General features: G+C 40.5%; 25 protein-coding genes. 7 read left to right on the plus strand and 18 right to left on the minus strand.

The genetic code is table 11. The annotated features are described in order from the left end of the window. The 5 genes from PI95_RS35630 to PI95_RS06120 all read right to left on the minus strand — a co-directional run. Positions 1 to 313 (minus strand): IS200/IS605 family accessory protein TnpB-related protein (locus PI95_RS35630; protein WP_336507027.1); only part of this gene is annotated, 313 nt, incomplete at its 3' end. A gap of 75 nt (positions 314 to 388) precedes the next feature. Beyond that, positions 389 to 937: a hypothetical protein gene (locus PI95_RS35635; RefSeq protein WP_236116951.1), complete on the minus strand. Its 549-nt coding sequence runs from the start codon at positions 935 to 937 to the stop codon at positions 389 to 391. 252 nt (positions 938 to 1,189) lie between these two features. Further along, positions 1,190 to 1,774 carry an IS607 family transposase gene (locus PI95_RS06110; RefSeq protein ID WP_039753398.1) on the minus strand — a complete coding sequence of 195 codons (585 nt, stop codon included), beginning with the start codon at positions 1,772 to 1,774 and terminating at the stop codon, positions 1,190 to 1,192. Positions 1,775 to 1,847: 73 nt separating this feature from the next. After that, complete coding sequence (locus tag PI95_RS06115) at positions 1,848 to 3,059, minus strand: macrolide family glycosyltransferase (RefSeq protein WP_039753397.1); 1,212 nt, start codon at positions 3,057 to 3,059, stop codon at positions 1,848 to 1,850. Positions 3,060 to 3,137: 78 nt separating this feature from the next. Further along, positions 3,138 to 4,811, minus strand: a complete 1,674-nt coding sequence (locus tag PI95_RS06120) for an ABC transporter ATP-binding protein/permease (RefSeq protein WP_039753395.1) — start codon at positions 4,809 to 4,811, stop codon at positions 3,138 to 3,140. Between the two features lie 284 nt (positions 4,812 to 5,095). Between PI95_RS06120 and PI95_RS06125 the strand changes: the two genes are divergently transcribed. Then, on the plus strand, positions 5,096 to 6,379 hold the full coding sequence (locus PI95_RS06125) for an MFS transporter (RefSeq protein ID WP_039753394.1): 1,284 nt from the start codon (positions 5,096 to 5,098) through the stop codon (positions 6,377 to 6,379). Positions 6,380 to 6,445: 66 nt separating this feature from the next. On the opposite strand, the gene PI95_RS06130 is transcribed toward PI95_RS06125, so the two are convergent. The 7 genes from PI95_RS06130 to PI95_RS06160 form a co-directional block, all read right to left on the minus strand. Beyond that, positions 6,446 to 8,485 carry an alpha-amylase family glycosyl hydrolase gene (locus PI95_RS06130; protein WP_039753392.1) on the minus strand — a complete coding sequence of 680 codons (2,040 nt, stop codon included), beginning with the start codon at positions 8,483 to 8,485 and terminating at the stop codon, positions 6,446 to 6,448. A 626-nt stretch (positions 8,486 to 9,111) separates the two neighbouring features. After that, positions 9,112 to 10,500 carry an MFS transporter gene (locus PI95_RS06135; protein ID WP_163518649.1) on the minus strand — a complete coding sequence of 463 codons (1,389 nt, stop codon included), beginning with the start codon at positions 10,498 to 10,500 and terminating at the stop codon, positions 9,112 to 9,114. 86 nt (positions 10,501 to 10,586) lie between these two features. Continuing rightward, the gene (locus PI95_RS06140) at positions 10,587 to 11,408 is read right to left on the minus strand and encodes a cupin-like domain-containing protein (protein WP_163518650.1); all 822 of its coding nucleotides are present in this window, start codon (positions 11,406 to 11,408) and stop codon (positions 10,587 to 10,589) included. 138 nt (positions 11,409 to 11,546) lie between these two features. Further along, a complete protein-coding gene (locus PI95_RS06145; RefSeq protein ID WP_039753389.1) occupies positions 11,547 to 12,611 on the minus strand; it encodes an NAD-dependent epimerase/dehydratase family protein in 1,065 nt (354 codons plus the stop codon). Between the two features lie 83 nt (positions 12,612 to 12,694). Beyond that, on the minus strand, positions 12,695 to 23,719 hold the full coding sequence (locus PI95_RS06150) for a non-ribosomal peptide synthetase (RefSeq protein WP_063842458.1): 11,025 nt from the start codon (positions 23,717 to 23,719) through the stop codon (positions 12,695 to 12,697). A 164-nt stretch (positions 23,720 to 23,883) separates the two neighbouring features. Continuing rightward, on the minus strand, positions 23,884 to 33,108 hold the full coding sequence (locus PI95_RS06155) for a non-ribosomal peptide synthetase (RefSeq protein ID WP_039753388.1): 9,225 nt from the start codon (positions 33,106 to 33,108) through the stop codon (positions 23,884 to 23,886). 34 nt (positions 33,109 to 33,142) lie between these two features. Then, the gene (locus tag PI95_RS06160) at positions 33,143 to 33,715 is read right to left on the minus strand and encodes an aspartyl/asparaginyl beta-hydroxylase domain-containing protein (RefSeq protein ID WP_039753387.1); all 573 of its coding nucleotides are present in this window, start codon (positions 33,713 to 33,715) and stop codon (positions 33,143 to 33,145) included. Positions 33,716 to 34,031: 316 nt separating this feature from the next. On the opposite strand from PI95_RS06160, the gene PI95_RS06165 reads away from it, so the two are divergent. Beyond that, positions 34,032 to 34,796, plus strand: coding sequence for an SDR family oxidoreductase (locus tag PI95_RS06165; protein WP_039753386.1), 765 nt, complete (start codon positions 34,032 to 34,034; stop codon positions 34,794 to 34,796). Next, positions 34,783 to 34,980, plus strand: a complete 198-nt coding sequence (locus PI95_RS06170) for a hypothetical protein (RefSeq protein WP_163518651.1) — start codon at positions 34,783 to 34,785, stop codon at positions 34,978 to 34,980. The genes PI95_RS06165 and PI95_RS06170 overlap by 14 nt, the downstream gene beginning before the upstream one ends. Before the next feature lie 3 nt (positions 34,981 to 34,983). Here the strand turns inward: PI95_RS06170 and PI95_RS06175 are convergent, their stop codons facing one another. Together PI95_RS06175 and PI95_RS06180 are read right to left on the minus strand one after the other, a co-directional pair. Continuing rightward, the gene (locus PI95_RS06175) at positions 34,984 to 35,862 is read right to left on the minus strand and encodes a DUF4231 domain-containing protein (protein ID WP_201280316.1); all 879 of its coding nucleotides are present in this window, start codon (positions 35,860 to 35,862) and stop codon (positions 34,984 to 34,986) included. Positions 35,863 to 36,156: 294 nt separating this feature from the next. Further along, positions 36,157 to 36,621 (minus strand): GtrA family protein, encoded by a 465-nt coding sequence (locus PI95_RS06180; RefSeq protein WP_052325833.1) that lies wholly within the window; start codon positions 36,619 to 36,621, stop codon positions 36,157 to 36,159. Between PI95_RS06180 and PI95_RS36685 the strand changes: the two genes are divergently transcribed. After that, a complete protein-coding gene (locus PI95_RS36685) occupies positions 36,620 to 36,754 on the plus strand; it encodes a hypothetical protein (RefSeq protein WP_268896666.1) in 135 nt (44 codons plus the stop codon). The two genes, PI95_RS06180 and PI95_RS36685, sit on opposite strands and share 2 nt — an antisense overlap. 38 nt (positions 36,755 to 36,792) lie before the next feature. Here the strand turns inward: PI95_RS36685 and PI95_RS06185 are convergent, their stop codons facing one another. From PI95_RS06185 to PI95_RS06200, 4 genes are all read right to left on the minus strand, one after another. After that, entirely contained in the window at positions 36,793 to 38,430 is a 1,638-nt protein-coding gene (locus PI95_RS06185; RefSeq protein WP_039753384.1) for a glycosyltransferase family 39 protein, read from the minus strand. 134 nt (positions 38,431 to 38,564) lie between these two features. Then, positions 38,565 to 39,623, minus strand: coding sequence for an acyltransferase family protein (locus tag PI95_RS06190; RefSeq protein ID WP_039753383.1), 1,059 nt, complete (start codon positions 39,621 to 39,623; stop codon positions 38,565 to 38,567). Positions 39,624 to 39,653: 30 nt separating this feature from the next. Then, the gene (locus PI95_RS06195; RefSeq protein WP_201280317.1) at positions 39,654 to 48,263 is read right to left on the minus strand and encodes a non-ribosomal peptide synthetase; all 8,610 of its coding nucleotides are present in this window, start codon (positions 48,261 to 48,263) and stop codon (positions 39,654 to 39,656) included. A 26-nt stretch (positions 48,264 to 48,289) separates the two neighbouring features. After that, positions 48,290 to 49,075: a hypothetical protein gene (locus PI95_RS06200; RefSeq protein ID WP_163518652.1), complete on the minus strand. Its 786-nt coding sequence runs from the start codon at positions 49,073 to 49,075 to the stop codon at positions 48,290 to 48,292. A 485-nt stretch (positions 49,076 to 49,560) separates the two neighbouring features. Here PI95_RS06200 and PI95_RS06205 point away from each other — a divergent pair, with 485 nt between their 5' ends. The 3 genes from PI95_RS06205 to PI95_RS06215 all read left to right on the plus strand — a co-directional run bounded on the left by PI95_RS06205 (position 49,561) and on the right by PI95_RS06215 (position 57,339). Next, on the plus strand, positions 49,561 to 56,280 hold the full coding sequence (locus tag PI95_RS06205) for a non-ribosomal peptide synthetase (RefSeq protein ID WP_052325831.1): 6,720 nt from the start codon (positions 49,561 to 49,563) through the stop codon (positions 56,278 to 56,280). Between the two features lie 22 nt (positions 56,281 to 56,302). Beyond that, a complete protein-coding gene (locus PI95_RS06210) occupies positions 56,303 to 56,524 on the plus strand; it encodes an MbtH family protein (RefSeq protein WP_039753380.1) in 222 nt (73 codons plus the stop codon). Positions 56,525 to 56,589: 65 nt separating this feature from the next. Continuing rightward, on the plus strand, positions 56,590 to 57,339 hold the full coding sequence (locus tag PI95_RS06215; protein WP_039753379.1) for a glycosyltransferase family 32 protein: 750 nt from the start codon (positions 56,590 to 56,592) through the stop codon (positions 57,337 to 57,339). Positions 57,340 to 57,671 lie beyond the last annotated feature (332 nt).

Raw genomic sequence — 57,671 nt, forward strand, 5'->3', positions numbered from 1 at the left:
AGATCCGCAACCACCCACGAATATTTTTGATGTTCGCGCTTCGCGTCTCCCCTTGGGAGAAGCCTGTCCACATTTGTAAGCGAGAAGACTTCGCCCAATCAATCGCAGAACTCTTGCTAGTGTAACTTTCTTCTGCAACCAGTACGGTGATGCCGACTCTTTCTAATTTATAAGTCAGCATCTCGATAAATTTTGCGTGTGGTATCTGAGTAAAGTTTTGGTTTGTGCGCTTACCTAAATTAAGACGAGTTTTCCATTGTTCATTTTTTCCTATTGATACGTGAGTTACACCAAGAGATAAAAACTCATCCACAATCATTTTTGTGGACTGATGTAAATATGAATCTACAAATTGATTGCGATTACGAACGATGTTTGCAATTCGCCTTTATTTGCCTTTACCTAAGAGTAGAAAACCTTGGAATTTAGCAACCTGCTTGTTATAAAACTGGTTTGCTGATTTCAATGGTTTCCCATTTACAATAATCGGCTGTATTGCTAGTTCATTGAAAACAATCGTCGCTAGATTATCTAAACCAATATCTATCGCCGCACTCAACCCAGGATTCAAACTGCACTCATAATCTGACAACTCTGGAATTTCATAAACTATTTCGATAACGAAGCATCCCGTTTTGGGGATAATTCGTACTTCGCACAAGTTCTCAAACTTTAGTCCCGGCTTGACTGGAATCTGAATTGGTGACATTGATGGGACAACTAAACCTTTACTAAATTCTCTTTTACCAATTGCTTGATTATTGAACTTAACTAGGTTTTTCTCATCAACATAACTAGGTGGTTTCGGTCTACCTGTAAACTTGCTATCGTCAGTTTTATAAGCTGCCAATGCCTTGTAGTACGCAATCCAAGCATCTGCATTCTGCTTTAAAACGAGTTGTGCTACTTTCGCGCTCCATTGCTTTGTAGTTCTCATTTGAAGAAAACAGCGTGTCTAATTTAGCCTGTGTTTGAGTTCCCCAGCCATAGAAAAAACCTTGACGTTGAGTCAATTGAGCAGTGTTATAAAGCTGTCGATAAACCGTAGTAATCTCCCCGCAATAATCAAACCACTCATGTCCATCCTTGATTAGGTGCTTTTCGACTTGACGCATATTGATCAACTTTGGCAATGAAATTAGTATATCACGAAAGATACAGTCAGATATATTTGACTATAAAATCTAGATTAATCTCCTTTAGAGTTTAACGCTTCCACAATTTTTTCTGTTTTGCGTTTTGCCCTGCGCTGACCATATAACCGTGCTGCAAAGCTGGTAATTATCGCCACCAAATCTTGCATTAATTCATCCCGACCATTGTCGGCTAGATTAACAACCTCTAAATTTACCCCTAATCTTTTAAGTAAAATGTCCATGTAATGTGTACCAAATCTGCCTAATCTATCTTTGTGTTCGACTAACAAAATGTCATAATCATCTTTGAGTAAAAGCTTTTCTAGTTTCTTGCGATTGTCGTTTAGACCGCTCCCTACTTCCTTCACGATATAGGCGATCTGATATCCTTTGGCAACTGCATATTCAGTTAATCTAAGAGCTTGTCTATCCAAGTTATCTTTATTTTCAGCACTTGAGACTCTGGCATAAATCGCAACCCTAACAAGACCCCCTGGTATCTTTTTTGGATCGTAATCAACAATTACCGTACCTGTGGGAAGTTGTTCTGTCGGGTATGGTATCTTACCTGCCTTGTAATGTCGCCAAGCTGTAAGGTAGGAAATCCCCAAGGTTTTAGCATAATCAGACAATTTCATTACTTCTATGGTTTTAGACGATGCCTGACTATGTTAGACTATATTTTGTTTAAAGTTTTCGAGATACATATTCTTATTTTGGGAATGTACTAGTGTTATGAACATATCGCAGAATTTCATCCACCGCTCGCTTTGCTCCTCCAGCAGCACGACAAGCGTCACCCAGACGATCGCTGTTTGCGACAAAAGAGCGATCGCCTAGAATTTGCTGCGCTGTCTTTTGCAAACGTTCCGCTGTCACATCTTCTGGTAAAATCATAATTCCCGCACCCTGCTCCTCAATGCGGTGTGAAATAATCTCCTGCTCATAAGTTTGGGGAACTGCAATCATCGGCACCGAGTACCAGACAGCCTCCCGCGCTCCCCCTCCCGCACCGTGCATAATAAACAAACTAGCACGCTCTAATATCTTTAGTTGGGGAACAGTACCCGTAGGTCGAATTATAAAGTTTTCTGGGATATCTCCCAAAAGCGCAGCATCCATTCCCGGACTCAACAGCATTATAACTTGAGCATCAATGCTGCCAAAAGCCTGAATGCAGCTTTGATAAAATGCCAAACCTGGATCGTGAATGTTGCCAAATGAAATCAGAATTACCTTATCTTTTTGTAATTGCTCCATTGGAAAATCATATTCCATCGCCCGCACCGGATTGCACGGACCGACAAAATGAAACCGCTCATCGAATTTATCGCTATAAGGCTGAAGTTCTGGCGGTAAATAACAAATATTTAGAGGTTCGATATTAGTAAATGTATCAATAAATTTAATCGGGGACAAGCCGTAACTTTCTCGTAGTTCTCGTTGATGTTGACGATAGTGCTTCATGCTGCCTGCTGCCTCCTTTAACAATCGGGGAAGTTTCTTTCTTAGTCTGGGACATTCATAGAAACTTTCTGGAGTGAAGGCAGCGGTAGCGATGGAATTGACAGCGGGAATATTCAGCAACTGCGCTACTAATCTTCCCCAAAGACACAGCGAGTCGTGAATGATGTAATCTGGCTTTTCCTCACGGACTGATTCTAAAAGTGCCGGCAGCATCTCGATCGCGCACCAAGTTAACGAGGGTACTAGAGACATTTCGTTTTCCGCTGGTGGTGCTGTCTGAGGATTTAGCGGAGGATAACAACGAAAAGAAGCTCCAAACGTCTCGATTTCTTTCTGAAAACGGTCAACTTCGTAGTAAATTACCTCTTCACCTCTTTTAATTAGCTCTGCCATTAATCCAAAAGTGGGGATGATGTGTCCGGCAGCGGAAACGTTCATGAATATAATACGACTCATAGAAAAATAATCTGATTTGGGAATGGGGAATGGGGAGTGGGGAGTGGGGAGTGGGGAATGGGGAGTGGGGATTATTTGTTATAAATTAGAAGATACAGGCAACGAAACAGAGATAATAAGCTGATGAAATTTCTTAAGATTGGGGCGATGACCTACACTAACAAAGGTTGTCCCTGTCTCTAACAAAAGACGATAAAGATTTTCTTCGTTGTTGACATCTAAAGCGCTCGTTGCCTCATCTAAAATTGCATATTTTGGTTTTGTCACTAGTATCCGGGCAAAAGCCAGCCTTTGTTGTTCTCCCAAAGAAAGAACGTAACTCCAATCTTTCTCTACATCAAAACCACCGAATCGTTCTGCTAAGTTTGACAGATTTACCCTGTGGAGAATTTGACGAAGTTCTTCATCACTCACATCAACTTTGGCGTTAGGATAAATTAACTGATCGCGTAGAGTGCCTAAAATCATGTAAGGACGCTGCGGTAAAAATAGCATTTCTTCTAATTCCGGGCGAAAAATTACACCTGTTCCCGAATTCCATAAACCAGCTAAGGCACGCAACAGAGAAGTTTTTCCACTACCACTTTCTCCCATAATTAGTAATCCTTGTCCTGGTTGCAGTTCTACCGAGAGATTTTTAAATAAAGTCTTTTGATAATTAGGAGTTTCTAAAGTCAGGTTTTCAACTGCTAAACGGTTGTCTTTTACTATATCAATTTTTTTATTAGCTGTTTCTTTTCTTGGCTGTTTAAGATATTCATAAAAGATGTATAGACGGTCAATTGAAGCCGCAAATTTAGTGAATATTTCAAACTGATACATTATCAAATTGACAGAAAAAGCGACGCTTCCAAACGCCCCCATAGCTTCTGTCACTTTTCCCACTTCGAGTTTACCTATGAGAATCTGGTTTCCGAGAATCACTGCTGGTAATATTAAGGTGAGATTGCCAAAGGGATATTTAAATATATTTAAATACAACTCTGACCATAAAATTAATCGTTTAAAGTTATTAAATACTTCATTGAAGAGAAGTTTAATTTTGTTGGCTTCTTGAGAAGTTCCGTTATAGAATGCAATAGACTCGGCATTTTCTCGAATGCGAACTAAACCAAAGCGAAAATCAGCTTCTTTTCTCAGTTGATTTAAATGTAGTTGAGTTAATTTTCTGCCGTAAAAGCCAATAGTGATAGAGTAAGCTAATATTGAATAAATTAATAAAGCCAAAACTAGATTTATGGAAATAGACCAGAGAATGAAGCTAAAAGCAATTACTACAAAAATAGATTCAATAATATTTACAAAAAACTGAATGGATTGCTGGCAAAAACTGGCGACATTTTCGGCAATACGTTGGTCTGGGTTGTCAATTTCTTGGTTAAAGTTACTCAACTCATAAAAAGCGCGATCGCTAAAATATTGATTTAAGAAGCGATCGGTCAACCAGCGACGCCAATAAATCCCTATTGTCTCTCGCAGATAGCCATAGCCAGAATTAAGGAAACCAGAAATGATTATCCCTCCTAATGCAATTACTACACCTTGCCAGAATCGAGCGCTATCACGGGCAGAAAGGGCAGAAATTAACTCTCCCTGTATGGTATTTAAGAACACCTTGACCTGAGTGTTGGCTAATAATAACACTCCGAGAAGCACAAGTAGAGCATTAGCACCTTTTTTTTCATTACCTAGCCAATAAAGTTTAGCGATCGCCCAAAACCGCTTGACCACCGTCAAGTTGAATCGATTCATTTGTATAATTTATATATGTTTTTAATGATGAAGACTTCCAGTAAGCAACAGTTCGCTTGTGGATTTTAATACTATACCCTATAGTCACTTGGCTATAATTAATCAAGGTCAAAGTCAAAATCTCGGCTTTGATGCTGTGTAGTGTTGATTACCAAGTTTTTGATGATTGGGTGCGACACAAGCGATCGCTTACAGAAAATAATGTTGTAATATTATGTCGGGTTGAACAACTATAAATAAATATAACAGCCGATTGTCGCTTAAATTAGAAATTTATAGATAAAATGCGTATTTTCACATTAATTTGGTTGGGACAATTAGTTTCTCTGATTGGCACCTGGATGGCTGTATTTGCTCTGGATATCTGGGTTTTTCAGAAAACAGGCTCCGCTACCCAGTTCGCTTTAGTTACCTTGACTTCTACGGTACCACCGATCCTGATTTCGCCATTAGCAGGCACATTGGTGGATCGTTGGGATCGGCGCTGGACAATGATTATTAGTCATTTGTGTAATGGGCTGTCTACACTAACTATTCTGGCGCTAGTAATTACCGGTCAACTAGAAATTTGGCACATTTACCTGAGAAATGTCTTCATTTCAATTTTCGGTGCTTTTCATTCGCCTGCTTATAAAGCTTCGATCACATCCTTGGTTCCTAAAGACGATTTAGCCCGCGTCAGCGGTATGGTTCAACTTTCAATGGGCATTCAGCAAATCATCTCGCCTTTACTAGCAGGTATTTTGCTGAGTCTTATCCAGCTTAAAGGTATTCTCCTGATCGATTTAGCAGCTTTACTGGTTGCCCTTGTTCCCCTTGTGTTAGTGCCATTCCCTCAAATTAGTCAGCCTGCTGATGAGAACCAAGAGCCTTTATCAATTTTGCGAGAAATAGGCTACGGCTGGACTTATTTGACTGAGCATTCTGGATTACTAAGGTTTTTGATTGTCTTCACCATTTACCAATTCTTGATCGGGTTTGTTGGTGTACTGATGTATCCCTTAATTCTTTCTTTGACTACCCCAGCTAGCTTGGGACAAATTGCATTCGTTGGCGGTATTGGTACTCTCGTGGGTGCTTTGGTGATGAGCACTCAGAAAAATAATTGGAAAAACTTGATAGTCCCAATACTTAGCGCCATGTCCTTAAGTGGGCTGTGGATTGCCCTTGCTGGTTTGCGTCCCTCTATTATACAGATTGCGATCGCAACTTTACTTTTCTTTTTGACTGCTCCTTTCATCAACGGTTCAGTGCAGGTTATTTTTCAGACACAAGTTGCCGAACGAGTACAGGGAAGAGTCTTTGCTTTAACCGGAGCGATATCGGGGATTGCTATACCGCTAGCTGCACTTGTTGCTGGTCCTTTGGCTGACCGTGTTTTTGAGCCACTAATGGCATTTGATGGACCTTGGTCTAGAAACATTATTGGTCAGGTGATTGGTTCTGGACCAGGTCGCGGTATCGGACTGCTATTTGCGATCGTCGGGTGTTTTATAATGGTGGCAGCACTTATTGCCTATCAATACCCTGGCATCAGAGAATTAGAAGAAAATTTACCTGATGCGTGAATCTTCATTACAACAAACTGCCTCTAATTTAAAAGTGATAGAGGCAAGTCCCATTGCTTCTACTCTTTAACTTTTATTATCATCGCGTAAAAGTCGCCCTAAGACAAATGTGAATGGTGCAAGTCTAATTCGCATACCACCTTCCACAAGATGGAATGCTCCACCCGATGTCGCGATCAGCAGATCAACTCCGGAGAACTCACCATACAAATTAGGAATCTTTAAAGCCTGCTCAAATACTGGTCTAGGTCCAAGGTTCATAGCAATGAAGAGCGGCTGATCAAAAGCCATACTATGAATAAGTACACACCAAAGACCATTCTTTCTAGAGGATAATAAAGTGCGGGTTCCACTTTGAATTAGTTTGTTTTGAAACCTAATTTCGGCAAGCTGTTGAATCAGTATGAAGGTTGGGTGGTTTTTGTTATAGGGTTGGAAAGATTTTCGGTTAATCGGACCAAACTGCCAAACACACGCAGGGTTCTCAAACATGTCCTCCCGCACGTAGCAATCATGACCAATCCATTCTCCTGTATCCTCTCGTTGATGCATCCCTAAAGCACCAGAAAACTCTTGCTCGGTTCCTTGATAGATAGAAGGTATTTGAGGTCCAAGAATCAAGCAGGCAAGAGCAAAGTGCAGATAAACTCTAGCATCGTCTTGGCTTGGTATGCGACTTAAGAATTCATGGAATATTCTAGTTGTGTCTTGGTTTTCGAGGAACATAATATTGTTCCTCCAACCTGCATAATATGAGTGTGATGGAGCCAGAAAACCACAAAAATAATCTGCCAAACCCCCTAGCCAACTTTGATCGGCAAGAGAGTACTTGATGGCGGTATAATAAGTTGGGTAGTCTATTATATTCGAGAATTTCGCGTCATTGTAGGCAATTAATTCTTCGTGAGTGCTTCCAGCGTGTTCGGCTATTTGCAGAAACTGCTTTTTCCCAAGATAGGTGGTATATCTTGATATCTCTTCAACGCAAGGCTTCCAAAAGTCAAGACCAACGTGACGTGCGGAATCGTATCGAAAACCATCAATGTCCGTTTCCGCAATCCAGTATTTGAGATGGTTAATTAGCAACTCGCGGACGTAGCTTGTCTCTGTTCGCCAATCTTCCAAAAAGCCAAACAGTCTTTGATTCACCATATCAGTGTATTCCGGACCGTGGAAGAGTGATGTGTTACGTGCTTCTACGGGAAAAGGCATGACTGTAGTATCATCACCTTGCAAGTATTTAAATTCCCCTCCAGTCGGACCACCATAATGCTCCCAGTTAATACTATCTGTGATATGATTGTTGACGACATCTAAAATGACAGCGATATCAGCTTCATGAGCTTTCGCGACAAGCTCGCGCAGACACATAAGTGTACCCAGACGTGGATCGACCATCAATAGGTGAATTGGATGATAGCCATGATAGCCGTCAGCAGCGTTGACATACACCGGGCTGAGGATAATTGCTCTTATTCCCAATGACTTCAGGTATTGTATCTGATCGGTAACGCCACGAATTGTCCCACCGTGGCTTGCATATGGGTCAGAAGGATTATACCTGACTGCGCCTAGATCGATGCGATCGCTGTTGTCACTCCGGGCAAAGCGATCTATTATTATAGAGTAAAACAGACGTGCGCCCCAATCCGGGGGGCTAGATGTCATTTCAACCTGTGGTATTGGTCCATACAGAGGTTGGTTGTTAACAAACCCAAGAAACACTGATTGGATCTCAGCCATCGATCGAGGTGATGTATCGCAGACAAGAAGAAAACGCGATCGCACACTTGTATGCTCCGAACCGAACATATCAACATAACCCAGGCTATATCGATATCCACCCCCGCTACTGATAGGTGGTAGGGTGAGTGAAAACATTTTGAACCCATTTTCGACAATGCCTTCAGTATGTGCCGTAATTCGACCTGAATCGCAATATCCTTGTCCATCATTCAACTCATAAGCTATTTGCCCACAATCTGGATCTTTTGATAAGCTAATACCAAATCTAATACAGATTTTCTCATCACTCCTAAACACCCAAGTAAATGGTGCAATGTTCGGTTCAAGATGTACTTCACAGTATTCTTCAAAGTAGCGCATAAAGTGGTTCTACAAATAATTGAAAATATAATACCAATTATGTGTAGACTTATATCTTTAATCTATGATAGAAGGGCTAGGGCTAAAGATACAAGTCACGCCAGCGCGGGCTACAAAACCCCTAATTTGGCGTAATTTACGTAGATAAGTTTTGTGAATATAGCGACGCTATTATATGGTATTGGGCGGGCGTGCTTAATAACTAATCGCTTTCTTACCAGGCAATTCAAAGATATCATTTGATTGCTTTGCTCCCATCTTAAGTGGATCTTCATGGGTAATGGCATAAGACCGAGAATTGTTGAATGTCAATAAGATGCTGAAAATAAAGATCGGACTGTAATTATCAACAATATTCATCTAATTGAGAATTAAAAAATTCTGACCTATCATCTTACACCCAACACCTAAAAACTCAGATAAAAAAGACTGAGGTTTTAATTTTATATATTATTGAAGAAATGTTTAGAAACTTTAAGACTGACGGCTATAATGTCATATCAAGTGTTGGGCCCTATCGCACGCTCGCATTGGGAATTGGAAATTGGGAATGAGAAAAGTTATTACCCATTACCAATTACCCATTACCAATGCCCAATTCCCCATTACCCATTACCCATTATCAATTACCCCTTTTTGAAGGGTGTCAACTCAGGTGGGGGGATCTGATCCGAATCGTATTGCGTCAGATTTTCCGTACCAGCAGCCAACAATTCCTCATCAAATTGCTGATAGGAAAAATAATAGTAGAAGCCGATTGATATGAGTAAAAATAGCAGCCCTTCTAGAATCATCAAAAAACCAATTCCACGCCCAGTACCCGTTCCAATCAATTTTCCAACAGTGCTAGCAAGCACCCCGTCATCGGATAGCATAGGTTCCAAGATTCTGTCAGTTAGTGGGCTGGCACTGATATTACCAAAAGCCAACCCCAAGCCTGTTACTGCGCCGAACAATGAGAGAACACGTCCCTGAACGTTTGGGTGTACGCTATTTTGCCAAATTGTATTATTAGTACCCATAATAATCGGCAAGGTAAAAAACGAGAGAAAAATGCCACAGGCTATTAAGGGGATAGAGGGTTTTATTCCAGCGATTACTATACCTATCCCATTCAATGCCGAAAACATAAACAGAGCAGAGATAGATTTTGTTCCTCCTCCCCAGATACTCATAAAGATGCTACCAGCAACCATTCCACCGCCAGCGATTGACATTATACTCCCATATGTCGTAGCATCCGAAAAGGATAATATCAGCGGATTAATCAAGACGGTGGTTATCCCATTCACAAAAAAATAAATTGTCATGAATGCCAGTAGGGTTAGCAAAACAGGGCGAGATGAAATGTTTTCCCAGCCGTAAATAATGTCATTGATGATACTAGTAATTCCCTCACCCGATGTTGTGCTCTTTTCTGGCTGAGGAATCTGAATAAATAGTAGCGTTAACACTGCAATCATATTGGTAGATAAATCAATCAGCAGCAAGCCCTGAAGTTGTATAGTGGCGATGAGTACACCTGCCAAGACTGGTGCAGCAAGCTGTCCTACCGCTGTGCTGAACTGAATTAAGCCATTGGCTCTCCCCATCTGATTCCTCTTAACCATCATGGGTAAAGCAGCTGACTTTGCAGTCATTTGAAAAGAACCGCACAATGAGGTTAAAAATGCAGAGATATAGGTATGCCAGAGTTGCAGATTATGAGATTGTAGCAGTAAGACGAGTGTTATTGTGACAAAAGCCACAATTATATTATTGAAAATAATTATCCATTTTCGATTCCACCGATCTACTAATGCACCAACGAAGGGGGTGATTAATACACCAGGTAAGGTTGTAAAAAATAGAACTAGGCTTACTTGTGTAACGGCGTGACTGTTCTGATAGACCCAGATACTTAAACCAAATCCTGTCAAGCGGGTTCCGACTTCAGCCGGAGACTGCCCAAGCCAGAAGATAATAAAGCTACGGAATTCACGAATTAGTTCAAGTACTTGACTTAGATATTTCATAATTCAGTTGAATAATTGGTGAGAATATTAGAAGTGGAGGTAAATAATAAATATTCAGTTTGGCATGTTTATAAATGTTATACAACTCATAATTTTAAAGCTCTCTTCATAATAGCGGGTATTTGTGCTAGCGATCGCCGTCCTGGAGGAGTAAAAAATTGGCTAATAGGTGGCTTAGACCAGAAATTTACAGAAATATTTAGCTTGTTATTTGAATTTTCCAGCGAGTATACTTGATGCCACCAAAAAACAGGAATAAATAAAATTTCACCTGCTTGGATAACACACTCAAAATATTTAGCTTTGGGAAAGTTGGGAAATTTATCAAAATCGGGTTGATCGATATTGATTTGGCTCATGTGCGGGATTTTGGAATTAGCGGGGAAAGGATATAGTGAAGAAGTTTGTTGGGGATTAAATAGTAAAAAACGTTTTCGACCGCTAACTTGAGCAAATAAGTTATCCATTGCATCGTAATGCAGCGGGGAAATGTTGCCCCCAGAACCAATCCAAATGGTCGGATCGGTCAAGAGCTTTTTATCGAAGTATTCTGGTAACTCAATATCCGAAAATATCTCTGGAAAATTTGCGGGAATTGATTGTTGTTGGAGATAATAGTAATTATCGGTTGACTTCTCTTTTTGCAGCAGGTTGATGAACTCGATGAAATTCATTTTTTGTCTCAATTTGGCAAACCCATTTTCTTGATTGCCGGTGAAGAGACTGTTTTGCGAAACACTAATATCAACTTGTGTATTGCCGATGACGGTGTTAAGATAATCCGCTGTCCACAAAGAGAGCGCATTCCAACTCTTCATTGCCCCAGTGATAATGACGGGTTTTCTCGGAGAGAGAAAGTTTTGAAATACTTCTCTCGTCGGTTGTTCAATCCGTTCAATTTGAGTCACTGCGGTGAAGTCATTTTTTATCATGTGTTGGAATTAGTCATATTGAGTTTATTATCGGCTGAGGAAATTCATAAGGAATTAAACGCACTCGTTTCGCAGAGTTTCACTACGAATCTGGTGATATGTAGTTAGTTCCTGCTATTTTTGATTGAGTGTGAATTTATTTGACCAGGCAGCAACAATTTCTGAAAATATTGATTCTAATGGTTTGGTGATAGACCAATTAGGATAATGCTTTTTTATTTTCCGTAAATCACTATAATAACATATATGATCTCCTTCCCGATTTTTTTCTATATACTCGTACACCATTTTTTTGTTAGTTAATGATGCAACGATATCAAAAGCTTCTAATATCGAACAGGTATTTTCTTGTCCACCTCCTAAATTATAAACTTCACAACTGCGGGGTGCGGCTAGAAATTCCTCGATAAAGCGGGCAACATCATAAGAGTGAATATTGTCCCGCACTTGTTTGCCTTTGTAACCAAACACTTTATAAGTGCGACCTTCTAAATTACATTTGACTAAGTAGCTGAGAAATCCGTGCAGTTCAACACCAGCATGATTTGGACCTGTCAAACATCCTCCGCGCAAACAGCAGGTTTTTAGCCCAAAATAGCGACCGTATTCTTGAACCATAATATCGGCAGCAACTTTAGAAGCACCGAAAAGAGAATGTTTTGATTGGTCGATGCGACACGATTCGGGGATACCGTGCTTATAGGCAGGATCGGCATAATCCCAACGAGTTTTTAATTCTGTCATCGGAATTTCATTAGGTACATCTCCATACACTTTGTTGGTAGACATATGCACAAACGGAGCTTTTGGGGCAAATTGGCGAGTTGCTTCTAAAAGATTCAGCGTCCCTACAGCATTGATATCAAAATCATCAAAGGGAATTGTTGCCGCGAGGTCGTGGCTGGGTTGTGCTGCTGTATGCACGATCGCATCAGGTCTCAGGCTATCAATTAAGTCTAGTATGCCCGGGCGATCGCGTACATCTATCTCGTGATGGACAAAACCTTTAATTTGAGTTTCTAAGCGTTTTTGTTGAGAGCGAGTATCTCCTTGAGAGCCAAAGAATATTGCTCTTTGATTATTATCAATGCCGTGAATTGCCCAACCTTGATTGGCAAAATATAGGCAAACTTCGGAACCTATTAATCCTGACGATCCAGTTACAAGTAATTTTTTCATTAGACAAGGTTACATAAATAATTTTTTGCCTCACGCAAAGGCGCAAAGGCGCAAAGAAGAGGCTAAAAAGAAAGATTTTCGCTTTATTTGCGCTTTTGTTGAAGCAATCTGGCTTTTTCTTCTGGTGTCATTTGTTTTAAGCGTAAAAATGCTTTGGCTATCTTAAGGGTGCGTCCCTCTAAAGTTTCTCGCGTCACCAGAAGTTCTGCCATTTTCTCAATCGTTACGGTCTCAAAAAGTTCGCGTAATGCTAGGTCGATGGAAAATACTTTTCTAATTCGAGCGTGAACTTGGGCAGCTAAGAGAGAATGTCCCCCAAGTTCAAAAAAGTTGTTTGTTACTCCCACTCTTTCGACTGGCAAAAGTTCTTGCCAAATATAAGTTAATGCTTCTTCAATCGCATTTCTCGGCGCTGTATAATCAAGGTCGTTTTGTTGAGATGGTGCAGGCAATGCACGCCGATTTATTTTATTATTGAGTGTCAGAGGCATGGCATCGAGAAATACCCAAGCGGACGGCAGCATATAATCGGGAAGTTTTGTTAAGATATATGAAGCAAGAGCTTCGATAGTCAGTTTTTCGGCATCAGATTTGACTACCAAATAAGCAACGAGCTTTTTATCGACTTGAGTATCCCCAATAACTTGGACAATTGCTTGCGCGATCGCTGGATGACTTTCGAGAACAACTTCGATTTCTCCCAGTTCGATGCGGAAACCGCGTATTTTGACTTGGTAATCGGAACGTCCCAAAAACTCGATTTCGCCATTTGGCAACCAACGCGCCAAATCTCCGGTACGATAAAGTCGTTCACCTGGTTCTTTTGAAAAAGGGTGGGGAACAAATCGTTCTGCTGTCAGCGCAGCTTTTTGCCGATAACCGCGTGCTAGTCCGATTCCCCCGATAAACAACTCTCCCATAATTCCTTCGGGAACGGGATTATCGGCATTATCGAGAATATATATAGATGTGTTGGCAATTTCCCGACCGATAGAAAGTGCATCTTCTTTTTGCTTAATTTTTTTAACCGCAGACCAAATTGTAGTTTCCGTTGGTCCGTAAACATTCCACAAATCAACTTTATCGAGGAGAGACGCTGCTAACTCAACTGGCATCGCTTCCCCACCGCAGAGAGCGCAAAAAGAATTGTTTGGTTTCCAACCCGCTGTTAAAAGCAATCTCCAGGTTGTTGGAGTTGCTTGCATCACCGTTGCTTGCGATTCTTGCAACAATTGAGCTAACTTAAATCCATCCCGTGTTGTTTCACGGGAAGCCACAACTAACCGCGCACCGCTAATTAATGGCAAAAATAGCTCTAATCCAGCAATGTCAAAAGAAAGTGTGGTGACTGCAACGAGCGTATCAGCAGCAGTAATTTGCAGTTTTTCGCGGAAACTAAGGAGGAAATTAACCACAGACTGATGCTGAATTTGTACTCCCTTGGGTCGTCCGGTGGAACCAGAGGTATAAATAACGTAAGCTAATTGGTTATTTTCAGTGGAAATAGGCGGTGCTGTATCTGATTGTTGCGAAACTGCATCTAGTAGCAGAAGGGTTGCTGACGATTCTGGCAGTTCGGCAGCGATTTTATCTTCTGTAACAATAATGGCAGCACCGCTATCTGCAAGCATCCATTCGAGGCGATCGCGCGGAAAGCCAGGATCGAGCGGTAAATAGGCTGCACCCGCTTTCATAATACCTAAAAGCGCGATCGGCAAATTAGCGTGGCGATCGAGGCAAACTGCTATCAATGTTTCTTGCGTGACATTGAGTTGCAATAGTGCGTGTGCAACTTGGTTGGATTTGCGTTCTAATTCCTCATAGGTTAGCCAATTCGCACCGATGAGAACTGCGGGTGCGTCGGGAGTAGAGTGTGCTTGCTGACTAAATAACTCATGTACGGTGATTTCGGGATAAGCTGTTTGCAGATAATTTCGTTTGGCGATCGGCAAATTAATTTCACCGATAAATTGCGGTTCTTCGACAAATTTTGTCAAAATTTGCGTTAGGTGTTGAATTGCCCCACCAACATTGTTTTGAGAAGCAATTTTCAGGGTTAAATCTTCTCCTGGCAAGACGTAGAGACTGACGGGATAATTATTTTTTTCTAGAGATTGCACCGAATGTATCGCTAATTCCCCAGGATTTTGCCGCAGACTTTCTTCGACTGGATAATTCTCGTAAACCACGATGGATTCAAACAACGGTTCTCCTCTCTTAATGTCGCTAATGCCTTGAATATCTACCAAACGACTGAATGAATATTGATTGATGGAAGAGAGGCGATCGCGCAATGAACGCAACCATTGTTTAAAAGGCGTTGCCGGATTCAATTTTACACGTAAGGGCAAAGTGTTAATAAATAAACCCACCATCTCTGCAAAACCCGATAATTCCGGCACACGTCCCGACACGGTGACACCGAAAACTACATCATCAGAGTTGCTATATCGACTTAAGAGGATGCTCCAAGCGGCTTGAATCAGGGTATTTAACGTTATTTGATTTCTTTGGGCAAATGTCTTTAGTTGAGCGTAAATCTCATTGCTGAGGGTAGTTTGGCAAATTTGATAATCGGACGCTTGTGTTGAGGATTTTGTTAAATTTAAACTAGTGGCTGACTGCAAACCGCTCAATTCTTGCCGCCAGAAAGCTTCTGCTGAGGCAGATTCTTTTTGTTGCAACCAAGCAATAAAATCGCGGTAAACGGGTGCTTGGGGCAAATTTGGGCGCTGTTTATCAGATTGGTAAAAGGCGATCGCATCACGGAAAACTAGCGGTAATGACCAGCCATCTAAAAGTATATGATGGTGAGTCCAGAGAAATTGCCATTTCTCTTCTTGGGTTCTCACTAAAGTCATCCGCATCAATAAAGGTGTTTCTGTGGAAAAGCTTTGTTTGCGGTCTGTTTCTAACAGAATTGACCATTTTTCTGCTACTTCATCAGCATCATACTCGCGCCAATCTTCACAGACAAAAGGCAAATTTACGCGGCTATGAATTCGCTGCAACGGTCGGGGTAAATCGCCCAAAACAAATGTAGCACGCAGACTGGGATGGCGGTTTATACAGCATTCCCAAGCTGTTTTAAAAGTCTCTACATCCAAAATTCCTTCAATTTCACCCGTCACCTGTTGCAAATAAAGGTCTTTTTCAGCTTCATAGTTTGCATGGAAAAGTATTCCCTCCTGAACAGGAGATAGCGGGTAAATATCTTCTACATCGGTAGTTCCTGCTAAAGCAATAGCCAATTGTTCAGAATTTAACGCTGCTAAAGGAAAATCCGCAGGTGTCCAACTGTATTCTTGCGTGCGGTTGGTTGCTAACATCTGCAAATGTCTGTAAAAGCTATCTGCCAAACTACGAATAGTTTCTTCTCGATGCAAAGCTTGACTGAAACCAAACCGCATTTGTAATTTGCCGTTAGCAATTAAACTAGTTATTTCTAGTTGGAAAGCACGCCGATTTTCTGGATGACGAGAGATTCCCACATCTTCAGCAGCAAGAGTAAAAGCTGCTGTTTGGGAGAAATTATCATCAAATTGCCCCAGATAGTTAAAGAGAATTCCTTCAGGACTTTTCGGTAAAATCGCAGATAATTCTGGTTTTTGACTGAGGATTCCATAGGATAAACCGTTGTGTGGCAAGTTGCGATACTGTTCTTTAACGCTTTCCAAATTGCCCAACAAATCGCTTGTTGTTTTCTTCAATTTGCAAGGGAAAAGAGATGTAAACCAGCCGACAGCGTTACTAACGTCAATGGTAGTAAAATCACTTTCTCGTCCGTGACTTTCTAAGGCAATTAATATCTCTGATTCACCCGTCCACTCTGTCACTACTTGTAAAAGAACTGCTAAAAGAACTTCCTGAATCCTAACTTTGCGGGTGCGCGGCAGTTCATAAAGCAGAATGTCGGTTTCATCTTTGGTGAAATTGCACTCAATTTGAGTGGTAGAACTTTCTTTGTTATCTGCTATAGCTTCAGGAAAATCAAGGGGAATATCTGGATTAGATATCTGTTGCGTTGTCCAGAATGCAACGTCTTTTTCCCAATCGGAATTTTCAGTTAAAGTACGTAGATGGTGACTCCACTGCGGAAAACCTACATTATTAGCAGATAAATAAATTTCCTGATTTTTGTGCAAAGCATCACAAGCGACAGCTAAATCTTTCAAAATGACGCGCCAAGAAACACCATCAACGATGAGATGATGAATAATTAGTAGTAGCTTATCGGCTGTGTTTTCCTCAGTTTGGAAATAAACAGCGCGAAAAATAAGCCCGTTTGCTAAATCAAGTTGAGCCTGAAACTGAGTAGCGATCGCACTCAAACTTTCCGATAATTCCTCTTTATGAATCGCAGTCAAATCAACGATATCTAACTTGAAAACATTACCATTATCGCCTAATTGTTGCGTCCAGCCGTTTTCAGTTTGATAAAATCGCAGATGAAAAGCTGGGTGAATTGCGACAATTTGACTTAAAGCAGTTTGAAATTCTGCCGCATTCAATTCCGGTTTTACATCCAACAAAATCGCCTGATTCCAATATTCTGGATGCGCTAATTGCTGTTGTAAAAACCAATTTTGTATAGGAGTCAGCGGTATTTCACTGCCTTCAGGAATTGATAAATAATTGGGTATTGCTGCTGTTTTCACATAAGGTGCAAGCGCTTCTACTTGGGGATTGTTAAACAAATCTTGGGGAGTAAAATAAAGTCCCAAATCCCGCGCTTTGGCAATAATTTGTAAAGAAAGGATAGAGTCTCCTCCCAACTCAAAAAAGTCATCTTTAATCCCCACACGAGATACTTGCAGTACTTGCCCCCAAAGTTGAGTAAGGATATTTTCTATTTCGTTTTGCGGAGAAATATATTCGCGAACAACAATATTTTCCTCTTCAGGATGGGGTAAAGCGTTAAGGTCAATTTTACCATTTGGTAGTAACGGCAAAGCATCGAGACTGACAAACAAAGATGGAATCATGTAATCAGGGAGAGTCTCGCGTAGTTGCGATCGCAGCAATGTTTGCCAGTTGGAGGGAGGTGCTTTTAGTTCTAAGTAAGCAATCAGTCGATTCGGTTTTTCTCTAGTAGAAACTGCTTTAGTGACAGCACGAACTACCCAAGATTGCTTTTCTAATGCTGTAACAATCTCGCTTGTTTCTATGCGGAAACCGCGTATTTTTACTTGTTGATCGAAACGTCCCAAAAACTCAATATTGCCGTTGGGTAAATAGCGAGCGCGATCGCCTGTGCGATACATCCGACTGCCTGCATTTTCCGCAAATAAATCGGGCAAAAACCTTTCTGCGGTTATACTTGGAGCATTCCAGTAACCGCGAGCTAATTGACAGCCAGCTACAAATAACTCTCCCGGTGTGCCAATGGGCACAGGTTCAAAATCGGGATTGAGGATATACAAACGAGTGTTGGTGACTGCTTTGCCAATCGGAATTTTATCAGTAATTTCGCTGCCATCGCAACGATAAAAAGCGACATCAATAGTTGTTTCCGCAGGTCCGTAAAGATTCACTAAAGGAATCGCCATTTTCTGAAAATCCCAAACTCGCTTTTTCAGTGCTTCACCACCGCTGAAAACCATCCGAAGACTGAAGCATTGAGAAAATCCCGGTTCCTTTAGAAGCATTTCTAAAAGACTCGGCACCAATTGCAGCAAGGTGACATTTTCCTCCTGGATAATTTTCACCAAATACGCTGGATCTTGATGACCTCCCGGTTTTGCCATCACTAATTTGGCTCCCACCATTAAAGGTGTCCAGAATTCCCACACCGAAGCATCAAAACTAAATGGTGTCTTTTGCAGCACAACATCGGCACTATTAACTGCAAACGTCTCTAAAAACCAAGCTTGATGCTGTGCTAAAGCTTGGTGAGAAATCGCAATTCCTTTTGGTCGTCCGGTGGAACCAGAGGTGAATATGATATATGCGATATTTTCGCTGAAAATCGGAATTTCTAAGTTTTGGGAAGATTGCAGAGCAATTTCTTCTCTGCAAGCATCAATGCAGAGAATTTGGGTGTCAACGTTCGCAAAATTTGGGATTTCTAAATCAGAGCGAGTCAGCAACAGACTAACTTTCGCATCTTCCAGCATAGACTGGATGCGGACAGGTGGATAATCAGGGTCAATCGGCACATAACAGCCACCCGCTTTCAGAACCGCAAGCATCGCACAAACCATATCTAGGGAACGTTTCAAACAAATACCCACTGGCTGATTGTCAATAGCGCGATCGCGTACCCGCGTTGCGCTTCGCTTATCGCCTAAAAATCGCGCCAACTGATTTGCTTTTTGGTTCAATTGGGCATATGTCCAACTTTCTTTCTCGCAGATAACCGCAATAGAATGAGGATTGTTTGCTGCTTGTTGGGCGAAAATTTCATGCACCCATTCAGTAGGTTGCCAAGAAGATTCTTCCTGGAAGAAAATTTCTTTAATTTCTTCCTGAGTCATCAATTCTGCTGTTGGTTTTGCCTGAGGATTAGCAATTAACGCTGCACAAGCTCTTTGATAATAATTAGCAATTTTAGCTATTTGTGTATCATCAAATTGCTGGCGGTCATAAGTAATATTAAACGAAAGATTTACCGCGTTTACTTCCTCATTCCAACTGACGGCAAAAGGAATATTTGTTTCATCTAAAGATTCCGCTTGAATTAATTCTACTTTCCGCCAATTTAGCAAGCCTTGATAAACATGAAAGTGGACAAAATTAAACGAAGTTTCATACAAATTTTGAGACTTCTGCAAACGCTGAATTTCTGCTAAAGGAAAACGACGATTAGGCATCAATTCTTGTTCAGCAAGCCAAGTTTCGGCAATTAAATCAACCCAAGAATTTTTTGATAATGACAAGCGCAATGGTAATGTATTTAAAAAGAGTCCTAAAACGCGATCGCTATCAGTTTCTCCCGGTCTACCGTTACTCACCAATCCGGTAACTACTTCTGTTTCCCCACAGCAAAAACCGATAACTTGCAGGTGAACTGCTAACAATAACGTTTTCAGAGGTACACCCAACTGCTGAGATACAGCTTTTAAATCGCCGGAAATTATTTCTGGTAAAGTAATATCAAATTTACCCATCCTTGGCAGTGCCACTGGCATCATCACAGGCAAACGTGGCAGTTTGGTGAAAGAAACTCCCGCCAGTTTATTTTGCCAAAATTCGCGCTGATTTGCATCATCAAGAGCCTGCTTTTCCAAAGCGATAAATTTGGAGTATTGCAAAGCAGGTGCAGGCAGTGGTACAGGCACACCCCTGTCAAGTAAATGAAGGTACAACCCTGTTAATTCTGCCAAAAAGTTGGCTAAACTCCATCCATCCATAATCGCATGATGCAAAGTAAAACTTGCTTGCATCACGTTTTCATCAAGCAGGTGAATATGAAAACGTATCAACGGTGCGCTTTTATAATCGAAGCGATTTTCTCGTTCTTCGGCAATAAATGTTTTCAGATACTCATCTTGTTCTAATGCCGATAAAGCAGTTAAATCGTTAAAAATAATTTGTGCAGGTACATCTTTCACAACTACCTGAATCGGCTGGCTGAATTCTCCTAAATAAAATGCCGTCCGCAATACCCGATGTTTTTCAAACATCTGAGTATAAGCTTGTTCCCAAACATTCAAATCAAAAGGTACGCGAATGCGGAAACTGAAAACATCATGGTAAGTTGTAGATACTTCTGAATATTCACCATGAAAAAGCATTCCCGCTTGAAGTTGTGCCAAGGGATAGGCATCTTCAGCCCAATCAAGCAACTTGTCTCGGTCTTTTGGTGAAATTAAGGCGAAGGGTTTTTCATCAATATTATTGCTTTCTCCTACTTCTGTTTTTGCCAGCAATGCCGCTAAATCTGACAACACAGGATGAGCAAAAATTTGCTCTAATTTTAAGTTTAATCCCAACCCTTGCGCTAAAGAACAAGCTCGAATACTGCGAATAGAATCGCCACCCAAAACAAAATAATTATCAAATCTTCCGACGCGATTTATCCCTAAAACTTGTTGCCAAATGTCAGCTAAAATTTCCTCGATTGGTGTAGCGGGAGGAACAAAAGCAACTTCGAGATTTTCTCGTTTAGTTTCCGGTGCGGGAAGCGCTTTGCGATCAATTTTGCCGTTGGGTGTTAAGGGAAATCTTTCTAAATAAACAATCTGCGACGGTATCATGTAATCTGGCAAACGCTGCTGAAGATGATTTCGCAACGTTTCGATGGTTGGTTGTTTTTCAGGAGTACAAACTACATAAGCAATTAACCGTTTTTGATTAGTTTCGGCATCAGAATCCACTAAAACAATAGTTTCCTGCACATCCGGAAATTGAGAAATAGCAGTTTCTATTTCGCCGATTTCAATCCGGAAACCACGAATTTTTACTTGGTAATCTATGCGTCCCAGATATTCCAAATGACCGTTAGGAAGAAAGCGACCTAAATCGCCACTGCGATACAAACGCTCTGGAGAATCTACTGAGAATTTATTTTGAACAAACTTTTCTGCGGTCAATTCTGCTCGATTCAAATAACCACGAGTAACTCCCGCACCTCCAATATAAATTTCACCAATAACTCCTGGGGGAAGGAGATTACCATCAGGATCGACTACATAAAGTTGTAAATCGGGAATCGGTTCACCAATCAAACTGCTAGATTTTTCTATATCTTTTTTGCTAATCGGTCTGTAAGTTACATGAACTGTCGTCTCTGTAATTCCGTACATATTCACCAAGCGCGTCTGATTTTCCCCATGACGCTCAAACCACGGACGTAGACTTGGCAGATTCAGCGCTTCGCCGCCAAAAATGATGTAGCGTAAAGACAGGGAAACTTTGTCTCTACTCGATTCTGCGGCTAATAACTGAGCAAAAGCTGAAGGAGTTTGATTGAGGACAGTAACTTTCTCATCTTGAATCAACTCAAGGAAGCTTTGCGGATCGCGGCTGATACAATAAGGAACGATAACAAGTCTCCCTCCATAAAGCAAAGCTCCCCAAATTTCCCAAACAGAAAAATCGAAAGCGAACGAATGAAAGAATGTCCAAACGTCCTGCTCGTTAAATTCAAACCAGTGCTGGGTGCTGCTAAATAAGCGAGTGACGTTGTGCTGAGTGACTAAAACTCCTTTGGGCTTGCCTGTTGAGCCGGATGTGTAGATAATATAAGCGCCAGCATTGGGATCTAAAGCTTCTAGTGTCAAAGGTGCAGTGCTTTCATGCAGATATGGTGCATCTTCCGCATCTAGACAAATTTTCGGCGTTAAGTCTGGAAGCTGGGAACTGATGGCTGTTGTGGTGAGAATTAATTTTGCTTTGCAGTCAGAAATGGTGAATTCGATGCGATCGCTAGGATAACCAGGATCGAGAGGAACATAAACACCCCCCGCCTTAACGACACCCAGCATAGCTACAATCAATTCTGGAGAGCGATCGCAACAAATCACCACTCTTTTTTCCGCACCAATTCCTGAAGAATGCAGATATCGGGCGATACGATTAGAACGTCGGTCTAATTCTTCATAAGTAAAGCTTTCACCATCAAAAGTCAGAGCAATGCGTTCACCATATTTCCTGACAGTTTCCGCAAAAATTTCTCTAATAGTAATTGACCTATTACCCTCCGGGTTCGCAGTTCCTTCTCCTGTCGGAGACGCTGCGCGAACAAGTCGGCAGAGCCGCCCAACGGACTGCTCACCAATTACCGATTCCCCATTACCAATTCCCAATTCCCCATTACCAATTCCCCATTCCCCATTCTTAATTAACGATAAAGACTTCAAACTTGCTTGAGCATTATTTGCCATATTAATCAACAAATGGCAAAATTGCTCTAACAGTAGTTTCATCCCCACCGCATCAAAACGACCCGCATTGTAACTTAATTTCAAAGAAATTCCATCCCCCGGAACCACCACTAAAGTCAAGGGATAATGAGTAGTTTCCAAGAAAGATGACTCCGGAACATTCAAACCAAAATCTGCTGCTTTTAACGATTTATCAACAGGAAAATTCTCAAAAGCAAGCAAACTTTCAAACATTGGTTGTCCTCGTGGAACATCACTCCAACCTTGAATATCTGAAAGACTGGAATGTTCAAACTGACGCATTTGAGCTTGTTGCCCCTGAATCATTTGCAACCAAGAATCAAGGCTTTTTTCCCCAGATACAGAGACGCGGAACGGCAAAGTATTAATGAAAGGACCAATCATTCCTTCCACCCCTGGTAGTTCTGGGGGACGTCCCGCTACTGTAATGCCATAAACAACGTCTTCGTTGCGGCTATAACGGTTGAGCAAAATAGCCCAAGCCCCTTGAATCACCGTGTTGAGAGTGACGCTACAATTGCGGGCTAATTTCTGCAATAAAGCAGTATTTTCTGGTGACAAATCATGTTTAATTTCTCCGCTTTCAAAAGCACTACTTTGCTTTGCTTTTAATATCATTAACAAAGGAGTAGCACTTTCAAATCCGCCCATATATTCACGCCAAAATGATTTGCCATCTTGGGGATTTTTCTGTTTGAACCAGGCGATAAAATCGCTATAAGGACGCACATTTGGTAATGATATTTCGGTATTTTCTTTAGCTGCTTTGTGCAACAATAAAAACTCACGCAGTAGTATGGGCCAAGACCAACCATCCAAAATAAGATGGTGGTGACTCCACACTAAATGCCAGCAGTCTTCCCCTAAACGAATTAAAGTTACCCGCATCAGCGGGGGACGATTGAGAATAAATCCCTGCCGTCTGTCTGCTTCTAAAAATTGTTTAAGGCGGTTTTCTTGTGCCGAGTTACTCAGACCGCGCCAATCTTCTTCTATTATGTTAAACGCCAGGTTGCGAAATACTACTTGTACGGGTTCGCTTTGCCCTTTGGTGATGATGGCAGTCCGCAAAATGGGGTGGCGGTCAACTAAAGTTTGCCATGCCTGCTGCACGGCAATTACAGAGACGTTGCCTTCTAAACGGCAATGAAATTGCTCGAAATAAATACCTGATTCGGGGTCGTAAAGGGAATGGAAAAGTAAACCTTTTTGTAATGGTGTGAGGGGAAAAATATCTTCTATTTTATCTTTGAGGCTCATAATAACAATCCTATATAATTTTTTTTTAACGAACCGCAGAGGCGCAGAGGACACGGAGAGAAGAAAGAAAAGAAATCAGGAATGAGCGCAAAAACCCTCTGCAACTCTTATTCCTTTGTGTTCTTGGTGTCTTGGCGGTTCGTTTTTTCATGATTTTGCACCAATTATTCTAAATCTTCAATAATCGAATTCAGTTCGCTTTCTGACAAATCAACTAAGTGAAAATCAGTAGCACTATAAAAATTGGTAGATGTTGAATCTGCGAGGTATAAACGTAGGTTGTTCAGATAACTTTCTGCGAGATGATGGATAGTTTGGGAACGATGAATATGCTGGCTGTAAGTCCAGTTTATTTGCAGGCGATCGCTCTGCACACGGGCATTAATTGCTAATAAATGAGGTCGTTCTTGTTTGGGAAACAATCCTACTCCTGTGGGTGCATTACTCAGGCTGAAATCGCTTTTTGATAAGCTCTCTATTTGTCCGAGATAATTGAAACTGATAGGGGCTTGTTGTACATTGGTAAGGGTTTCATTTTGATTTAAATAACGCAGCAAACCGAAGCTGATGCCATAATGGGGAATGGCTCGCAGTTGTGTTTTGACTTCTTTGAGTAACATATCATGATGGGCATTTCCCGCAGGTTTTTTCAAGAGTATTGGATACAAGGATGTAAACCAGCCGACTGTTCTTGAAAGATCCAGTCCGCTGACAAGTTGTTCTCTGCCATGTCCTTCTAAATCGATGAGCCAATTATCTGATTTGTAAGTGTCGGTGAGGGTTTTTAGTAATGCTGCTAACAAAATTTCTTGCACACCGGCATGGTAAGTAGCGGTTGCTTGTTTGAGCAAAGCAATGGTTTCTTCTGGGGATAATTGGGAAGGTTGAATGATTGCACTTTCTACCGTATTGCTTCCAGGGTTGACTGGATAATCTACAGGTAATGGGGTGAGAGAAGTTGATAGTATTTCTTGCCAAAATGAAATGTCTTTTGTAATTTCCAAAGAATCAGCTAAAGTTTGCAAAGAACTAGTCCACTGTCGATAAGAGGATGTTTTTAAAGGTAAGGAAATCGGCACAAAGGCGATCGCCTGTTGGTAAGCTTGGTGTAAATCTTCAATCAGAATCCGCCAGGATACGCCGTCTACAATCAAATGATGTCCTAAGAGATACAAAATATTTCCGTATTCCAAAAGGTTTTTGACATACAAAAGCCGCAACAATGGCGGATGAGCAAGTTGGAAACATCCATGTTCTTCTTCGACAATTGCCATTAAAGCTTGTTGTTGCGTTGAAGGTGGATACTTGCTAAAATCTTCGATTCGCAAGGAAGGACTTTCCGGAGTCCCGGTATAAAATTGCTCCCAGTTGCCCTGATTTTCGCTGAACCCCAAACGAAAGACATCATGATGGGCAATTAAAGCGTTTAATGCAACTAAGAGCGCATCGATGTTCAACGGTTCGTTTAAACTAATTGCTACTGCTTGGTTCCAATAATGTGGATGCGGCAAATTTTGAGCAAAAAACCAATGCTGAATCGGAGCAAGAGAAACGTTTCCAGTTAACGGTTCGATAACTTCCACTTGCTGTCCTAATAATTTGGCTTTTGTCGCCAGTCGGGACAAAGTTTGCGCTTCAAAAATATCTTTGGGGTTAATTTCCCATCCTTTCTCGCGAGCGCGAGAAACGATTTGCAAGCTAATTATCGAGTCTCCCCCAAGCTCGAAGAAATTATCATGCAAATTGACGGTTTCTAGTCCCAGCACTTCTGCCCAGATGTTGCCTAATATCTCCTCTGTTTCATTTTTTGGTATAACTTCGCTTGTTGGCAGTTCGGGTGCTTGAAGGGCTTGGCGATCGATTTTACCGTTAGGTGTGAGCAACCATTCTTTGAGCAAAATCACTGCACTCGGAACCATATAAGCAGGCAGAATTTCTGCTAAATAATCTCGTAATTCGTTTGCCGTTGGTGGGTTTTCTTGGGGTGTCAAGGCATAAGCTATCAATCGCTTGCGTCCGGGCATGTCTTGACGCAGCATCACCACTGCACTGTCTATCGCTTCATGTCTGGTTAAAGCGGCTTCGATTTCCCCCAATTCAATGCGATAACCGTTAAATTTTACCTGCTCGTCTTGGCGACCGAGAAAACGGATGTTTCCTTGTAAATCGTAAACTGCGCGATCGCCTGTTTTATAAAGTCTAGCACCCGGTTCTTTGGCGAAGGGATGGGGAATAAATGCCGCAGCGGTTAAATTAGGGCGATTTAAGTAGCCGCGTGCTAAACCGATACCACCAATATAGATTTCTCCGGTAACACCCGGAACCACTGGTTGCAGAAACGAGTCTAGCAGGTACATTTCCACATTGGCGATCGCTTTGCCAATACTCGGTTCACCTACTAAATCAGAACAATTTATCAAACTAGCGCAAACAGTCGCTTCTGTCGGTCCGTAAGCGTTAAAACAAAAGCGTTCCCCTCCACCCCAGCGTCTAAGCAAATCCCCAGAAGCCGCTTCTCCAGCCACAATCAAAGTTTGCAATTTTGGTAAATGCGATCGTTCCATAGCAGCTAACAGCGACGGTGGAAGAGTTAAATGAGTAATTTTCCACGCGGTTAAAGTAGACCAAAGAGCAGAACTAGGCGATCGATTCGCCTTTTCTTGCAGATATAAAGTGGCACCGCTACCCAATGCCATAAAAATCTCAGAAATTGCCGCATCAAAATTCAGCGAAGCAAATTGATAAACGCGACTTTCTGCTGTAACTTTGAAACTCGAACTTTGACAGCGAACCAGATTCTGAATACCTGCATGAGTCACCATAACCCCTTTTGGTTTTCCTGTGGAACCAGAGGTGTAAATAATGTATGCGAGATTTTCCGGTCTAATTTTTCGGTTAGCGCGAGGCAGAGGGGAGGAGGGGATAATTCTGTCTTCTGACTTTGGTACAGACGCGATTAATCGCGTCTCTACAATTCCTGACAAAGGTATAATTTTTACATCAGCCGGGAATAATCCTGGTGCAGGAATTTCATTTGTCAGAATCAGGTGGGTTTGGCTATCTTCCACAATGAATTTTAGCCGCGCTTCCGGATAAGAGCAATCAAGGGGGAGAAATGCTCCTCCCGCTTTCAAAACGGCAATCAGTGCAATGATAAAGTCAATACAGGGGTTAAAATATAACCCAACAATTGATTCATTGCCGATGCCTGCTGATATTAAAATGGCGGCTAATTGATTCGCACGTTTTTCTAATTCGCCATAGGAAATTGCATCATCCTCAAAAACTAGCGCTACAGCATTTGGATGCAAATCTGCCGATTCTTCAAATAACTGATGAGCAAGTTGAAAATCTCCCCAATCAAGAGAATTGGTATTTTCTTGATTGATTGCTGATATCTGAATTTCGCCTAAGGCAACATCCGGCTGATAAGCCCAATTTACCATAATATTTCGCAGGCGTTCCAGCAAAGTTTTCGCGGCTGTTGCTGACAAGAATTTTGTTTGATAATTCAGTTTCAACAGCAGTCCGTTATCTGGAATCACACCCACCGTCAGTGGGTAATTAGTTCTTTCATAAAACTGGATTTCATCGACTTGAAAATCCTGTCCTTGCTCTTTTAAACTTTTGTCAACCGGATAATTTTCAAAGACTAAAATACTTTCAAATAACGATTCACCCGCAGCCAGTGGAATTTCTTTTTGGATATCCGTTAGTTTGCTATATTCGTATTCCCGCATCTGCACTTGGCACTGCTGAATATTTTCTAACCAAGACGCGACGGTAACACTTGGATTGAGGCGAACTCGCATCGGCAAAGTGTTAATAAATAACCCTACCATATTTTCCACCTCGGTCAGTTCCGGCGGACGACCAGAAACGGTAACGCCGAAAATTACATCTTCTCCTGCCCCATGTTTTTGCAAACAAAGTGCCCAAGCACCTTGAGCGAGAGTATTCAGAGTTAATCGATGGTTTTGCGCCATCTTTTGTAATAATGCAAATTCTTCTGAACTCAGGCGTAATTCTTCTTCCTGATAAGCAGGTTTAACTATTTCTCTATCTTCTGGTAGTTGCCAAGATAGGCGAGTAGATGTGGAAATACCATGCAGAGTTTCTTGCCAAAATTGCTTTGCTTGTTGGCGATTTCGGGATGCTAGCCAGTGAATATAATTTCGATAAGGTGGAACGGGTGCAAGAGAATGAGGAACACGCTGAATGGTTGATTGATAAATAGCAAGAACTTCTTTAAATATTACTGGTAATGACCAACCATCGAGGATTATATGGTGATGGCTCCAAACCCATTGCCAGGTAGAATCATCTAAGCGGATGATGGTAAACCGCATCAAGGGAGGCTGATTTAGAAGAAAACCATTTTTCCTATCTTCAATCAAATATTGCTTAAGTTCATCTTCTTGCTGCGTAGGCGAGAAATCGCACCAATCTTTTTGTAAAATAGAAAATTTGACATGTTTACTCACAATTTGCAGCGGCATTTCTTGGTTTTCCCATTCCATTGCGCTGCGAAGAATCGGATGTCTCTCCACAACTGTTTGCCAAGCAAATGCAAAAGCGTAAACATCAAACTTTCCGATAATTTTCCCAGTTACTTGTTCAAAATAAATTGCATCTTCTGAGTCATATATTGTGTGAAACAGCATTCCTTCCTGCAAGGGGGAAAGCGGATAAATATCTTCTAAATCGGGAAACTTCTCTTGCAGTATATTTAGCGAAGATTGATTGATGCTAACTAAGGGAAAATCTGAGGGAGTGTATCCACCTACACCCGGTTTCATACAATGAGTTAATATTTGCAGCAAGTTTTGCTGAAAATCATCAGCCCATTTTGCAATTGTTTCTTTGCCGTGCAAATTGCTGCTATACAACCAATCAACGCGCAATTCACCTTCAACGACAATGCCGAGAACATCAATTATATGCGGACGCAAACCTTCGGGATTTCGTGCGGGTTCTGTGTCTTCATTCAATAAGCGGAATAATTTATTTTTGCCGCTTTCGTTTCGCACTTGACCGAGATAATTAAAGCTGATTTGTGCAGGTAAAGAAACAGCTAAACTGTCATCGTTTTGCAGGTATCTTAAAAGACCATAACCAAACCCGCGTTGAGGAACAGAACGCAATTGTTCTTTGACGGTTTGAATTAAAATGTCTTCATTTTGTACTTCCAAACGCAGCGGATAAAGGGTGGTGAACCAGCCAAGAGTGCGAGTTATATCTAAGTCAGAGGATAACTCTTCCCTGCCATGTCCTTCCATCATAATTTGCAGTGTTTGTCCTTGAGTAATATTTCTCAAGGTTTTAGCCAAAGCGGTAAGCAATAACTCTTGGGGTTGAGTGTGGTAAGCTTTATTGGCTTTAGTGAGAAAAATATTAGTTTGTTCTTTGGTTAATTTTAGAGAAACTGTTTTAACAGATGATTCGCAGTTTTCTGTTAGAGAATTGGCAAAATCTAAAGGTATAAGAGCGGTTTCTTCTTTGAGAGTATCCAGCCAAAATTGTCTTTGTGCTTGAATTTCTGGAGATGTCGCCAAATTTTGTAGAAATTGACTCCACTGTTGAAAAGATGATGTTGCGTTTTCTAGCTGGTTGTTGCTAATTGCTTCTACTAAATCTTGAAGTAAAATGCGCCAAGAAACGCCATCAATAATTAGGTGATGGATAATAATTAAGAGTCGAGGTAAGCGATTTTCTCCGAGATTAAACCAGACAGCACGAGCAAGAGGGCCATTAGTTAAATCAAGCGATCGCTGTAACCTTTCACCAACTTTCTGCATGGCAGCATTTTGCTCAAACTCCCTCTCTAGTGCCAAATCAACAATTTCAAAAGAAAAGCCATCCTGTTCTCTATAAAACTGTCGCCATACACCTGATTTTTCAAACCGCAACCGAAAACTATCATGATGAACTGCGATCGCTTTAATTGCCGCTGCAACTGTTGCCGCTTCTAAAGATTTATTAACTTCCAAAAGTAACGCTTGATTCCAATGATTTGGATTGGGAAGATTGAGAGCAAAAAACCATCGCTGAATCGGACTCAGAGGAACGTCACCTTGTAAAGACGCGATAACCTGTGTCTCTACTGGAGAACGCATTATTTTCACAACTCCAGCCAGCCGTTTTACCGTTTGTTCTTGAAATATTTCTTTCGGCGTTAATACCCATCCTTGACGGCGAATTTCTGTCACAACTCTCAACGCTAATATCGAATCACCACCCAAGTCAAAAAAGTTATCTTCAACTCCTACAGCATCCAGCCCTAAAACTGTTTCCCAAACGCTACAAATCACCTTTTCCGCAATCGTTTCCGGCGGTATTAAGCTGCGTCTAACAGTAGATTGATTCCAATCTGGAGCCGGTAATCCTTTACGATCAATTTTACCTTGGGCGGTCAACGGCATAACATCAATAAACATCAAAGCTGCCGGAATCATATAATCAGGCAAACGCTCTTTTAATAATGCTCGCAACTGATTTTGATTTGTCGAACCGTTGGTTACAATATAAGCAACCAAACGTTTATCTTCTTCGGTTTGAGAGTGAGTAACTACCACAGCTTCTGCTACTTGTGGTAACGCTATTAAAGCCGCTTCAATTTCTTTTAATTCGATGCGAAAACCGCGTACTTTCACTTGCAAATCGCGACGCCCTAAATATTCAATATCACCATTAGGCAAACGTCGAGCCAAATCGCCAGTTTTGTACAGCCGTGATTCTAATTCTGAATTATTAAAAGGGTTAGGAATAAACCTTTCTGCGGTTAGTTTCGGACGGTTAAGATATCCTCTAGAAACACCCATTCCACCAACATAGATTTCTCCGGGAACACCAATAGGTGTCGGTTCCAGCGCTTCATCTAATATATAAAGTGATAAATCCGGGATAGGTACACCAATGACACTACCATGATTTTGCCGAATATCCTCTGACAATATGCGACGGTAAGTAACGTGAACAGTAGTTTCCGTAATTCCATACATATTAATAAAACGCGGATAATCTGTACCGTAGCGTTCTATCCAAGGTTTGAGACTTTGTAATTCTAATGCTTCCCCACCAAAAATAATCGCTCGCAACCCTAATAATTTGCCAAAGCAACTTTCAGAATCTTTCTCTCCTTCTCTTCCTCTGTGTTCTCCGCGTCTCTCTCTTGGAAAGTTCCGATCGGAGGAAACCTCCGCTCGGACTTTCCGCTGCGGTTCGTTACTTAACCCCGCAACCTTTGATTCACAAACCACTAATTTATCTTCTGCATCAGCGCGAATAAGTTGGCGAAAAGCCGAAGGAGTTTGATTGAGAATAGTGACTTTTTCCCGCAGCAAAAGAGCTCGAAAAGCTTCCGGGGAACGACTTTCTAAATAAGGAACCACAACTAGCTTACCGCCATACAGCAACGCTCCCCAAATTTCCCAAACTGAAAAATCAAAAGCAAACGAGTGAAACAGCGTCCACACATCATTTTCATTAAAGCCAAACCAAGCCTCAGTATTCCGCATCAGTCTGACAACGTTGCTGTGAGTTACCAGACAACCTTTTGGCTGTCCGGTGGAACCGCTGGTATAAATAATATATGCCGCTTGCGTAGGCAGAATTTGGCAAGCAAAGTTAACGTCTGCTGAAAGTTCAACTTTGTCAATCACCACAATTTCCGCAACCGAAAAAGGAAAGTTGCCCACTAAAGCTTCTTCTGTCAGCAAAAGAGCAATTTCACTGTCTTCGGCAATAAAACGCAGCCTGTCTGGAGGATATTGGGGATCGAGAGGTACATAAGTACCCCCTGCTTTCAAAACTGCAAGTAACGAAATTACTAACGCTTCACTACGCTCTAAAAAAATGCCTACTCGCGTTTCTGCACGCACTCCTTTTTGTTGTAAAACATAAGCTAATTGATTAGAGCGTTGGTCTAATTCTTGATAAGTTAATTTTTTTTCTGATGCGCTAACAGCAATTCTATCGTGATGAGTGCGAGCGCTGTTAATAAAAAGTTCAACTAAATTTGTCGGCTCGAATTTACAAGTTTTTGATGCAGTTAAAGTCAAAAGTTCCTGGCGATCGCTTGCGGTTAACAGCGGTAAAGCGTTAATGCCAACATCAGGAGTATTAATCGCTGCCGTTAACAGTTGTTGATAATGCGTTAATATTCGCTTTGCTGTTTCTGAAGTGAAAAGGTCTGTGTTATATTCCAGTGCTGCTTGCCATCCCTCACCAAGAGGTTCTAGCATCAAACTCAGGTCAAATTTGGCTCCACCGTTATCAAGATAGATCGGTGTAACGGTGAGTCCTGGTAACTCAATTTCACCGATGGGTGCATTTTGCAGAGCGAAAAGCGTTTGAAAAATCGGAGAACGGCTGGGATCGCGTTTAATTTCTAGTTTTTCTATCAGCAGTTCTAAGGGAACATCTTGATGCGCGTAAGCTTCAACGCAAGTTTGCGATATCTGCCGCAAAAATTGGCGAAAAGTGAGTTTACCGTCAAGATTTCCGCGCAAAGGTAAAGTATTAACAAAACAACCAACGAGGTTATCAAGTTCGCTACGTCTGCGATTGGCGATCGCACTCCCAACTATAATATCCGTTTCACCGGAATAACGACTCAGCAAAATTTGATACGCTGCCAATGCTACCATAAAAAAGGTAGCACCTTCAACTTTTGCCAATTCCGCAACAGAAGAAGTGAGAGATATTGGCAGAGGTTCACGCAACACTGCACCATTAAATGTTTGTGATGCCGGTCGCAATTTGTCTAAAGGTAAATCAAGAACTGGCAAAGGTTTGAAGAGCGCTTTTTCCCAATAATTTAACTGTTGTTTAATAGATTCTTCTTGCAGCCAAGTTTCCTGCCATTCTGCGTAATCGCCGTATTGAATTGGCAATTCCGGCAAAGATACTTCCAAGCCGACAACAGAGGCGGTATAAAATTGAGTCAGTTCCTTAACAAATATTCCTAGCGACCAACCATCACTGATGATATGATGCAGATTCACCAAGAGAATATGCTCTTGTGGTTGTATTTGATATAAAATTCCTCGCATCAACGGACCTTTTACCAGGTTGAATGGTTGACGCGATGCTGCTGCTAATTCTTTTTCAACATCTAGAGGTGATGTAATTACTTTCTGGTCTAAATGAAAGTTTTGTTCAGCATGAATTAATTGAACTGGTTCGCCATTTTCTATGGCAAATGTCGTCCTGAGAATTTCATGACGGCTGATAATTTTACGGAAAGCCTCTTCTAAAGATTTGCGATCTAAATCGCCCATCAAACGTAAGGCGATCGGGATATTATAAGCAACGTTGCCAGGGCAGATTATTTCCTGATACCAAATCTGCCTTTGAGCCAGAGAAAGAGGCAATACGTAAACTTCCATAAATATTTATTTCTTATAAATAAAATTTATCTTACTAATTAGAGGAAGGTTCAGCTTGAGACAAAATCTTCAACCAATACTCTTCATCAATCGATTCATTGATTTCAAATGGCTCGGCTAATGTTGATGGTCTTTCAAAATCAATGAGTAAGACAATTCGAGTTTTGTCAGATTTATTCCAAGCTTCATGCTCAAATGTATCGTCAAAGATTAAGCACTTACCTTCTTGCCAGCTTCTAGTTTCAGTGTCTACCCGGATGGCACATTCATCTGGTACAATCAAACCCAGATGACAGCGCAAAACCGCTTTAGTAGCGCCAAAATGCGGACCGATATAAGTTCCTGGAGCTAAGGAAGAAAATCCCGCTGTTGTCATACCCGGTATCATCTCGACTAACTTAGTTGTCTCTGGGCACAATCGGCAGTTCTCCTCAATTCTATTACTAAAAGCATACAGTCCAAAAACTTCCCAACCTTGATTGTAAATATATTTTTCGGGCCAATCAACAAAGTTTTTTGGTTGGAGTTGCTCTAACTCTTTTTGGATTACTAACCAGTTGGCTTCTAAAGTGGCGGTAAATTCAAACTCACTCTTATCAAAAAACATTTTTGCAGTATCCTATTTTTTGTTTATTGGTATTGTTTACTTGACAAATTAACTTTAGTTGTTTAATATCCACATTCTGCCCTTTTAACTGACACACGGATATTTTTTTTGGCAAACTTATAAGTGTTTTGTTAATCGTGTCTCAGATTCATACTCAATAAGCTGAGTTAATTGAGAATACCTTTTGAGGATAAAGACTTTTAAAGACTCAAACAGTTGCATTGCAATGCTTTCATCTTTCTTTTGACATGAAAAAATTCTCAGATGACGCTTAATAAGCGGATCGTTAGTTATAGTACCATATTTTAGGATTTACATGAAATTAGAAGATATTCGAGCAATAATTACCGGAGCCGCCAGTGGAATTGGACGTTGCATCACTTTAGAATTAGCTCGTGCAGGTGCTAAAGTGGTTGGTGGCGACTTGGATGTGGACAAGCTTAAAGAACTCGAAGCGGAGAGTGTTGGATTGCCAGGACAAATCTACGGAGTGCATCTTGATGTAGCCAATGAATCATCGGTAAAAGATTTTATTTCGTTGGCTTTTGAAAAGATAGGAGATGCTAATACTTTAGTTAATAATGCGGGTATTCTTCGAGATGGATTACTAGTTACACGCGACAATGAAGGGTGGTTGCGGAAGCTGCCGACAGCACAATGGAAGCGGGTAATTGATGTCAATTTGACAGGTGCTTTTTTTATGGCACGAGAATTTGCAGCTGGAGCGATTGAAAAAAATATTTCCCCAGCTTTGATAGTGAATATCTCTTCTGTAACAAGGTCGGGGAATCCAGGTCAGTCGAATTATAGTGCCTCTAAAGCCGGACTAGATGCAGACACGCGCACATGGGCTTTAGAGTTGGCTCCTTTCGGATTTCGGGTGGCAGGTATCGCTCCTGGATTGACGAATACACCAATCCTCAGTCGGGTATCCCCAGAAGCTCAAGCAGAGATGATTGCCAAAATACCCATCGGTCGCATAGCTGAACCTTACGAAATTTGGCAGGCTATGCGTTTTATCATCGAATGCGACTATTTTACCGGAAGCGTCATAGAAGTAGATGGCGGTGCCCGGTTTTAATATAGGGGACAAGGGGGACAGGGGGGGCAGGGGGACAAGGGGAGCCAGCGCCGTGCGGAGGTTCCCTCCGTTGAGGCGCCTGGCGTGGACAAGGAGGAATTACCCATTACCAATTACCAATTACCAATTACCCATTCCCCATTACCAATTACCCATTCCCCATTCCCCATTCCCCATTTTCTGAGTGTTAACTTTGTTGACTTTGCTCAGGTTTTGACTCGTTAGATGCAGCAGATACAGCTGATTCTGTCTTTTCTGACTGCTTCTCTTCGGTTGGTTGCAGTTGCTGGAGATGAATGTTATTCACTTGAACAATAAACTGTTCTATTGCCTGACTTGCTTTTTGTTGCTGTTCAGTTTCGCTAGACACATCATAGCAACGATAAGACGGAGTTACTCCTAATATAAATTTCTCTTGTTCAGCCTCTAACAATTCAATCGCTGTGTTAGCAGAAAGCGCATTCTTCTGAAAAGGAAAGGAGGTAACTATACTTGCGACTATAGAGGCAATAGCCGGACAGATTACGGGGAGCCACTTGAGCCAAGCTTGTCCTGCTTCCAATTTGTCTACCAAAACTAAAATTGGTGTGACTCCTGATAAAATAACAGTTGCAATTTGCAAAAAATAGTAAAGGTTTCTCGATAGATTGCGAGTTTTTTTATAATCGTCAATCATATCTTGGCAATACTGTAAAGCCTTTGCTCTTGCTGGAGTGAACGTATTTTTTTCCAAGGACTTATTATTGCTCAATAGAGAAGTATATAGTTCAGCTTTTTGGGCAATACTAAACTGGTTAGCGGCATTCTTAGACTCTTCAAATGCTTGTCTGTTGATGAGTAACAAAAAAATTGAAATAGTCAGAGAAACTGCTCCAGCAATTACAGCTTGTTTATTATCTGGTAAAAGAAAAAGAATTATGCCTGAACAGATAATAGCAGCTAGTAATAAATACTCAAACGCCTTCAAGGTAAATAAGATTTTTTGACCTGATGAAGAGGATTTTTCTCCTGTATAAGAATTTCCTGTCTGGTTTTTCTGCTCAGTAGTTATTTCAGAAGTAGTCATTGCCTTGTACTCAATTTGTTATCGGTTGAAATGTAGCAGAGTATGGTGGACAAACTCGCCTCTATTAATAAAGGCGTATATAATATCGACATTTCAAAAATCCGCATCCGGATTAGTATATTATAAAAAGTATTATCTGTCAAGATAAATATTAATTATTTATCAATGAAACGACCCAGGCTAATTAGGCGCATCTTCGCACGAGAAATCGTATAAGACAGAATTTAGGCAAAAACGCGATCGCCAGGGGTCAGTGACACATTTGCCCTAGTAACTATCTCTCAAAATATCTACTTATGTCTTTGTTATTTGCCAGTTTACCTTTGAGTTTAGCGAAAAATTCCAGAGGGTAACACAAATAATTGCTACCAATTTTGCCATGTATTCATTCATCTCAAATTTATAAAACAGCAAATTCACAATTAAACTATTGAAAATCAGTCCAAAAAAACAAATTAGGTTGAACTTGAAAAAACGTTGCAACCGCTGATTGCCTAATTGTTGCTGAACAGACACATCACCAAAAGTCCATACATCATTCCAGAAAAAATTATTAATGATTGCCACCTCTGTTGAAAGTATTGCACTCGGAGTTAACACCCAACCCAACAGAGTATGCAAAAAATAAAATCCTCCCAAGTCTACAAATACACCACTTAAACCCACTATGGCGAAACGAATCAGCCGACTTACAAACACCCAAGAAAGACTTAAGCGCAGTCGATTTATTAAATTGTTAATCTCAAGATAGAAATTCATGAGGAACCCTGTGCGGCGTTATACAACATCTTTAAATAGATTAATTCTAGGTGTTTCTTTTTACATAATTTTTTTTGATGCCGACTTACTTAACACAAGCGATCGCTACCAACGCAAGCGAGATATTTATTGACCCCAAATTTATAGAACCGACGAAAGCACTACTAGTGTTCACAATTTATCAACTTTTTCAAATTGCCACAAACCTCCAGGTGGTAAATTAAGTACTTTAATTACTTTCAAGTGATAGCTTTTATCCTGCTTTAGTTGATGAAATAAACTGCTATTATTTTGCATAAAGAAAATCTGGCTATATTCTTGAGGAATCGGCAGCAGTTCACTATCTGCTATTGGCAGTAGGCGAACTTTTGGTAAATAATGACTTAAGGTTAGGATTCCTCCTAAATTAACAGGAGAGTTATTAATTACCAATAAAGGTCTCTCTGATTGATTGATAACTTGAGATGTTTCTTTGATAAATTGACCATCTGATTGTGTCCACCAATTCTCAGATTGAAAAAACTTGACATCAGAAACTAACCCGACTATTAATAATCCCACGATTATGAATTGAGCGATTTTTTGCCGCCAAGTCTGTTCTGGGAAAATGTAGAAAGCTAGAACATAGGCTACAATAATTTCTATGCTTAAATATAAAGGCAATTGGTAGCGAACTTTAAGGGAGCGAGTTCCTCCAAAAATTAGGTCATATATCACTAACAATAGACTTGGGAATCCTCCCAATAAAAAAATCAATAAACTGGTATTATTTGGAGGTACTTTTACGAGAAACCATATCAAGAAAATAATCACAAATAAACTGAATATTAATGTAGTAATACTAGAAAATAAAGAACCTTCCACAGCCAAACTATTAAATACTAATGTATCTAAAGTTAAATTAAGATCGAAAAATGTTCGGGTAACTCGAATCAGAAAAATAGCGATTAGCTCGAAGGGATTATCTATTCTTCTTATTGCAAACTCTGAAGTTAGCTCTAGTGCTGTACTAAGATGGGTGATGAGCACAATCAGCCAGGGTAAAAGCATTAAGAAGGCAGCAATCGTAACCAGCAGATAATTGAATAAGGTTTTGGTAAAGCGAAACTGTTGTTGAATAACTACATAAATACCATGAGCTATCATTACCAAAACTGTGAATAAATGGGTGTACAATCCCAAGGCTAAGGTGAGAGTATACACAGCCGAATTTCCTTTATTTTCTTGTCTGATAGCTCGCAGTAAAGCAGCACTCGATACTAAAATTTCTACCATCCACAAACTGTATTGACGTGCTTCTTGAGCAAAGAAGAACTGTAAAGGAGAAACGGCAATCAATGCCATCGCAACCCATCCCACAACTGGTGAATCAAACAACTCCAAACACAGCCAATATATACTAGGAAATATCAACAGACTGATGAGTGCTGATAAACTCCTCACCCCAATAGGCGAATCTCCAAATACTTGCGCCCACAATCTCACCATGACGTAATACAATGGGGGATGCTGCGGGTCTGAGGTGATTAAATAATTCACTGTATCAGCCACACCACGATCTGAATTAATATGTTGATATTTGTCGAAGGTGGTAATAGGAATTGTGCCTTGATGATGAGAAACTTCCTGTTTTAGCTCGGCTACCGTGTTACCAGAAATTGCTACGGATGTCCAAGATTCATCACAGCAGTATGTTTTTTGCCCTAGATGGGCAAAGCGAAAGAAAATGCCTAACCCCATCAGGCTTATTACCAAAATTTTTAACCAAGTCGGGGGATTTGCTTTTGCTAGTAATTGCGGCTTATCCATGACATACTTCAAACAGCGTCAAGATATAAACGTGTTTAGTCATTTTTTAACACTACATCTATAGAACTGAGTGGACAATAAACCAACGACACTAGCCTTGTCAAGGTGCTGGTGTTCCAAAATTAAAGGTGGCGTCATATAAGCTCTTTAAATATTTGAAAATTTTTCAAAAATTTGGTTAACAGCGTTGCTAAGACAATCATCAGAAAAAAGAGTAATAAAACGTCAGTATTAGGTGTAAGTGGAAAAAATTTAATCAGCAATAGGCCTAAAAAGGTATGTAAGCAATATATCCCCAAGGATAAATCAGAAAATAATTTGATGAGAAAATGCGGTTCAGATGTAATTTTGGTGGAAATTAAGGTAATCAACCAAGCACCAAAAACTAGAGATACTCTAGAATAAACTGGTAGAGGATTCATTTCACCACCCCATATTAAGGGATGGCTTATATATTTCCATTCAAAAAGAGCAAAGAAAATAAATAAGATTATTAATATCCAAATCTGTTTAATATTTAGTTTTGAATTATCATTTGGTTTATTTTGAGATAAAGAATTGCTAATTAAAAATGAGGAAAAAACGTAAGGTGTAAAGTTTAAAGGATTGACTGCTTGCGGTAACATAGCAAATTTTCCACCCATCAACATTACACTTAAAGGCAAGAGGAAAACAATTATGCAAGAATATATCAAAAGAGAATAACATATTAGTTGATTGTTTATTTTAGCTCGATCAATATAAAAAGCAAATAATTCTGCTAATATCGTTACAAATAACAAAGAAAAGAAGTAATAAAAAGGATTAGAATATCCATCTGTTATGATAAAATTCATAATATTATTAATATTTTTTAAATTCCTGAGATAATTCAGATACATTTCCTTTTGAGTGAAAAAAGAAAATAAACTAGAAAGTATGCCCCAAAAAATATAAAGTTTTATGATTTTGAAAAATCTTTTTTTCCAGAAGTAATCTTTATTTTTTTGCCTGTTTAAAAAGAACAAAATAAGAGCTAGTTGAAAAAATATTGGTACAGCTAAATAAAATACATTATAAACAATGATATTGTAGAGGGTTTGATACTTTAAAATTAAGCTCGGAATATTTGTATGTAAACAAAGAACAGCAATACAAAAAATCACTCTTAGATAATCAAATCCGTAAATTTTTTGCAAATTAGAACTGTGCATATCTATGAAACTTCAATGATTGAATTGATGTTAATTATAAGACAATAGTTCTTCAATGGCTGCGGCAAGGCTTTTAACATGAGGTTCTTTCAAAAGTGTCTGATGTTCGCCATTTACGGAGGATACGCGCACTTTTGCGCTGGTTAATTTCCCCCAACCGACAGTAGAATCGTCTGGAAACTGTTTTGTTAGTGAGGGTGTTTTGAACAGGGAAATAGAAGATTTAATAAGTTGCGGTTGATAATGTAAACTTGCCTGCAAATTAGCTTTGTAAACGTTGACTAATCCGGCAATCAAATTTCGTCCCGAATCAGGAGGAATGAGTTCGTGCTGTCGCAAAAGTTGCAGTACATACTCAAATTGAGCCACTTCGTCTAAGGTGGAAAGTTCTTCATAGGAAATACTTACAGTTTCGTTAAAATGAAGTCCAATTTGCTCAACAATAAAGCAAAGAATAGCGGCATTGTCATTAAGAGAAGCTTCAATTTGCGGGGTAGGCAAAGGAGGATGGGTATCGATAATTATCACCTGTTCAACTTGTTGTCCCGCTGCTTCTAATTGTGAAGCCATTTCAAAGGCAATTAATCCGCCTAAAGAGTGTCCGCCCAATAAATAAGGACCAGAAGGAAGAATTTGCCGAATCGTTTTCAGGTAACTAGAAGCCATTGCTTCGATAGTATTTAAAGGGGGTTGTTTTCCATCTAATCCCCGTGCTTGGAGAGCATAAATCGGACGTTCTTGAGTGAAGGTGCGAGCCAGCACAGAATAGGATAAAGCATAACCGCCGGCTTGGTGTACGAGAAATAAGGGAAGTAAATCACCCTTGGTTTGTAGAGGAACGAGAACATCTGAATCACTAGGCGATCGCTCTTGTTCCAATAAAGCGGCAATATGCGCTATCGTACCTTCTCGAAATAAAGTAACAACAGGTAGATTGCACCCTAATCGCTGTTCAATTGCCGCTATTAACCGAATAGCTAAAAGAGAATGTCCACCCAAATCAAAAAAGTTTTCAGTCACACCAATTGGCTGAACTTGCAGTAACTCCTCCCATATTTCCACTAATTTATGCTCTAACGGTGTTCGCGGGGGAATCTGTTTGCTTGAATCTACATTTTTTTCTAAATTGAGTGCAGATAGTGCTTTTCTGTCAACTTTGCCATTAGGTAATAAAGGCAGAGCATCCAACATGACAAAATTGACTGGTATCATGTAATCAGGCAATTTTGCTTTCAAAAAGTCACGCAGCATATTTGAAGAGATTAATTGCTCTTTCTTCGGGACAATGTACGCTACTAAAGGCTTATTACCTGATGAATCTTCCCAAGCGATCGCCACAGCATTGTTTACCTCTGGATGTTGACTCAATAATGCTTCAATTTCTCCCAATTCGATGCGGAAACCCCGCACCTTAACCTGGTTATCAATTCGTCCCAGAAATTCAATGTTGCCGTCGGGAAGATAACGAGCTAAATCCCCAGTTTTGTACAGCCGATCTGATTTAAATTTTGCGGAAAGTTGAGCCAGTGCTGTGCGGAGGTTCCCTCCGTTGAGGCATCTGGCGTGGCGGTTGCCTGTACCGTCCCGCCAAACTTTCCAAGACGAATTTTTAAAGGGGTTAGGAATAAATTTCTCAGCAGTCAATGAACGGTTAATATAACCTCGCGCTACTCCAGCACCACCGATGTGCAATTCTCCCGGCACACCGATGGGAACTGGTTGGAGATTCGAGTCGAGAATATAAATTTGCGTGTTAGATATCGGGCGCCCAATCGGGACAATTTGGCGATCGCTTTCATCTTTGCAAGTCCAAAAAGTTGCATCAATGCAAGCTTCCGTCGGTCCGTAAAGATTGTGCAAATTCACATTCAGCTTGCTCAACAAACTTTCTTGCAGCGCTACAGGCAAAGCTTCACCCCCACAGAAGACGTGTTTGAGAGTGTCACAAGTCTCAATTCCTCCTTGTTCTAAAAGCATTTGCAGCAAGGATGGGACAAGTTGCACAGTAGTGATTTTCAGGTTTGCGATCGCTTTAATCAGATAAGCGCTGTCCTGATGTCCTCCTGGTCGAGCGATGATTAACTGCCCACCCACCAGCAAGGGTGCGTAAAACTCCCAAACTGAAGCATCGAAGCTAAAGGGAGTTTTCTGTAGCACTTTGTCTTTTTCAGTTAGGGGGAATGTTGCTTGCATCCAGAACATATGATTGCAAAGATTGCGGTGAGAAAGCATCACTCCCTTGGGCTTGCCTGTGGAACCCGATGTATAAATTGCATATGCCAAATTATCAGCTACGACTTTGCTAAGTGGGTTTTCCTCGCTTTGTTGGGTAATAATTTGCCAATGAGTGTCTAAGTAAATAGTCTGAGCAATGTTTTCAATATTTAATAGCTGCTGCGTCAATAATACTGATATTTGGGCATCCTCTAAGATAAAAGTTAACCGCTCCTGGGGTAATCGCGGATCGAGGGGGACATAAGCAGCACCAGCTTTCAGAATGCCCAGCAACCCGATGACCATTGAAAGCGATCGCTCAACGCAAATTCCCACCAATGTATCTGGTTTTACCCCCATTGAACGCAGGTAATGTGCTAATTGATTCGCTCGTTTGTTTAACTCTCGATAAGTCAAATATTCGTTTTCAAACACCACTGCGACTGCATCTGGTGTCTTTTCTACCTGAGATTCAAATAATTGATGAATGCACTTATCTTGGGGATATTCAGTTTGAGTATTATTCCACTCCACTAATAACTGATGTTGCTCAGTTGCCGTTAGTAAAGGTAATTCTGCAATTCGTTGTTCGGGATTGGCAACAATACTTTCTAGCAAAGTTTGCAAATGTCCTACCATCCGGTTAATTGTCGCAACATCAAATAAATCGGTTCTATATTCCCATGTTCCCTGAAGTCCTTCTTCTGTCTCGTTCATCAACAAAGTTAAATCAAACTTAGCTGTAACTTGTTCCAATTCCAAAGGAGTTAAACTCAAATTGGGCAATTCTAAGTTTCCCATCGGTGCATTTTGCAAAACAAACATCACCTGGAACAAAGGATTATGGCTGAGATTTCTTTCTGGTTGAAGTTCTTCAACGATTCTTTCAAAAGGTACATCCTGATGAGCGTAAGCTTGCAAAGTTTCTTCTTTTATTCGCAACAATAATGTTTGAAAATCAGGATTGCCACTCAAATCAATTCTGATAACTAAAGTATTGACAAAAAAGCCAATTAAGTCTTCAATTTGTTTACGATTGCGGTTAGCAATTGGCGTACCAATTAACAAATCTTGCTGTCCCGAATAACGCATTAACAGAGTGGTAAATACCCCTAACAATCCCATGAACAGGGTAGCACCTTGAGATTCACATAACTGCCCAAAGCGATCGCCTACTTTTTTGTTAATAGTAAAGGATACTGCACCACCTTGATAACGAGCAACTGCTGGACGCGGAAAATCAGTTGGTAACTCTAAAACCTCTATTTTACCGCTGAGTTTTTCTTTCCAATAACTTAGTTGCTGTTGCAGTTGCGTTTTATCAAAAATTGTCCGTTGCCAATGAGCAAAATCGCCATATTGTAAAGATAGAGACGGTAAAGGTGATGCATCTCCCCGACAAAATGCTGTATAAGATAAGGACAATTCCTTAATCATTAATCCTAACGACCAACCATCAGAAACAATATGGTGCATCACTACAACAAAAACATGCCTGTCCTCTGCTAACCGATATAAATAAACGCGCAACAACGGTAATGTGCCAAGATTGAAGGGACAAATTATTGCTTCTTTAACTGCTTTTTTAAGTTCTTCTTCCTGCTGTAAATGACTTAGTTCACACGCAGTCAGCGGGACTTGTTCAAATTCGTGAATAACTTGTATAGGAATTCCGTCTTTACTCTCAAAAGTCGTGCGTAATGTCTCGTGACGTTGAATTATTTCTTGCAAACTGCGGTGTAGCGCTTCTTGATTTAAATCGCCATTTAAACGAAAAGCGATCGCCATATTATAAGCGGCATTATTCGGTTCCAACAAATCTAAAAACCACAGTCGCGCTTGCGAAAAAGAAAGCGGTAAATTTTCCCGTTGGGCAATTCGTGGTATGATATCTTTCTGTATATTTCCATCGCTAACAACAGCTAGGCGATCAATTTCTTCAGCTAAACCTGCCACAGTCGGATGCTCAAAAACCTTTCGTAACGGCAAAGCTAAATTAAACTCTTCCCGAATGCGAGAAACTAACTTAGTTGCTATAAGCGAGTGTCCTCCTAAATAAAAGAAATCATCCGTCACACTGATAGAATCAATACTAAGCACATCGCTCCAAATTGTGCAAAGTCTTTGTTGGGTGGAAGTTGTAGGTTGAACGAAGGATTGTTTGGCGTGAAGCGAAGCTATCGCATTGCGAATCGCTAAATCTCGCTCTGGTGCAGGTAAAGCACGCCGATCCAGTTTACCACTGGGAGTCATCGGAAAGCTTTCCAGCAGAACAAACGATGCCGGACGCATATATTCGGGCAATTCCCGGACACTTTCTTTTAACTGGGAAATTAACGCTTTTGCAAAACGTCCTTTGAGAGGATCGATACTATATGTAGAGACGCTCAATTTAGCATCTCTACGCGCAATTGGCATTACCGGACGGCGTTTTCCTTCGATTGCTGGATAAAAGCAAGCGTCAAAATAACTCGGTAAATCTGGCGAATAGCTGATAGTTATTTGGCAATTAATCTCTTTAGCAAGTGCATACAAATCTGAGGGATTAATTGCTTGTTTCAGATTAATATCAATTAATTCGCGTAATTCTTTGATGGTAGTTACCCGATCGTTTCCTTGTACCCACTGCAAAATAGCTTCATCTTTAATTAAACGAGCATTGGGAATGCGGCGCCAAGCGATTGCACCTGTTTCAATAATCCGCTGACGCAAATCGCTTAATTGCAGATTGGCTTTTTCCCAATCTTCCCAAATAGGTTCAATTGCAACTTCATTTTGTTCGCCACCTTGCTTGTGCAGGATGACATCATAACGATATTTAGTCAGTTCGTTGCGGGTATTTTCCTCTTTTAGATCAACTTCCACCGCTGCTAAATTCGGGAAAACTTCGGGAAGATTAACAAAGAAAGCCGGATCGAGTACCAATTCATTTTCTGTTTCCGCGATGCGTTTAACTTGGGTTTTAAAAGTCTCTTTATCTGTTTCGTCAGCAGCTTGAAAAAAGGCAACGCTGGTATGAAAATAATCTAAAAGTGGGAGATTACGATTATCGCCTATAAATAGACTACCCCCCGGTGCTAGCACTTTTAACGCACCTGCAATTACCTGCTGCAAATACTCGATAGAGGGGAAATATTGAGCAACAGAATTAATAATAATAGTATCAAAATAATCCTCAGGAATTTGATTAAAGTTACTTGCCTCTTGGTGCAAGAATTGCACATGTTGAGTTTGAATAATATTTTCCAACCTGTTAATCGCTTCTTGAGAAAAATCAGTTCCCCAATAAGACTCTACCTGAGGAGCTATATTCAGCAAAATCATCCCCGTACCGCAGCCAATTTCGAGAATGCGTTTGGGTTTTAGTGCTTGCACTCGCGCCAAAGTATTATTAAGCCATTGGTGCATTTCTTCGGCAGGAATCGGTTGATTGTCATAACTACTATTCCAACCCGTGATATTAAAAGCTGTGTTGACTTCTTCACCACCGCGATAAGTTTCGTTAAAGGTATATTGCCATTCTTGGGTTTGTTCCCGCGTTAAAGTTTCATAGTCTGGGATTTTGGTTTGAGGAACAATGTAAGCGGCTATTCTAATATCTTCTTTACTTTGTTCATGGATAATTACTAAAGTATCTAGCACACCTGGATGACGTTTTATAACTGCTTCTATTTCACCCAATTCGATACGAAAACCGCGTATTTTAACTTGATGGTCGTTTCGTCCTAAATATTCAATTTCGCCATTAGGCAAACGTCGAGCCAAATCACCAGTTTTATATAAACGTTTTTGCTCTCCCCTGCTCATTTCAAAGAAGTTGGGAATCATTCGCTCTGCGGTTAATTGCGGACGGTTAAAATAGCCGCGAGTTACACCCGCACCACCAACATACATTTCACCAACTACCCCAATGGGAACAGGTTGTAAATGGCGATCTAAAATATATAAAGAAAGGTCAGGAATAGGTTCGCCAATCAGACTACCAAGGCGTTTTTTCACATCTTTTAAGCGAATCGGACGGTAAGTAACGTGAACTGTTGTTTCCGTAATTCCGTACATATTTACTAGCAGCGGAAATTCGTCACCGTGGCGATCGAACCAAGGTTCTAAACTTGCTAAATCGAGCGCTTCCCCGCCAAAAATTACATAGCGTAACTCTAATTCTCCTTCGCGAGAAAGTAGTTCTTCTGCTTGCATTAATTGGCGAAAAGCTGAAGGTGTTTGATTTAAAACTGTGACTTTGGCATCGCAAAGTAAATTATAAAATTCTTCGGGGGAACGACTGACTAAATAAGGTACAATAACTAAACGACCGCCAAAGAAAAGAGCGCCCCAAATTTCCCAAACTGAGAAATCAAAGGCGCAGGAGTGAAAGAGCGTCCACACGTCTTTTGCGGTGAAGTGGAACCATTTTTCTGTTGCTAACAGCAAACGCACAACATGACGATGGGTGACAACTACTCCTTTAGGTTTTCCGGTTGATCCGGAGGTATAAATAATGTAAGCTGCGTTATCTGGATGAACAAAAACTTTCGGATCTGTTGAGTTTTGTTTGGTTATTTCCGCTTCGCAGTTATCGATGAAAACGACAGTAGCTTGCTGAAGTGGGATTTGTTGTTGGAATTGAGTTTGTGTCAGTAAAACTGCAACTTGACTATCCTCGATCATGTAAGCAATGCGATCGCTTGGATAATCCGGATCGAATGGAACGTATACACCCCCTGCTTTCAGGATAGCCAAAATCGCCACTACCAAATCCTTAGACCGCGACATCCACAGTCCAACTCGCGATTCGGGTTTAACACCAAGATGAATTAAATAATGTGCTAATTGGTTAGCGCGATCGCTTAATTTTTCATAGCTGAGAATTTCTTTTTCAAAAATTAGCGCTGTCTGTTGGGGACGCTGCTTTGCTTGTTGGCTAAAAATTTCGTGCAAACAAAATTGCACCGGAAAAGTTTCGCGAGGTTTCGCAGAAATTAATTGAGTTAATTCTTCCGGAAGCAGAATCGGTAATCGGCTTACCGGTATATCTGGTTGCGTTACTAAATTTTCTAATAATTGGCAAAAATGACGCGCCAATCTTTCTACAGTTTCCCGTCTCAATAAATCAATATTGTAAGAGAAAACGCCATGCAAACTATCTTCACTTTCAGTGATGAAAAGTTCTAAATCAAATCGAGCCGCTTCTTGAGTTGCTAACAAAGAGACTTCTAAATCACCTGTGTGAAATTGCGGCTTCGGTGCATTTAATAAAGTAAAAGCAATTTGAAATAAAGGATTGCGACTTGTATCGCGTTCGAGGTGCAAGCGATCTACTAATGTTTCAAACGGCACTTCTGTATGTTCAAAAGCCTCAAGCACCGTTTCTTTAACTCTATTTAAAAGCGTCCGAAAATTAGGTTCTTCGGATAAATCGGTGCGAATCACCAACATATTCACGAAAAAACCAATGAGTTTTTCCGCATCGATTCCCGGACGGTTGGCAATGGAAGTACCGACTGGTATATCCTCTTGTCCTGTGTAACGTGCCAAAAGAGCAATGTAAGCAGCCATCAGGGTCATAAACAAAGTTGCACCCTCTTTTTGGCTGAAAGCGCGAATAACATTTGTTAGGGAACTTGGTAGAGAAAATTTCACCAAATCTCCCCGAAATGATTGCAGCTTAGGTCTGGGAAAATCAAGCGGAAATTGCAGGACGGGTAATTCTGCTAATTTTTTTTCCCAATAAGCAAGGCTATCTTGCAAAGCTAAATCGCTAAAGTTTTCTTGTTGCCATAAGGCATAATCGGCGTATTGAATTTTTAAGTCTGGAAGTGTTTTTTCATCAATATAAAGAGCAGCGATTTCTTGCAAAATGACACCGATTGACCAAGCATCAGCAATAATATGATGCAGAGTCAAAGTTAATATGTGTCGTGATGCTAATCGGAAAAGTCGAGAACGGATGAGCGGACCTGTTTCTAAATCGAACGCATATTCAGCTTCCGAACGCACTGCTGTAGAGATTTCTTTTTCGCTTTCGGTTGCAGAGCGATGTCTAACGACAAGCCGCTCCGCGTCTACGCTCAAATCTTCTAACTCAAGTTCGGCTAAAAAATTCGCGTGAATTTGTTGCCAAGGTTCGCCATCAATCGCGATAAATGTAGTACGCAAACTTTCATGTCGCTGTTGCAATTGCCTAAAAGCGTGCTGCAAAGCCTCTACGTTAAGCTGTCCGTTCAGGCTGAATACAGAACAAATATTGTAAGCTGAAGATGTCGGTTCTAATTCATAAAGAAACCACAAACGCCTTTGTTGAAATGAAGCTGGAGCTTGAGTTAAATTGCGACGCGAAATCAAAAATTGGTCTTTTTCCAGTTCGATTCCTTCTTCTTCCAGAAGCAATTCTAAAAGCTCAAATTCGTTGTTTTCTGATAAATTCATAATTAATATAATCTAATATACATTACTTACATCAAACTTTTCGCCAAATCTTTAATATTATCTGTATAATCTAATCCATTAATTAACATGCCACTAGCACCGCTTCTACCTACAAGCTGATAATCAGTTAAAAATGAGCTAAAATCCTTTTGCAATAAATCATAGTAATATGCACATTCAAGAGTATAAAGCTTTTTATCATTCACCTTTTTATATGAATTTATCAGGTATTTTTTAAAAAAACTCACATTTGATTTATAAAAAACCGTAGAAACATTAGCAAATGGGTTATATGGACCTTTCCAACCTCGGGCTTTGAGGAAAAGTAAATATCCAATAAAGTACTGTATTATCAAAATTAAATTTTTCCAGAGACTGATATTCTCAAGTTTTATACCCGTCAGCGGTTTCTGGAAAACATTAGTAATGCCAGCGTGAGCCTGTTGTATATTATTAAAGTTTTGGACAAAAATTCTTCCAGTTATTTTATAAAAATCTACATCATTGTTGAGATTTTTACTATGATTGATAGCATATTCTATTATTTTTCCTTCCCCGTATCCCTTACCATATTGATGTGCTTCATGATTACCATCGAAGACTAACACCTCCAAAACTTTACCTTCATTTTTAGCCAAGTTAGTTATTAGTCCAAAGTCATAAGAAGTATTACTATTTTCACAAAATATAATTGTCTTGATATTTGTTAATTTTATCCAGGCAATTAAACTGCATAAATATTCAAATAACCTTTCTTGTTGACTCTTTATTTCTACAAAAGGAGTAGTTCCAGCATCAATGGTTGCAGTCATGAGTAAAACTTCCATGTTTTCTGAAAAACTTATCATGGCTCGACAGTCTGCTTGAAAGTGGAAACGGAAAAAATGAGATGAAATACTTTATTTCAGGAAAAGATAACTTTGTCACCTAATCATAATACTTAGTCTTTTGTCAACCCCCTTTGGGCTATTACTTTATATTTATTCAAAATATATAAGTTCTAGTTATAGTTTTTTACATAAAATTCAGAAAATAAAAATTGATTTTGTATCTAAAATTATTTAAAGTATGTAAGGTATTAGACTAAGGTAGTTTACATTTGATACCAAAATAAAAAAATGCGAATTGTTAATTCGTAGTGAGCGGTTTACCGCTCATATCTTCGGGTTTAACGGCGATTAAGTGCTTGTAAACCTTACAGGGCTTAAGCATTTAGCTGAAAAAAGTTGAGTTTTATATTTGGGCTGAAAGCGATTTATGCTCAATAAAATTACATTATTTCTGGGATTAGTACACAGTGAATACGAAATTTCCGTTATCTATCAATCAGAGGGAAATTTATATCGACCAAATGATGTGGACGGAAGGTTCGCATCTGAATATTGGTGCTACTGTCACGGTTCAAGGTGCTTTTGATATTGAAATTTTTAATTATGCTATCAACAAAGTAATTCGCTGTTATCCAGGTTTGCGGACGCGAATTTATGAATTGGAAGGCAAACCTTTGCAGACAATAGCACCGCACCAAGACGAAAAAGTTACTTTGGTTGATTTCTCTAGTTATGAAGATAGAGAAGAACGTGCCCAGGAATATATAAAAAATCAATTTGCTACACCTTTTAGCTTTGGTGAAAATGCCCCATTGACCGCTTTCAAACTAATTCGCGTTGCTGTCGAAAAACATATTATTTTTGGCAAATATCATCATACCATCACCGATGGTTGGGGAACCGCTATCTTCTTCAGGGAAATGATTGGGAATTACAATCAAATAATTAAAAACGGTGCGGATACGCAAACAGAACGCAATTTTGCTTTAATCGATTATTTGCAAGATGAATCTGCGTATTTAGAATCGCGTAATTTTCAAAGCGATCGCTCTTATTGGACTAAGCGTTTGCACCAGGTTTCTACTAAGCTTTTCCCCTTAATTAAACACCAGCAACTTCTTGGGAACCGCAAAGCGATATATATCTCTCGCGATAAATACAACCGAGTTAACGCTCTTTGCCAAGAAGTGCAATCAAATGCTTTTCATTTTATTTTAAGTATAATTATAATTTATTTAGCTAAACGCTATAACAAAAGTGATTTAGTTATTGGTTTATCTCTTTTAAATAGAAATAAAAAAAGTTTTAAAGATGAAATCGGGCTGTTTGTCAGCACCATCCCGTTTCGGGTTGAAATCACAGGCAATGAAACAGTCCAAGAACTACTTGATAAAATCCGTTCTCTACTCAGACAAGATTATCGCCATCAACGCTTTACTTTGGCAGAAATGAAGCGAATTGCTAATTTCCAACCAGGAAGCAAAGAGCATTTATTTGAAGTTTACCTTTCCTACGAAAAGCACGATTATAACGAATGTTTTGCGGATACGAAAACAAATTGCGTTCCCCTCTACAGCGGTCAACAAAAAATCCCGCTGATTGTATATGTTCGAGAATATGAGGCACAAAGCGATATCAAAATCGATTTTGATTATAACCTTTCCTATTTCGATTCCGAGACAGCCGAGCAGATAGTTACCAACTTTCAGAAGCTTTTTGATGAAGCTTCTGAAATGGAAACAAGTATTTCTAGTCTTTCTCTGCTGTCAGCCAGAGAAAGTGAACGCATAATTGAAAAAGCCTCGATTACCACAGCCAATGAAACCCTAATTTCTGCTTTTGAAAGCAGCGTTAGTAAGTATTCAGAAAATCCAGCGGTTCAATTTAAAAATATTACCCTCACCTACGCTGAACTTCAGGCAAAAGCGAATCGTCTCGCACATTATTTGCTAAAGTTAGGAGTCAAACCAGGAACGCGAGTAGGAATGTGTTTGGAACGTTCGGAAAATACGGTTGTTGCTATTTTGGGAATATTAAAAGCAGGTGCAGCTTATGTTCCTCTCGATCCTAATTATCCTTCTGAACGTATTGAGTTAATTCTGCAAGATAGCGGGATTTCTGTACTAATTGCTGAAGAATCTGTTCTAGTTTCTTTGTGTGAGAAGAATACTTATTTAATTAACCGCAGAGACGCAGGGTACGCAGAGGAAGAGAAGGGAAAAATTCGGGAATCTTTTACTGGGATATCACAATTAACTTCTCAAGTAGCAGCTTTCACTCTTGAATCTATAGAAAGCGAACTTGCAAAACAACCGGATACATCTTTAGAAATTTCTGTGAAGCCGGAATTTCCAGCTTATATTATTTACACTAGCGGTTCTACCGGCACACCTAAAGGCTGTATTGTAACTCATGCGAATGTTATCCGGTTGATGCGTTCGACAGAAGCTTGGTTTAACTTTAACGAAAAAGATATTTGGACGCTGTTTCATTCTTTCGCTTTCGATTTTTCTGTTTGGGAATTGTGGGGAGCTATCTTTTACGGGGGGAAAGTAATTATTGTACCGTTCTGGTTAAGCCGATCGCCTGAAGCATTTCGCGAATTTCTCACCACAGAAAAAGTTACTGTCCTCAATCAAACTCCTTCCGCATTCTATCAACTGATTCGAGCAGATGAAGCTAGTGTGGGAAAACTATCGTTGCAGTATGTAATTTTTGGTGGTGAAGCGTTGGATTTGCAAAGTCTGCGTTTCTGGTTAGAAAAGTATGGAGATAAAACTCCGCGTTTAATTAATATGTACGGAATTACAGAAACAACCGTTCATGTTACTTACCGTCCGATTTCTCTGAGCGACTTGACAGGAAATGCGAGCGTTATCGGTACAACGATTCCCGACCTGACTATATACTTACTTGATGAAAAATTGAAACTGGTTCCTGATGGATTGCCAGGAGAAATTTATATTGCGGGTGCAGGGGTGACTCACGGTTATTTGAATCGTCCTGCACTCACAGCAGAACGGTTTGTCCCCAATCCTTTTGACTCAGGACGACTTTATCGCAGCGGTGATTTAGGACGCAGACTGCCCAACGGGGATTTAGAATATCTAGGACGGGTAGATCGACAAGTGAAAATCCGGGGTTTTCGCATGGAGTTGGGAGAAATACAAACCGCTCTCACCTCTCATTCTCAAGTGCGGGAAGCTTTGATTGTGACTGATGAATGGTTAGAAGAAAAACGACTGGTTGCTTATTATGTTCCTGGATCGAATCTCACCGCTAATGAATTGCGTCAGCACTTAAAAACTAAGCTGCCTGATTATATGATTCCGTCGGCTTATGTCAGTTTAGATGCGTTTCCTTTGACGGTTCATGGTAAAATTGATGTCAGGTTACTACCGACAGCGGATTGGAATCTTTTAAGGGTAGAAGATGAGTATGTAGCCGCTCGCAATCGAGATGAAGAAAGTTTGTGTGCGATCGTTGCAGATGTGCTTGGTTTGGAAAGAGTGGGAATCGATGATAATTTCTTTGATATTGGTGGTGATTCGATTCTCGCTTTGCAAGTAATCGCCAAAGCGAAAAAGGCAGGTTTTGCGATTTCCGGCAGAGAATTGTATGAATTTGCAACCGTTCGTCAGTTAGCGACTAAGAAAGCACCTCAAGTCGGTTTGATTAGTCATAATATTCCGGAACCCCACCCCCTTTCGGCTTACGCCAAAAGTCCCCTCCCCGCAAGCGGGGAGGGGATAGGGGTGGGGTGCTTGACCGTGGATAATATAACTAATTATCCGGACTTGCTGTCAGAAAGCGAACGCCTACTTTTACCAAAAGATGCAGAAAACGCTTATCCGCTGTCGAGTTTACAAGCGGGAATGCTCTATCACAGTGAGATGCATCCCGACTCAGCTATTTTCCACCAAATTTTCACCTTTGATTTACGTCTTCCTTATTCGGAAGAGTCTTGGAAAAAGGCGATCGCCGATATAATTCTTGCTCATCCAGTATTGCGGACTTCTTTTCACTGGACGGGATACAGCACTCCAATCCAAATCGTTCACCGCGAAGTTGAATTACCTTTAACAATTTGCGATCTGCGTACTGCTGTTGATGCACGTCACAAAGTTGAGGAATGGATTTCATCAGAAAAAACCAAATCCTTTAATGTTTCCCAAGCTCCTTTATTCCGCTTTCAAATTCACAGACTCGAAGAAAACCACCTCAGCTTCAGCTTCAGTTTTCACCACGTTATTCTCGATGGTTGGAGCGTTGCAACGTTGCTAACTCAATTATTGCAACGTTATATCTATTATATAGATGCAAAATCAATTCCACCGCTAACGGTGCCGGCGATTCCTTACAGTGACTTTATCGCTCAAGAACAAAGCGCGATCGCCAACCAGCAGATGCGCGAATTTTGGCAAAAACATCTCAGCAACTTAGAAGTTAGCATTCTCCCGCGTCTAAAGCAAGTTAGTCAGAACAATTCTAAACGTCAGTTGCAACGAAGTACGTTTGCCATTAACGAACAAATAGCCAATCCCATACGCACACTTGCCAAAAGTGCCGGAGTTCCTCTGAAAACAGCACTTTTAGCCGTTCATCTCCGCGTTCTTGCCTTTTTAACTGGACAAAATGAAGTCGTTACTGGTAACGTCATAAATGCACGTCCGGAAATTGAGGACAGTCAAAATCTCTTAGGTTTATTCGTCAACACGGTGCCGTTTCGCATCAAGTTGACATCGGGCAGTTGGTTGGATTTTATACAAGCCGGTTTTCGCGCCGAACGGGAAATCATACCTTATCGGAATTTTCCGCTGTTTGAAATGCAACGCTTGACTGAAAAGCGTACTTTGTTTGATGTCGCATTTAACTACGTCCATTTTCACGTTTATGAGGGGTTGCTGAATTTACCTCAAGTTGAAGTTTTAAACGTTGATATTTTTGAAGAGACTGATTTCTCCTTTCTTGTTGAATTTTGTTTGATGCCAGGTAGTTCTGCTTTGCAATTGAACTTGGTGTATGACGTGCAGCAATTTGATGAAGCACAAGTTGAGCAATATGGCAAGTATTATCAAACAGCGCTTAGGGAGCTTGCGACGAACCCGGAATTATTAGCTAGGCGATCGCTCATTTCGCCGGAAGAACGGCACAGCTTGCTGCAAGCTGACAATTTCAAAGCAAGCTATGTATCTGATGAAACTTTAGTTTCCGCATTTACCGATGCGGCGAAACAACATGCATCTCATACTGCCGTCACCTTTGAAGAAACTAACTTAACCTTTGCCGAATTAGAAATCCGTTCCAATCGTTTAGCACATTATTTGAAAAGCAAAGGTGTTTGTCCAGAAATGTTAGTGGGGCTTTGTTTGGAACGTTCCGAACAATTAGCGATCGCTATCTTGGCAATTTTGAAAGCAGGTGGCGCTTATGTTCCCATTGATACCAGTTATCCGAGTTCGCGCATTGATTATCTACTCCAAGATAGTGGAATCTCTCTGCTAGTAACTCAGCGTTCAGTCGTATCGCAGATTTCCGCCGGGGAAAGCGAGGCAGCGCGTTGCGGTGAGGGGGTCGCAGTCTTGGCGGTTCCCGTCGATTGCGAACCCCCGAACCCGAAGGGAGGTCACGAACGTTGTAGCGACTGCCGTGTTGAAATAGTCGTTTTAGAAGATATTGCAGTTCAACTAGAAAATCAAAGCTCAGAGTCAGTAGCAGTCAAAATATTACCAGACCATCCCGCTTATGTAATTTATACCAGTGGTTCCACAGGCAAACCCAAAGGCTGTATCGTCACTCATGCCAACGTCATCCGCTTGCTGAAAGCAACCGAACCCTGGTTTAAATTTAACAGCAACGATGTTTGGACATTGTTTCATTCCTACGCATTCGATTTTTCCGTTTGGGAACTGTGGGGAGCTTTGCTTTATGGTGGTAAAGTAGTTGTGGTTCCTTATTGGACAACTCGTTCCCCAAAAGACTTTTTCCAGCTGCTTCAGTCTGAGAAAGTCACAGTCTTAAATCAAACTCCCTCAGCATTCAAACAGCTTGTACAAACATCTGCAAAGAATGTAGATTTAGCTTTACGCTACATTATTTTTGGTGGAGAAGCACTAGAACTGCAAAGTCTGCAACCTTGGTTTGAGCTATATGGCGATGAAAAACCGAGATTGATTAACATGTACGGCATCACAGAAACTACCGTTCACGTCACTTATAGAGAAATCACCCAAGCAGATGCGATCGCAAATCAAGGTAGCGTTATCGGTCAACCGATTCCCGATTTAAGTTTTTACATCTTAGATGAAAACCTGGAACCATCCCCTATAGGAGTTGCCGGTGAAGTCTATATTGCCGGTGCAGGAGTGACGCGGGGTTATCTCCATCATCCTCGCTTAAGTGCAGAGCGCTTTATTCCCAATCCCTTCGCTTTTGTTCCGGGTAGTCGTCTTTATCGCACAGGCGATTTGGCTCGTCGTCTACCAAATGGCGAACTCGAATATCTTGGACGCGCAGACCAGCAAATTAAAATACGCGGTTTTCGCATTGAACCTGGGGAAATTGCAGCCGTACTCAGCACTCACCCCCAAATCAAAGAAGCATTCGTCACAGTTCGCACAGCGAATGCAGATAATCGGATTGTAGCCTATTTTGTATCTGATGCCGAAGATGACTTGAAAACAGTATTGCGATCATTTTTAACAAGCAAACTGCCGGATTATATGATTCCTGCTGCCTTTATGCCCATAGAAGCAATACCGCTGACAGTTAACGGAAAAATTGACCAAACAGCCTTACCAGCACCAGATTGGGGACAGACGAGTAAACCTTACATCGCACCCCGAAATGACCAAGAAGCAACAATCTGTTCGTTGATGGCTTCATTATTAAAATTAGAACGAGTAGGTATTACCGACGACTTCTTTGAAATTGGCGGAAATTCTCTATTAGTAACACAATTAGTCATCCGTTTGCGAGAAACCTATAAAACCGAGCTTCCCTTACCTCAGTTTTTCTCTCATCGCACCCCAGAACAACTAGCTCATTTGCTGTCAACCTCGCCATCTCTGCAATCAAACGCAGACATACCCAAAGCCGGACGCAAACGCCGTTCCGTCAACTTAAGCGATGACGGTATATTAGTTTCCACCTCCACTGAGAATAGCTTAAAAGACCTTCAAAACTAAAATCAAGGAGCTAAAAAAAACCATGAATAACAACGAACAAAACGACGATACCATCTATCTTGTAGTAGTCAATCATGAAGAACAATATTCAATTTGGGCTAAATGGAAAAAAGAACTGCCATTAGGATGGAAAGCTGTAGGCAAAGAAGGCACAAAAGATGAATGTTTAGCCTACATCGAAGAAGTGTGGACTGATATGCGTCCGTTAAGTTTGCGTCAAGCTATGCAAGAAACTTCAACTTGAATAATTACGTAGTAAGCACTTCAGTGCTTTATTGAGCGCTGAAGCGCTCACTACAATTTAAATTTATGAGCAAAATTCCAAAGATAATCCATCAGATTTTTTTTCTCGGAGAAGCAGCGGTACCTGAAAACTATCAGCGTTATCACCAAACCGTTTTGAAGCATCATCCGAATTGGGAACACCGATTTTGGGATGAAGCACAATGCCATAAATTTATGGAAGAGAATTATTCCTGGTTTCTACCAGTATATGATTCTTATCCTCATAAAATTCAGCGTTGCGATGCCATACGCTATTTCATCCTCCATCATTATGGGGGATTTTATATTGATATGGATATTGAATGCCTCAAACCAATTGACGATTTGCTAGAAGATTTTGAAATTGTTCTCTCAAAACTGGTTTGCTTCAGCAATGCGATTATGGGTAGTATTCCCGGACACCCTCTTTGGCTAAATGTGTTTGATGAATTAATAAAACGTAAAGATAATCCAGCCGAAAACACAAATAACTTTTTTAAGAATAGTATGCCTTATTATGTGGGCTACAGTACTGGTCCAATTTTATTGAATGATTGCGTAGTGGCAGGTCAATTTCACGAAAGCAATACAGTTCGTGTTTGTCCGGGATACATTTTTGAACCGGGTGCGCCAATGGAAATTAACGGTAAAATTTTCAAAGGTAAGCTAACGTCAGAGTCTTATACCATACACCACATGACCACATCTTGGCTTCCTGCTCACCACCAGATAACCAGAGTTATATTCGATATTTTTTTACAACCCTACTGGATGTTTCGCTCTTTACGTTCGTAGAGGATACATGTTAAAGGAAGAAGGGAAAAGGGTTTTTTTAAGTAGTCCAGTAGGGTGTGTTATGCCGTAGGCTAACGCACCAAAACATAATCGATGGTGCGATCTTACGTTCCGTCTAACACACCCTACAAATACTAAAAGATATAAATTAAGGTATAAATTTTAGTAATTTTTTCTATTAGGTTATGTTGCTAGTTTGATGTAAGTTATCAACTTGTGTTTAGAGATACTCAACAAGTCTCTATGAAGCAAATATGTAGCAATCTAAAAAGCTCATAGCTAACAGAAGTTTTTGACTTCGCAGTTATCGTCAAAGAAGCGATAAACATCAA

Origin of the sequence: Hassallia byssoidea VB512170, from assembly GCF_000817785.2 — a bacterium.
In the GTDB taxonomy this organism is placed as follows: domain Bacteria; phylum Cyanobacteriota; class Cyanobacteriia; order Cyanobacteriales; family Nostocaceae; genus Hassallia; species Hassallia carrinoi.

What these genes read in the sequence shown, in the direction of transcription:
- PI95_RS06195 (WP_201280317.1), bottom strand. Translation starts at nt 48,263, where the DNA reads ATGAATTTATCAGAAAACAACGAATTTGAGCTTTTAGAATTGCTTCTG.
- PI95_RS06120 (WP_039753395.1), bottom strand. Translation starts at nt 4,811, where the DNA reads ATGAATCGATTCAACTTGACGGTGGTCAAGCGGTTTTGGGCGATCGCT.
- PI95_RS06110 (WP_039753398.1), bottom strand. Translation starts at nt 1,774, where the DNA reads ATGAAATTGTCTGATTATGCTAAAACCTTGGGGATTTCCTACCTTACA.
- PI95_RS06130 (WP_039753392.1), bottom strand. Translation starts at nt 8,485, where the DNA reads ATGCGCTACTTTGAAGAATACTGTGAAGTACATCTTGAACCGAACATT.
- PI95_RS06185 (WP_039753384.1), bottom strand. Translation starts at nt 38,430, where the DNA reads ATGGATAAGCCGCAATTACTAGCAAAAGCAAATCCCCCGACTTGGTTA.
- PI95_RS06210 (WP_039753380.1), top strand. Translation starts at nt 56,303, where the DNA reads ATGAATAACAACGAACAAAACGACGATACCATCTATCTTGTAGTAGTC.
- PI95_RS06160 (WP_039753387.1), bottom strand. Translation starts at nt 33,715, where the DNA reads ATGTTTTTTGATAAGAGTGAGTTTGAATTTACCGCCACTTTAGAAGCC.
- PI95_RS06150 (WP_063842458.1), bottom strand. Translation starts at nt 23,719, where the DNA reads ATGAGCCTCAAAGATAAAATAGAAGATATTTTTCCCCTCACACCATTA.
- PI95_RS06165 (WP_039753386.1), top strand. Translation starts at nt 34,032, where the DNA reads ATGAAATTAGAAGATATTCGAGCAATAATTACCGGAGCCGCCAGTGGA.
- PI95_RS06145 (WP_039753389.1), bottom strand. Translation starts at nt 12,611, where the DNA reads ATGAAAAAATTACTTGTAACTGGATCGTCAGGATTAATAGGTTCCGAA.
- PI95_RS06200 (WP_163518652.1), bottom strand. Translation starts at nt 49,075, where the DNA reads ATGACTGCAACCATTGATGCTGGAACTACTCCTTTTGTAGAAATAAAG.
- PI95_RS06215 (WP_039753379.1), top strand. Translation starts at nt 56,590, where the DNA reads ATGAGCAAAATTCCAAAGATAATCCATCAGATTTTTTTTCTCGGAGAA.
- PI95_RS06180 (WP_052325833.1), bottom strand. Translation starts at nt 36,621, where the DNA reads ATGAATTTCTATCTTGAGATTAACAATTTAATAAATCGACTGCGCTTA.
- PI95_RS06190 (WP_039753383.1), bottom strand. Translation starts at nt 39,623, where the DNA reads ATGCACAGTTCTAATTTGCAAAAAATTTACGGATTTGATTATCTAAGA.
- PI95_RS06135 (WP_163518649.1), bottom strand. Translation starts at nt 10,500, where the DNA reads ATGAAATATCTAAGTCAAGTACTTGAACTAATTCGTGAATTCCGTAGC.
- PI95_RS06175 (WP_201280316.1), bottom strand. Translation starts at nt 35,862, where the DNA reads ATGACTACTTCTGAAATAACTACTGAGCAGAAAAACCAGACAGGAAAT.
- PI95_RS06155 (WP_039753388.1), bottom strand. Translation starts at nt 33,108, where the DNA reads ATGGAAGTTTACGTATTGCCTCTTTCTCTGGCTCAAAGGCAGATTTGG.
- PI95_RS06125 (WP_039753394.1), top strand. Translation starts at nt 5,096, where the DNA reads ATGCGTATTTTCACATTAATTTGGTTGGGACAATTAGTTTCTCTGATT.
- PI95_RS06115 (WP_039753397.1), bottom strand. Translation starts at nt 3,059, where the DNA reads ATGAGTCGTATTATATTCATGAACGTTTCCGCTGCCGGACACATCATC.
- PI95_RS36685 (WP_268896666.1), top strand. Translation starts at nt 36,620, where the DNA reads ATGAGGAACCCTGTGCGGCGTTATACAACATCTTTAAATAGATTAATT.
- PI95_RS35635 (WP_236116951.1), bottom strand. Translation starts at nt 937, where the DNA reads ATGAGAACTACAAAGCAATGGAGCGCGAAAGTAGCACAACTCGTTTTA.